The sequence below is a fragment of the Streptomyces sp. NPDC031111 genome, assembly GCF_055570675.1.
The window spans coordinates 165,061-221,512 of the sequence record NZ_JBVIGS010000014.1; the positions used below are offsets into that span (position 1 = coordinate 165,061).

Genomic DNA, 56,452 nt, shown 5'->3' on the forward strand with positions numbered 1-56,452 from the left:
CCGGATCGGCCGGTTGCTCGCCGAGACGGCGGAGCTCACCGAACGGTCCCAGAAACGCTACGACGACACCTCGCTCCTCCTCGACGCCATCGTGGAGCATGGCTTCGGCAGCACCCCGGGCAGGACCGCGATCCGCCGCATCAACCGGATGCACCACGCCTACGACATCCCCGACGACGACATGCGGTACGTGCTCTGCACGTTCGTGGTCATGCCCAGGCGGTGGATCGACTCCTACGGGTGGCGCAGGCTGTCACGGCACGAGATCGTCGCCAGTGCCGTCCACTACCGGACCCTGGGACGGCACATGGGCATCAAGGACATCCCGGAGTCCTACGAGCAGTTCGAAAGCTGCCTGGACGCCTACGAGGAGGCCCACTTCGCCTGGGACGAGGGCGCCCGCCGGGTGTCGGACGCCACGCTCGACCTCATGGCCTCCTGGTATCCGCGTCCACTCGCCCCGTTGCTGCGCACCGCCACGCTCGCCCTGCTCGACGAACCCCTGCTGCGCGCGTTCCGCTACACCCCACCGAGCGCGGCCACGCGCGCGTGGGTACGTCGCGCGGTACGGCTGCGGGGCCGCGCCGTCCGACTGCTGCCGCCGCGCCGCGCGCCGCACTTCGCCCGGCAGAACCGGGAGATCAAGGGCTATCCGAACGGCTACCGGCTGGCGGACCTGGGCACCAGCCCCGTACCGGGACTGCGCGGCTGCCCGGTGCGGCACCCGGACTGAGTGGCCCGGCACCCGGCCGACGGCTCAGTCCGCACGGACGGCCAGGGCGAGGAAGCGGGTGTCCTCGTCGGTGTACGACGTCGGACGCCAGCCCGAACGGGACAGCAGCGCGCGGAGGTTCGGCTCCGCGCGGAGGTCGTCCGGGGTGAGCGCGCGGCCCTGCCGGGCGGCGAGTGCCGCGCGGCCGATGGGGTGGAACAGGGCGAGCACACCTCCCGGCCGCACCACCCGCGCGATCTCGCGGAGGTTCCCGGCCGGGTCGGGCAGATGCGCGATCAGGCCCGCCGCGAACACGGCGTCCAGTGAGGACGAGCGCAGCGGCAGCGCGGCGACGTCGGTCAGCAGCAGCGTCCCGTCGCGGTCCCGTCCGGCCCGTGCCGCCTCCCGCAGCATGGCCGGGGTCAGATCCGCGCCGAGGACCACGCCCGAGGCCCCCACGGCCGCACGCAGCGGAGGCAGGGCCCGCCCGGTGCCGCAGCCCGCGTCGAGCACCCGGTCCCCCTCGCGCAGCCCGAGCTCGGCGACCGCGGCCGCGTAGGCCGGACCGTCGTCGGGGAAACGGCGGTCCCAGTCGGCGGCACGCGCGCCGAAGAACTCCTGGACGTGTGTGTGGTCGTCGCTCATGCACCGCATGATCCCTCACCGGGGCGGGCGCCACGCTTGTGCGCACGTTCGAGCGTGACGCGGTCGTTCCGGTGCACGGTCGCGTCATCTTTCAACCGCTTTCGAAACGCGCCCCCTTCGCGCGCCCGCGCCCCCTAGCGTCCCGGGGCCATGGGACACCTGGACCACGCCGCCCTGGGGTGGCTTACCCCCGCGCTGTCGTACGCGATGGCCTGCACCGGCGCCGCCCTCGGACTGCGCTGCACTGTCCGCGCGCTCGCCGCCGACGGCCGAGCGCGCCGCAACTGGCTGATCACCGCCGCCTCGGCGATCGGCACGGGCATCTGGACCATGCACTTCGTGGCCATGCTCGGATTCGCCGTCAGCGGCACCGGCATCCGCTACGACGTGCCGCTCACCCTCGCGAGCCTGCTCGTCGCCATGCTCGTCGTCTGCGCCGGCGTGTTCGCCGTCGGCCACGGCCGCGACCGGTTCCGGGCACTGCTGCTCGGCGGGCTCACCACCGGTCTCGGCGTCGCCAGCATGCACTACCTGGGCATGGCGGCCGTGCGGCTGCACGGCGAGGTGAGCTACGACCCGGTGCTCGTCGGCCTCTCCGTCCTCATCGCCGTCGTCGCGGCCACGGCCGCCCTGTGGGCCGCGCTCAACATCCGGTCGCCCGTGGCGGTCACCCTCGCCTCCCTGATCATGGGCGCCGCGGTCAGCAGCATGCACTACACGGGGATGTTCGCGGTGAGCGTCCGCGTCACGCCCTCCGGCGAGCCGCTGCCCGGCGCCACGGCGATGCAGTTCATCTTCCCGCTCGCCGTCGGCCTCGGGTCCTACCTCTTCATCACCTCGGCCTTCGTGGCGCTGTCCCCGACGGCCAGGGAGAGCGAGGCATCCGCCTCGGCCCAGCGCCCGGTCGAGCACACCGCCCACTGACCGCGCCCGGAGGCGCCGGCGTCCGTTCCGGCCCGCCCCACGCACCACTCCCGAGCGAGGAGTCCATGCGCACCTACCGGAGGACCCCGACAGCCCGCGCCGAGGCGCCGCCACCGCCTCCCGTGCGCGGCCGGCGCGCACACGCCGGACCACCGGCGGACGAAGGCCCGCACACCCCGGAAGAGCCGGCCCCGGGCACGGCACCCACACCCGCGCGCCACCGGCTCGCCGGCCCCCGCACCGTGCGCGCCAAGATCATCTGCCTGTTGATGGTGCCGGTCGTCTCCCTGCTCGCCCTGTGGGCCCACGCCACCGTGGCCACCGCCCAGGACGTCTCCCGCCTGCGCCAGGTCCAGCGCGTGGACGCCGCGGTCCGGGCCCCGGTCACCGCCGCCGTCACCGCCCTTCAGACCGAGCGGGCGGCCGCGGTGCGCCGTGCCACCGACGCCTCCTCGGTACGGCCCGAGGAACTGACGGAACTGGCGCGGCGCACCGACCGGGCCGTCGCGGACCTGCGGCTCGGCGAGCACCGGACCGTCGCCGACGGCGAGGAACTGCCCCGCGCGGTGGCCGGCCGGCTCGAGGCCTTCGTCACCGCGGCCGAACGGCTGGGTCCGCTGCGGACGGCGCTCCGCGAGGGACGGGTCGGCTGGACCCAGACGTACGGCCAGTACACGAGCGCCATCTCCACGGCCTTCGGCGTCGGTGGCGCACTCACCGGCATCCAGGACGCCGAACTCGGTTCCGACGCGCGCGTGCGGCTCGAATTCTCCCGCGCGGGGGAGGCGCTGGCCCGGGAGCACGCCGTACTGGCCAGTGCCCGGCTGCACGGCAGCCTCAGCGGGGAGCGGCTGCGGCAGTTCACCGGGGCCGTCGAACTGCGCCGCACGCTCACCGGCTCCGCCGCCCTCGACCTGCGCGGCCCCGCCCGCACCGCGTGGCAGACCCTCGCCGACAGCCGCGACTACGCCGTCCTCTACACCGCCGAGGACAAGATCCTCGCCGCGGAGCCGGGCCCCCGGGCCGCCCACGCCGTCCCACGGGACGCCTGGGACACGGCGCACGCGCGCGTGCGGGACGGCATGCGGACCGTCGAGACCGAGGCGGGCGCCGGCGCCGCGGACCGGACCGACCCGTTCACCCGCGGACTGCTCACCCCGGCCGGCGCCGCCGTGCTCCTCGGGCTCGCCGCCGTCGCCGCGTCGCTCATCATCTCCGTACGCATCGGCCGGGGCCTCGTGGTCGAACTGGTCGGCCTGCGCAACGACGCCCTGGAGATCGCCCGCCGCAAACTCCCCGAGGCCATGCGGCGACTGCGCGCGGGCGGCGAGATCGACATCCGGGCCGAGGCGCCGACCGGGCCGCCCGCGCAGGACGAGACCGGCCAGGTCGCCGAGGCCCTCGGCACCGTGCACCGCGCCGCGCTGCGCGCCGCCGTGGAGCGCGCGGAGCTGGCCGACGGGATCTCCGGCGTCTTCGTCAACCTCGCCCGCCGCAGCCAGATCCTCGTCCACCGGCAACTCGGCCTCCTGGACAGCATGGAACGCCGCTCCGACGACCCCGGTGAGCTCAGCGACCTCTTCCGCCTCGACCACCTCACCACGCGGATGCGGCGCCACGCGGAGAGCCTGATCATCCTCTCCGGAGCGGCCCCCGGCCGCGCCTGGCGCATGCCCGTCCCGCTCACCGACGTGGTGCGCGCGGCGGTGTCCGAGGTCGAGGACTACGCGCGCGTGGAGGTACGCCGCCTCTCCGAGGCGTCCGTCGTCGGCACGGCCGTCGCCGACCTCACCCACCTGCTCGCCGAGATCATCGAGAACGCGGCCCAGTTCTCGCCCCCGCACACGCGCGTACGCGTCACCGGCGAACCCGTCGGCAACGGCTATGCCGTCGAGGTCGAGGACCGGGGTCTCGGCATGGGCAAGGAGGCCCTCGCCGAGGCCAACCGCCGCATCACCGAGTCCGAGGCGCTCGACCTGTTCGACAGCGACAGGCTCGGCCTGTTCGTGGTCAGCAGGCTCGCCGCCCGGCACGACATCAAGGTGCGCCTGACGACCTCCCCGTACGGCGGCACCACCGCGGTCGTCCTGCTCCCCGTCGCCCTGCTGGACGACGGCACGGCGGAACCGCCCGCCGACGGCCCCGCCCGGAAGGCACCGCGGCCGGAGCCGCACACCTCCGCGCGGGTGCCCGACGACGTCCCGCGCCCCGAGGCCGTCCCCGCCCCGGACGACCGGCGGGCGCTGACCGCCCCCGTGGCCGGCACGGTGGACGGCCCCGTCGCCACGGCGGACACCGGCACCGACCTGCCGCACCGCACCACCGACACCGCGCGGGGCACCGCCTCGGACCGACCCCGAGGAGTCGCCACCCTGCGACTGCACCGCCCGGACGAGGAGCCGGCCGGCTCCGACGACCTCCCGCGCCGCGTACGCCAGGCCAGCCTCGCCCCGCAATTGCGCGACGCCCGGCCCGAAACACCCCCGCCCCCGCGGCAGGACGGCCGGGACGACCGCACCCCCGAACTCGTACGGGACCGCATGGCGGCCTACCGCGACGGCTGGGCGCGCGGCGGCGGCAGACCTCCCGGCCCCGGCACGGCCCCCGGTCCCGCGAAGCACAGCACCGAAGGAGACCCCGCATGATCCGAGAACCGCGCACCGGGACCGGCCGGCGATCCGGCGAACTCGACTGGCTGCTCGACGACATGGTGCTCCGCGTCGGCGACGTACGGCACGCCGTGGTGCTCTCCAACGACGGACTCGCCGTGGGGGCCTCCGGTGGGCTCGGCCGCGAGGACGCCGAGCACCTGGCGGCGGTCGCCTCCGGCTTCCACAGCCTCGCCAAGGGCGTGGGCCGGCACTTCGGGGCCGGCGGAGTGCGCCAGACGATGGTCGAGATGGACGACGGCTTCCTGTTCGTGGCCGCCGCCGGAGACGGTTCCTGCCTCGCCCTCCTGACCGCCGTGACCGCCGACATCGGCCTGGTGGCCTACGAGATGGCCCGGCTGGTCAAGCGCGTCGGCGAGCACCTCCGCACCCCGGCCCGCGTGGGCGCGCGGCCGCCGGCCGCCGGATGAGACGAGGAAGCGGTCCGAGCCGATGACCGAGGACACGACGGGCGTCCCGCGCGAGCGGGGCAGCCAGTGGTACGACCACGAGGCAGGGCCCCTGGTCCGGCCGTACGCCATGACCGGCGGACGCACCAGGCCCGGCCCGAACGGGGTGCGCTTCGACCTGATCGCCCTCGTCACCCTGACCCCGGCCGCGCCCGGCGCCGACGACCCGGCGCTCGGTCCGGAGCACGGCGCCCTCATCGACCTGTGCCGGCCCGAGACGCAGTCGGTCGCCGAACTCGCCGCGGGCGCCGATCTGCCCGTCGGCGTGGTCCGGGTGCTCCTCGGCGACCTGCTGGAACGCGGCCGCGTCACCGTGAGCCGCCCCGTACCGCCCGCCCACCTGCCCGACGAGCGCATTCTCCGCGAGGTGATCGCCGGTCTGAAGGCGCTGTAGGCGGCACCGCACCCAGGACCGGAACGCCGCACATCCGTACCCCCTGCCGACCGCGGCCGGCACTCCAGAGAGAAGTGATCGATGGTCCCTGAACACTCCGACGTGTCCGACGCCTCCGGCGGCGAGACGGCCGCGCTGGCACTGAAGATCCTGGTCGCCGGCGGATTCGGCGTGGGCAAGACCACCCTGGTGGGCGCGGTCAGCGAGATCCGCCCGCTGCGTACCGAGGAACTGCTCAGCGAAGCCGGTACGGCGGTGGACGACACCGACGGCGTGGACCAGAAGGTCACCACGACCGTCGCCATGGACTTCGGCCGCATCACCATCCGCTCCGGACTCTCCCTGTACCTCTTCGGCACCCCGGGCCAGGACCGCTTCTGGTTCCTGTGGGACGAGCTCGCGCAGGGCGCCCTGGGCGCGGTGGTCCTCGCGGACACCCGGCGACTGGAGGACTGCTTCCCCGCGGTGGACTACTTCGAGCACCGGCGGATCCCGTTCGTGGTCGCCGTCAACTGCTTCGCGGGAGCCCGGCGTCACGACGCCGGGGACGTCTGCCGCGCGCTCGACCTGGACCCGGGGACACCCGTCGTGCTGTGCGACGCACGCGAACGCGACTCGGGCAAGGACGTGCTGATCCGGCTCGTCGAGTACGCCGGACGCATGCACACCGCCCGGCTGCTCGACTCGGTGGGGTGACGCGGGATCCGGGCTCGCGCCACCCTTCCTCGGTCATCTTCCGCCCCATGCCCTCCGTCCTCCTTGCCCGGCGCCCGGTCGTGGGGAAGGCTGACGCGAGGGACCTCCCGCCAGGAGGGAACCCCACGCACGGGGAACACCACGGGGAAGACCAGGGGGAGACACACGACATGGCGCAGAACCAGGGACTCGACTGGCTGCTGGACGACCTGACCCAGCGCGTCGAACACGTACGGCACGCGCTGGTCCTGTCCAACGACGGGCTGGTGACGGGCGCGAGCACGGGGCTGCGCCGTGAGGACGCGGAGCATCTCGCCGCCGTGTCCTCCGGACTGCACAGCCTCGCCAAGGGCTCGGGGCGGCACTTCGGCGCGGGCGGCGTGCGCCAGACGATGATCGAGTTCGACGACGCGGTGCTCTTCGTCACCGCGGCCGGCACCGGCAGCTGCCTCTGCGTGCTCAGCGGGGCCGAGGCCGACATCGGTCAGATCGGGTACGAGATGACGCTGCTGGTCAACCGTGTCGGCGAGCATCTGGACGTGGACGCCCGTCAGCCGGATCCAGGCACAGAGCTCTGACCTGCGGGTTCGTCTACGGCTGCGGAGTTATCCACAGGCTCGCCACGAAGAGTGACGGAGCGGCTACGGTTTTTCCGAGCGGGCGCACCCGGCGCCGGCCGCCCACACGGGGGAGACGAGCATGTCCGGACAGCACACCGTCGCGCACGACGTCACCATCACCGCCCAGCGACCCACGACGCCACGCGACGCCTGGGTGGGCACGGGCCGCGCGGCCCGCGAACTGGGTCTCAAGCGCACCGAGTTCGACCTCGCCGTGCACATGGGACGCATCCGCACGGCCCCCTGCGACGGCGGAGGGGGCCGGCGGGTCGCCCGGGCGGAGATCGAGCGGCTCCGCGCCGGGCCCGGCTTTCCCGAGGCGCTGCGCCGGAGCGTTCGGACCGTGGGCACCACGGAGGGCGCGGCCCTCATCGGCGTGACGAAAGCCCGGTTCACCCGCCTGGCGAGGCTGGGCCTGCTGGTGCCGGTCAGGTTCTACTTCAACCGCTACCGCGCCGTGGTCTGGCTCTATCCGGCGGAGGAACTACGGCTGTTCGCGGCCGACGACAGGAACGCACCGCTGCTGACCGGTCGCACGCCGGAGAGTCTCCGGGGCCAGCTCGACACCGGCCTCGACCTGCGTCCGCGCAACTGGCGCACCCGGCAGCTGGGCTTCATGCTCCGGGAGTCCGACGACCCCTGGTCCCGCGCCGGCGCCGTGGCGTCGCTGCTCGACCCGCTGCATGTGTCCGATGCCGTCAAGGACCCCTACGACCGCTCCCACCTCAACCGGTTCCGCCGCCCGCCGCCGTCGCACGGCGCGCCCGGCTCACCGGCCGCCGACCTCGCGCAGGAGCTGATGACCGCCCGGGACCCGGACGAGGTGGCCTGGCTGCGGGCCGATCTGACCCGGCTGACGGAGGAGGCACGGCAGCACCGGCCGGCGCCACGCCCCGCTCCCCGCCGTCCCGGACCCGCGCGGCGACCGTCACGGACCGCCGAACCGGCACGCGGGACACGCCGTGGCCTGTTCGGCCGGTGGCGGCGCGGAAACCGGTGATCTACAGCGCCCGGAACAGGCCCTCCTGGACGACGGAGACCAGCATCCGTCCCTCCAGGTCGTAGATCCGGCCCCGGGCGAGGCCCCGTCCGCCCGTGGCGATGGGCGACTCCTGGTCGTACAGGAACCACTCGTCCGCGCGGAACGGGCGGTGGAACCACATCGCGTGGTCCAGCGACGCCATGTCGAAGCCGCGCGGCCCCCACAGCGGCTCCACCGGGATCCGTACGGCGTCCAGGAGGGTCATGTCACTGGCGTAGGTCAGGGCACAGGTGTGCACCAGCGGATCGTCGCCGAGCGGGCCGACCGCGCGCATCCACACCGCGCTGCGCGGCTCGGCGCCCTTGACGTCGTCGGGTTCCCAGCGCAGCCGGTCCACGTAGCGGATGTCGAAGGGCTGACGGCGCGCCATGCGCTCCAACTGCTCCGGCAGCGCGCCCAGGTGCTCCCGGATCTCGTCCGAGACCGTCGGCAGCGACTCCGGATGCGGAACCTCGCGGGCCGGCGGCAGCTGGTGCTCGAAGCTCCCCTGTTCAGGCTTGTGGAAGGAGGCGGTGAGATTGAAGATCGTGCGGCCCTGCTGCACCGCAGTGACCCGTCGCGTCGTGAACGACCGGCCGTCCCGCACCCGTTCGACCTGGTACACGATCGGCACCCCGGGCCGGCCCGGACGCAGGAAGTACGCGTGCAGCGAGTGCACGGGGCGGTCGCCCTCCGTGGTGCGGCCGGCGGCGACCAGTGCCTGGCCCGCCACCTGGCCGCCGAAGACCCGCTGGAGCGACTCCTGCGGGCTGCGGCCACGGAAGATGTTGACCTCGATCTGCTCCAGGTCGAGCAGGGCGACGAGGCTCTCGGCCGGATTCGTCATGGGTGGGATTCTCCTGTGCTCACAACTGGCCGACATCGGTGACCCGGACGATCGCACGGCCCTCCGCGTCGGAGGCGGTGAGGTCGACCTCGGCACTGATGCCCCAGTCGTGATCGCCGTTCGGGTCGTCGAAGATCTGCCGGACCCGCCACAGCCCGTTCTCCGGCTCCTCCTCGATCAGCAGCAGTTTCGGTCCGCGGGCGTCGGGTCCGGTGCCGAGTTCCTCGTACTCGTCCCAGTACTTGTCCATCGCCTCGCCCCAGGCACCGGCGTCCCAGCCGGACTCGGCGTCCAGCTCGCCCAGCTCGTCCACCTGGTCGAGGGCGGCGAGTTCGACCCGGCGGAACATGGCGTTGCGGACGAGGACCCGGAAGGCGCGGGCGTTGGCGGTGACCGGCTTGACCTGGTCGGCCTTCTCCTGGGCCTCCTCGGCGGTCATCTCCTCCGGGTTGGCCAGCTGCTCCCACTCGTCCAGCAGACTGGAGTCGACCTGGCGCACCATCTCGCCCAGCCAGGCGATCAGATCCTCCAGGTCCTCCGACTTCAGGTCGTCCGGGACGGTGTGCTCCAGCGCCTTGTACGCGCTCGCGAGGTAGCGCAGCACGATGCCCTCGGTGCGCGCCAGCTCGTAGTGGGACACCAACTCCGTGAAGGACAGCGCCCGCTCGTACATGTCGCGGATCACGGACTTCGGCGACAGCGGATGGTCACCGACCCAGGGGTGGCTCTTGCGGTAGGTGTTGTACGCCTGGAAGAGGAGCTCCTCCAGCGGCTTCGGGTAGGTGACGTCCTGGAGCCGCTCCATGCGCTCCTCGTACTCCACACCGTCGGCCTTCATCGCGGCGACCGCCTCGCCGCGCGCCTTGTTCTGCTGCGCGGCGAGGATCTGCCGCGGATCGTCCAGGGTGGACTCCACCACGGACACCATGTCCAGCGCGTACGACGGCGACTCGGGGTCCAGCAACTCGAACGCGGCCAGCGCGAACGTCGACAGCGGCTGGTTCAGTGCGAAGTCCTGCTGGAGGTCCACGGTCAGGCGGACGATGCGGCCCTCGGCGTCCGGCCGGTCGAGCTTCTCGACGATGCCGCCGTCCAGCAGCGAACGGTAGATGGCGATCGCCCGCCGGATGTGCCGGAGCTGCTGCTTGCGGGGCTCGTGGTTGTCCTCCAGCAGCCGTCGCATCGCCTCGAAGGCGTTGCCGGGCCGGGCGATCACCGACAGCAGCATGGTGTGCGTGACCCGGAAGCGGGAGGTCAGCGGCTCCGGCTCGGAGGCGATGAGCTTCTCGAAGGTCTGCTCGCTCCAGGCGACGAAGCCCTCGGGCGCCTTCTTGCGCACCACCTTGCGGCGCTTCTTCGGGTCGTCGCCGGCCTTCGCCAGCGCCTTCTCGTTCTCGATGACGTGCTCGGGCGCCTGCGCCACCACGAAGCCCTCGGTGTCGAAGCCGGCTCGTCCGGCGCGGCCCGCGATCTGGTGGAACTCACGGGCCCGCAGCGTGCGCACGCGGTTGCCGTCGTACTTGGTCAGGGCCGTGAACAGCACCGTGCGGATGGGGACGTTGACGCCCACACCGAGCGTGTCCGTGCCGCAGATGACCTTCAACAGTCCCGCCTGCGCCAGCTTCTCCACCAGCCGCCGGTACTTGGGCAGCATGCCGGCATGATGCACACCGATGCCGTGCCGGACGTAACGGGACAGATTGCGGCCGAACTTGGTGGTGAAACGGAAGTTGCCGATGAGCTCGGCGATCCGGTCCTTCTCCTCGCGCGTGCACATGTTGATGCTCATCAGCGCCTGCGCCCGCTCCACCGCCTGCGCCTGCGTGAAGTGCACGATGTAGACCGGCGCCTGCCGGGTCTCGAGGAGATCCGTGAGCGTCTCGGTGAGCGGCGTGTACCGGTACTCGTAGGACAGCGGCACGGGGCGCGTGGCCGAGCGGACCACGGCGGTGGGGCGGCCGGTGCGCCGGGTGAGGTCCTTCTCGAAGAAGGACACGTCGCCGAGCGTCGCCGACATCAGCACGAACTGCGCCTGCGGCAGCTCCAGCAGCGGGATCTGCCAGGCCCAGCCGCGGTCCCCTTCCGCGTAGAAGTGGAACTCGTCCATCACGACCTGGCCCACATCCGCGTCCCTGCCGTCGCGCAGCGCGATCGACGCCAGCACCTCGGCCGTGCAGCAGATGACCGGGGCGTCGGCGTTGACGGAAGCGTCGCCCGTGAGCATGCCGACGTTCTCCGTGCCGAAGATCTTGCACAGCTCGAAGAACTTCTCCGACACCAGGGCCTTGATGGGCGCCGTGTAGAAGGTGACCTCGTCGCGCGCCAGGGCGGCGAAGTGCGCGGCCGCCGCGATCATGCTCTTGCCGGAGCCCGTGGGGGTCGACACGATCACGTTCGCCCCCGAGACCACCTCGATCAGCGCCTCCTCCTGGTGGGGATAGAGCGTGAGACCGCGCTCCTGGGCCCACGACTCGAAGGCTTCGTAGAGGGCGTCGGGGTCGGCGGTCGGCGGCAGCTGATCGATGAGGGTCACGCCCCCATCTTGCCTGCCCACCCGCCCGATGCGGGAATCGGCTGCGGGCGGGAAGATCGCGAACGCTACGCTGTGTCGCCGGCGGAGCGTCAACGCGCCCGGTCAACTGGACAGCGGCGAACGAGAAATGGGGCGGGCAACGGCGATGATGGGACCAGCACACTCACTGTCGGGCGCCGCGGCCTGGCTCGGGGTCGGTGCGGCGACGGCCGCGGCCGGACATGCCATGCCCTGGCCCGTTCTCCTGGTCGGCGCCCTGATCTGCGCCGGCGCCGCGCTCGCCCCGGACCTGGACCACAAGGCGGCCACCATCTCGCGGGCCTTCGGTCCCCTGTCCCGCTGGCTGTGCGAGATCGTCGACAAGCTGTCGTACGCCGTCTACAAGGCCACCAGGAAGCAGGGCGACCCTCGCCGCTCCGGCGGTCACCGCACCCTCACGCACACCTGGCTCTGGGCCGTCCTCATCGGCGCCGGCACCGCGGTCCTGGCGATCACCGGCGGCCGCTGGGCGGTGCTGGCCATCCTCTTCGTGCACATGGTGCTGGCCATCGAGGGCCTGCTGTGGCGGGCGACGCGGGGTTCCAGCAGCGACGTCCTGGTGTGGCTGCTGGCGGCGACCAGCGCCTGGATCCTCGCGGGTGTCCTGGACCAGCCGGGCAACGGCGCCGACTGGCTGTTCACCGAGCCGGGCCAGGAGTATCTGTGGCTGGGCCTGCCGATCGTCCTGGGCGCGCTGGTGCACGACATCGGCGACGCGCTGACCGTCTCCGGCTGCCCGATCCTGTGGCCCATACCGGTGGGCCGCAAGCGCTGGTACCCGATCGGCCCGCCGAAGGCGATGCGGTTCCGGGCCGGCAGCTGGGTGGAGCTGAAGGTGCTGATGCCGGCGTTCATGCTGCTGGGCGGGGTGGGCTGCGCGGCGGCGCTCAACGTGATCTGAGGACCGCGCGGTTCCCCGACTCAGCCGGAGCCGTCACCGCCGTACCGGCGCTCGAAGCGGGCGACGCGGCCCTCCGTGTCCACGGTCCGGGCCCTGCCCGTGTAGAACGGGTGGCTCTCCGAGGAGATCTCCACCTCCACCACCGGGTAGGTCTCGCCGTCGTCCCACTCGATGGTCTGCTCGCTGGTAGCGGTGGACCGGGTGAGGAAGGCGTAACCGGCGGCACGGTCACGGAAGACGACCGGGTGGTAGTCGGGGTGCTTGTCCTGCTGCATGAGTGCTCCTCGGGGTCAGCCCGGCAGGTTGTCCTCGTCGACCACGTGCACGGCGGCCTCCTCGGCGGAGGCGGCCGCGCCGTCGATGCCGACGTCCATGGCGACCAGGGCCTCCTCGTCGTCCTCGTGCGCCCCTTCGTCGGGGGCCACCAGCCGGCCGGAGCGGGCGGCACCGACCTCGTTGTCCAGGAGTTCCCCGTCGGTGCCCGAGGAATCACCGATGCCGTCGCCGTCGGCGGCGGCGAGATCGGGCGTCTCCTCCGCGAGCCGCTGGTCCAGTGTCTCGCCCTCGTGGCGCTCCGCCGCCGTCACGCCGTAGTGCTCGACGGCCCACGGCCGCTCCGGAGGGGACCAGCCCCGGTCGAGGGGGTCGGCGACGCCGTCGTTCTCCAGGGTGTCCTCGGCGTCGAGCAGTCCGGCGTCGTCCTGAACCTCGGACGCGTCGGGCTGGTAGACGTCGTCTCCCCAACCGTCGGCGCTGTTCACGGGTACCTCCAGGGGGTGGGGACGGGCCCGTTCCCGCCGCGGCCCGCGCCGGGCCGCCTGTACGAGGCACTGGCGCCGCCGGGGTGCTCCCCGGGCCGGTGCCTGACTCCAGCCTTCCACCGGAGCTCCCCACCGCGCAACGCCACACCCGCGCGGGCACCGCGCCCGGACAGGCAAGGGGCATCCCGCGGACGCCCCGGTGCCGACCCCGGGCGCCCGATCGCAGCGAGCCACGTTCCGCCGCACCACAGCCGCGACATCTGGCCCCGGCCCACCACCTGCCCCCCAGCGGCGCACGGCGAGACCCGGCACTTCCGTCCCGCCCCACCGGGGCCCGACCAGATGAAGGACGACGGGAGCCCGCGCGCCGACGGCCGGATTCCAGGATCGCCCAGAGGTCCGGGGCCGCATCGGACCCCGGATCCGCGGAGGCGGGGCCCCGGATCGCGGTTCCGGCCGGCTCTACCGGGGCCCGACCGGCCGGTCCATCTCGTCCGCGCCGGTCTCGGCATCGGTCGGCCGGTGATGAAGGACGACGAGCCCTCGCGCGCCGACGGCCGGATTCCGGGAACGCCCAGAGGTCCGGGGCCGCATCGGACCCCGGATCCGCGGAGCGGCCCGCCGGCGTCACCCCGGCCGGAGGCCGCCCCGCCGGGGCGTCCTCCGGCCGGGTCGGCTCAGCCGTGCCAGGAGCGCCACAGTGCCGCGTACGCGCCGTCCGCCGCGACCAGGTCGTCGTGGCTGCCGAGTTCGCTGATGCGGCCGTCCTCCACCACGGCGATGACGTCCGCGTCGTGGGCGGTGTGCAGGCGGTGCGCGATGGCGACGACCGTCCGGCCGTCCAGCACCCGGGCCAGGGAGCGCTCCAGGTGACGCGCCGCACGCGGGTCGAGCAGCGAGGTCGCCTCGTCCAGCACCAGCGTGTGCGGGTCGGCCAGCACCAGCCGGGCCAGCGCGATCTGCTGGGCCTGGGCCGGGGTCAGCGCGAACCCGCCGGAGCCGACCTCGGTGTCCAGGCCGTCGTCGAGCGCACGCGCCCAGCCGTCCGCGTCGACCGCCCCGAGCGCCGCCCACAGCTCGGCGTCCTCGGCGTCGGTCCTCGCGAGCCGCAGATTGTCGCGCAGGGAGCCCACGAAGACGTGGTGCTCCTGGTTGACCAGGGCCACATGGGCCCGGACCCGCTCGGCGGTCATCCGGGACAGTTCGGCGTCGCCGAGGGTGACCCGGCCGTCCCGGGGCGCGTAGATCCCGGCGAGCAGCCGGCCCAGGGTGGACTTGCCCGCGCCCGAGGGGCCGACCAGCGCCAGCCTGGTCCCGGGGGCGACCTCCAGGGACACCTTGCGCAGGACGTCCACGCCCTCCCGGTAGCCGAAGTGCACCTTGTCCGCGTGCACCCTGCGCCCCTCGGGGGCCAGACCCGCGTCACCGGCGTCGGGCTCGATGTCCCGGACCCCCACCAGCCGGGCCAGCGACACCTGCGCCACTTGCAGCTCGTCGTACCAGCGCAGGATCAGCCCCACCGGGTCCACGAGCATCTGCGCGATCAGCGCACCCGTCGTCAGCTGGCCGACACCGATCCAGCCCTCCAGCACGAACACTCCGCCGATCATCAGCACCGAGCCGAGCACGGTCACATGGGTGATGTTGACGACGGGGAAGAGCACCGACCGCAGCCAGAGGGTGTAGCGCTCCCAGGCGGTCCACTCCTTGACCCGCTGGTCCGACAGGGCCACCCGGCGCGTGCCGAGGCGGTGCGCCTCCACGGTCCGCCCCGCGTCCACGGTCTCGGCGAGCGAGGCCGCCACGGCGGCGTACCCGGCGGCCTCCGAGCGGTAGGCGGCCGGCGCCCGCCGGAAGTACCAGCGGCAGCCGGCCACCAGCAGCGGCACGGCGAGCAGCACGGCCGGGGCCAGCTCGGGCGCCGTGACCACCAGTCCGCCCAGCAGCAGCACCGCCCACACCACGCCGATGGCCAGCTGGGGCACGGCCTCGCGCATGGCGTTGCCCAGCCGGTCGATGTCGGTGGTGATCCGCGAGAGCAGATCACCCGTGCCGGCCCGTTCCAGCACGCCCGGCGGCAGCCCGACCGATCGCACCAGGAAGTCCTCGCGCAGATCGGCCAGCATCCGCTCGCCCAGCATGGCCCCGCGCAGCCGGACCTGACGGACGAACACCGCCTGGACGGCCAGCGCGAGCACGAACAGTGTGACCGTGAGCCCCAGATGGAGCTCCCGCTCCCGGTCCGAGACCCGCTCGACGAGTCCGCCCAGCAGATAGGGGCCCACCATCGAGGCGACCACGGCGACCGTGTTCACGGTGATCAGCAGCGCGAAGGCGCGCCGGTGTCTGCGCAGCAGCTCGGTCACGTAGGCGCGGACGGTCGCGGGCGCACCCACGGGCAGCGTGCTGGCCGCGGTCGGGGCCGCCGGGTCGTAGGCCGGTGGCGCCACGCCGATCATGCTGTCTCCTCGATCTCTTCCAGTTCTTCCAGCCGGTGCAGGACCTCGTCGTCCCGCACGGCCCCGTCCTCGCCCACGCCCTCGCCGAGCGCGGCCTCGTCCTCGGTCTCGCGCGTCACCACGGCCCGGTACCGGGGCTCGGTGCGCACGAGTTCGCGATGGTCGCCGACCGCCGCGACGGTGCCGTGGTGCAGGAACACCACGCGGTCGGCGCGGTCCAGCAGCAGCGGGGACGAGGTGAACACCACGGTGGTGCGCCGCGCCCGCAGTGCGCGCACACCCTGGGCGACACGGGCCTCGGTGTGCGAGTCGACGGCCGAGGTCGGCTCGTCCAGGACGAGCACCTCCGGGTCCGTGACCAGCGACCGGGCCAGCGCGAGCCGCTGCCGCTGGCCGCCGGACAGGGACCGCCCCCGTTCGGTGATCCGGGCGTCCATCGGGTCGTCGGCGTCCACCGAGCCCTGCACCAGCGCCGCCAGCACGTCCCCGCACTGCGCGGCGTCCAGCGCGTCGCCCGCGTCGACCGCGCCGGACGCGGGCACGTCGAGCAGTTCGCGCAGGGTGCCGGAGAGCAGCACCGGGTCCTTGTCCTGTACGAGGACGGCCCGGCGCGCGGAGTCCAGCGGCAGTTCGTCGAGCGGCACCCCGCCGAGCAGCACAGAGGTGCCCGGTTCCGGCGCGTGCCCGCCGAGCCGTTCGGCCAGCCGTCCCGCCGCGTCCGGATCCCCGCACACCACGGCGGTGAACCGGCCGGCGGGGGCGAGCAGACCGGTCTCCGGGTCGTACAGGTCCCCGGCCGGGATCTCGGCGGCGCGGGACCCCGTGGTGTCCGTGGCCCGTTCCAGCGACAGCACGCGCGCGGCCCGCTTGGCCGAGGGACGCGAGAAGGAGTACGCCATCGCGATCTCCTCGAAGTGCCGCAGCGGGTACGTGAGCACCATGACCGAGCTGTACACGGTGACCAGTTCGCCGACGCCGATCCGGCCCTCGCGGGCGAGGTGGACGCCGTACCAGACCACGGTGATCAGCAGGAGCCCCGGCAGGGCCACCTGGATGGCGGCGATCAGGGACCACATCCGCGCGCTGCGCACGGCGGCGTGGCGGACCTCCTGGGAGGCGCTGCGGTAGCGGTCGAGGAACAGTTCCTCACCGCCGATGCCCCGCAGCACGCGCAGCCCGGCGACCGTGTCCGAGGCGAGCTCGGTGGCCCGGCCGGCCTTCTCGCGCTGGGTGTCCGCCCGCCGGGTGGCGCGGGGCAGCAGCGGCAGCACCGCGATCGCCAGTACGGGCAGTCCCACGGCGACGACGACACCGAGCGCCGGCTCGTAGACGACCAGGCCGACGCAGACCAGCACGATGGTGACGGCCGCCGCGGTGAACCGCGACAGGGCCTCCACGAACCAGCCGATCTTCTCGACGTCACCGGTGGACACCGCCACGACCTCACCGGCGGCGACGCGCCGGGTCAGCGCCGAGCCCAGCGTCGCGGCCCTGCGGGCCAGCAGCTGCTGGACGCGGGCGGCGGCGGTGATCCAGTTGGTGACGGCGGCGCGGTGCAGGAAGGTGTCGCCGATCGCGTTGCCCGCGCAGGCCAGGGCCAGCAGGCCCCCGGCCAGGGCGAGCCGGCCGCCGGAGCGGTCGACCGCGGCCTCGACGGCGACGCCGACGCAGAAGGGCAGCGAGGCGACGGAGGTGAAGTGCAGCAGGCCCCAGGCCAGTGACTTGAGCTGCCCGGACAGCTGGTTCCGGAAGAGCCACCACAGGAATCGGGGACCCGAGCGGGCGTCGGGCACACCCGGGTCGGGAAACGGAAGGTCTTGAATCTGCATGACGTCCCAGTGGCTCGGATCAGGGGAGGCGGATACGGGAAGCGGTGGGGGGAGAGGTGGAGGGGGAGCGCGGGCATGCCTGCGCGCCCTCCGCGCGGAGGCAGCAAACCGTGACAGGTTGACGCCGCCGCGTACCGGGAGGCAAACGGTTTTCCACGCCACCGCACAGAACCGGCGGCACGGACGTCCGGCACCGCCGGACCGTCACGTCACACGGGGCGCCCCGACGCGTCGTCGCACCGGGGCACGGCCGATCCGTCGATCAGGGTGTCCAGCAACTCGCCCAGCGTCTGGCGCTGTTCGTCCGCCAGCGGGGCCAGGATCTCCTGGGCCGCGGCCCGGCGCGCGGCACGCAGTTCCCGCAGCGCCGCGCGCCCGTCCTCGGTGAGCTCGATCCGGATGACCCGCCGGTTGGCCGGATCCGGAACCCGCCGCACCTTGCCGTTCGCCTCCAGCCCGTCGACCAGCGTCGTGACGGCCCGGGGGACCACCTCGAGCCGCTCGGCCAGATCGGCCATACGGGGCGGCGAGCCGTAGTGCGCCAGGGTGCGCAGCAGCCGGGACTGGGCGGGGGTGATGCCGAGGTCGCTCCGCTCCAGATGGCGCTTCTGGATGCGGTGCACCCGGCGGGTCAGCCGCAGCAGCTGCTCGGCCAGCAGGCCGTCGGGGTCGGGGGCGGTCATGCGGGAACAATATCAGGATGCCGTTCATTGTGAGCATAGGTAACAATGAGGGATGGTGGGCTCCCGCCCGCCCTTCGACCCCGTCACCGTCCCGAAGGAGACCATGCACCCCGACCACGAACCCGCCTGGACCCCGCCTGCCGGCGGCAAGGAGCAACCCCGGCAGGTGCGGCGCATCCTGAAGCTCTTCCGTCCCTACCGGGGGCGCCTCGCGATCGTCGGCCTGCTCGTCGGTGCCGCGTCGCTCGTCTCGGTCGCCACCCCGTTCCTGCTGAAGGCCGTCCTCGACGTCGCGATCCCCCAGGGCCGCACCGGGCTGCTCAGCCTGCTGGCGCTCGGCATGATCCTCAGCGCGGTCCTCACCAGCGTCTTCGGCGTGCTCCAGACCCTGATCTCGACCACCGTCGGCCAGCGCGTGATGCACGACCTGCGCACCGCCGTCTACGGCCGGCTCCAGCGCATGTCGCTCGCCTTCTTCACCCGCACCCGCACCGGCGAGGTCCAGTCCCGCATCGCCAACGACATCGGCGGCATGCAGGCCACCGTGACGTCCACGGCGACCTCCCTGGTCTCCAACCTCACCAGCGTGGTCGCCACCGTCGTCGCGATGCTGGCGCTCGACTGGCGGCTGACCGTCGTGTCGCTGGTCCTGCTGCCGCTGTTCGTCTGGATCAGCCGCCGGGTGGGCAACGAGCGCAAGAGAATCACCACCCAGCGCCAGAAGCAGATGGCCGCGATGGCCGCCACGGTCACCGAGTCGCTCTCGGTCAGCGGCATCCTGCTCGGCCGGACCATGGGCCGCTCCGACTCCCTGACCGGCGCCTTCGCCGACGAGTCCGAGCGCCTGGTCGACCTGGAGGTGCGGTCCAACATGGCCGGCCGCTGGCGCATGGCCGTCATCACGATCGTCATGGCCGCCATGCCGGCGGTCATCTACTGGACGGCCGGCATCGCCCTCCAAATGGGAGGCCCCGAGGTGTCCATCGGCACCATCGTCGCCTTCGTCTCGCTCCAGCAGGGCCTGTTCCGACCGGCCGTGAGCCTGCTGTCCACGGGCGTCCAGATCCAGACCTCGCTCGCGCTCTTCCAGCGCATCTTCGAGTACCTCGACCTCCCGATCGACATCACCGAGCGCGAGGACCCGGTGCGCCTCGAGCGCGTCAAGGGCGAGGTCCGCTTCGAGAACGTCACCTTCGGCTACGACGACAAGAGCGGCCCCGTCCTCGACGGCATCGACATCACCGTCCCCCCGGGCGGCAGCCTCGCCGTCGTCGGGTCGACCGGCGCCGGCAAGTCCACGCTCGGCCACCTCGTGCCGCGGCTCTACGACGTCACCGGCGGCCGGGTCACGCTCGACGGCGTCGACGTCCGAGACCTCGACTTCGACACGCTGGCCCGCGCGGTGGGCGTCGTCTCGCAGGAGACGTACCTCTTCCACGCCTCGGTCGCCGAGAACCTGCGCTTCGCCAAGCCCGACGCCACCGACGAGGAGCTGTACGCGGCGGCCGCGGCGGCCCAGATCCACGACCACATCGCCGCCCTGCCCGACGGGTACGACACGGTGGTGGGCGAGCGCGGTCACCGGTTCTCCGGCGGCGAGAAGCAGCGCCTGGCCATCGCCCGCACCATCCTGCGCGACCCGCCGGTGCTGGTGCTCGACGAGGCCACCAGTGCCCTGGACACCCGCACCGAGGCGGCGGTGCAGGCGGCCATCGACGCGCTGTCGGCCGACCGCACCACCGTCACCATCGCCCACCGCCTGTCCACCGTTCGGAGTGCCGACCAGATCGTGGTGCTCGACTCCGGCCGGGCGGTCGAACGCGGTACGCACGAGGAGCTGTTGGAGCGGGGCGGACGCTATGCGGCCCTGGTACGCCGGGACGCCCAACTCGAACCGACAAAATGAAGATATGCCGGATTTATGACGGTATGCGGGTTACCGTGCCCGCATGCAGACGAACACTCCGTCACGGAGCACGATCCGACTGACGCGCCGGGGCCGGCTGGCCCTCGCGACGCTCGGGGCCGTCGTGGCCGGCACCGCCGTGGCGGTGCCGCTGCTGATCATTGACGGCGGCGACGAGCCCCGCCCCACGACCCTGGTGGTCCCGGAGGGCTGGCGGGCGAGCCAGGTGTACGCCGCCGTCGACAAGACCCTCGACCTGCCCGCGGGCACCACGAAGAAGTCCCTGGCCCAGGCGAACCTGAAGCTGCCGAACGAGGCCGAGGGCAATCCGGAGGGCTACCTCTTCCCGGCGACCTATCCGCTGCCGGAGACGGCGACCCCGCAGAAACTGCTGGCGCGCATGGTCGACACCGCCAACAAGAAGTTCAACGGAGCCCCGATCGCCGCCGGTGCCCAGCGCAACGCGATGAACGTCTACCAGGCGGTCACCGTCGCGAGCATCGTCCAGGCGGAGGCGGCCACCAAGGCCGACATGGGCAAGGTGGCCCGGGTGATCTTCAACCGGCTGGAGCGCGGGATGCCGCTCCAGATGGACTCCACCGTCAACTACGCCCTGGGCCGCGCGACGCCGCGCACGACGGAGGCCGACACCCAGGTCGACAGCCCGTACAACTCCTACGAACGCATGGGGCTGCCCCCGACCCCCATCGACAACCCCGGTGAGGACGCGGTGCGCGCCGCGATCAACCCGACCCCGGGCGACTGGCTCTACTTCGTCACCGTCAAGCCGGGCGACACCCGCTTCACGGCCGACTACGCGGAACACCAGCGCAATGTGGCCGAGTTCAACGCCCGGGCGAGGAAGGCGAGCGAACCGGCGGAGAAGTGAGCCGGCCCGGTCCCGGCCGTCACGCCGCGACCGGCTCCTTGGCCAGCAGCCGCCGGATGTCCCGCACCGCCGCGCGTCCCGCCCGGTTGGCGCCGATGGTGCTGGCCGAGGGGCCGTAGCCGACCAGATGGATCCGCGGGTCGGCGACCGCCCGCGTGCCCTCGACCCGGATCCCGCCCCCGGGTTCCCGGAGCCGCAGCGGGGCGAGATGCTCGATCGAGGGGCGGAAGCCGGTCGCCCAGAGGATGACGTCGGCCGCCACCCGCCGCCCGTCCGCCCACGCCACTCCGTCGGGCGTGATCCGGTCGAACATGGGCTGCCGGTCGAGCACGCCGTCCGCGAGCCCCTGCCGGATCGCGTCGTTGAGCGGCAGCCCGGTCACCGAGACGACGCTGCGCGGCGGCAGGCCCTGCCGCACCCGCTCCTCGACGAGCGCCACGGCCGCCCGGCCCGCCTCCTCGTCGAAGGGGCCCTCGCGGAAGACGGGCGGCCGCCGGGTCACCCAGGTGGTGGCCGCCGCGTACCGCGCGATCTCCAGCAGGTGCTGGGTGCCGGACGCCCCGCCGCCCACCACGACCACCCGCTGCCCGGCGAACGCCTCGGGCCCCGGGTACCGCGCCGTGTGCAACTGCCGCCCCCGGAAGGTCTCCTGGCCCGGATAGCGCGGCCAGAACGGCCGGTCCCAGGTGCCGGTCGCGTTGATCAGCGCCCGGGTCGACCACGTGCCGTCCGAGGTCTCCACCAGCAGCCGCCCGCCGGACCCCTCGCGCACCGCCCGCACGTCCACCGGACGCCGTACGCGGAGGTCGAACGTCCGCTCGTAGCGGTCGAAGTACTCGCCGATCACCTCGGACGAGGGCCGCGACGGATCGGCGTCCGTGAGTTCCATGCCCGGCAGCGCGTGCATCCCGTGCACCTTGCCGTACGTCAGCGAGGGCCACCGGAACTGCCAGGCGCCGCCGGGGCCGGGGGAGTGGTCCAGCACCACGAAGTCCCGGTCCGGCTCGAAACCGGTCCGCCGCAGGTGATAGGCGCTCGACAGCCCGGCCTGCCCGGCGCCCGTGACGACCACCTCGACCTCGCGCATGTTGTTCACGCTTCTACCAACCGAGGGGAGGCCGTGGATCTTCCCGCCGCAGCTCCCCGTGGATCCGGGGCGCATGGGCCAGGATGGAGCACATGTCCGATGCCTTCACCACCCGAGTCCTGAACATCGCCACCGGCTCCGACGAGAGGGTCGTCGACATCACCGGCGACTGCGAGTCCTTCCTGCGCGAGGTGGCGGCCGGCCGTGACGGCCTGCTGAACATCTTCGTGCCGCACGCCACGGCCGGTATCGCCGTCATCGAGACCGGCGCCGGCAGCGACGACGACCTCCTGTCCGCCCTGCACACCCTGCTGCCCGCCGACGACCGCTGGCAGCACCGCCACGGCAGCCCCGGTCACGGGCGCGACCACGTCCTGCCCGCCTTCGTCCCGCCGCACGCGACGCTCCCGGTGGTGGGCGGACGGCCGGCCCTCGGCACCTGGCAGTCGGTGTGCCTGGTCGACACCAACAGGGACAACCCCGACCGCCGGGTGCGGCTGAGCTTCCTCGGCTGACCCGGAGGTGGTCAGCCCCGGCCGCGGACTACGGCGACCGGACAGTCGGCGTGGTACAGCAGCGCCTGGCTGACCGAACCGAGCAGCATCCCCGTGAAGCCGCCGTGCCCGCGTGCCCCGGTCACCACCAGCTGGGCCGCACGGGTCTCCTCGAGCAGCGTGTGACGCACCCGCCCCCGCTCCGCGCGCAGTTCCACGTCGACCTCGGGACGGGCCTCCCGCCACGGAGCCACCGCTTCCTCCAGCAACCGCTGGTGCCTCTCACCGAGCCGGTCGAGATCCACCACCACGTTCAACGGATCGGCGAAACCCTCGTACGGCGTCGGCTCGCTCCAGGTGTTCCACACGTGCGTCGCGACCAGCGGCGCCCCGCGCAACGCGGCCTCGGCGAAGGCGAACCCCGCCGCCGCGTCCCCGGCCGGCGAACCGTCCACGGCGAGGAGCACCGGACCTTCGGGATCGGCACGGCCACGGACCACCAGGAGCGGGCAGTGCCCGTGCGCGGCCAGCTGCACGACCGTCGAGCCCAGCAGCAGATCCCCGAAACCCCCGCGGCCCCGACCGCCGAGCACGGCCAGCACCGCGTGGCGCGACTCGCTCTGCAACACCGTCAGCGTCTCCCCGGACGCCACGGTCCGCCCGACCTCCAGACCGGGCGCGTGGTCGTGGGCGCGCTGCTCGGCCTGCGCCAGCACACCGTGGATCATCGGGTCCAGGTCGGCGGGGTGACTGAACGCGTGCACGATGCGCAACCGCGCGCCGCGCAGCCGCGCCTCATGGGCCGCGACGTCGACCGCGGCGAGACTGGACGGCGAACCGTCCACTCCTACGATCACCGTGTCACTCACTTCACACTCCCGTCCCCGGCCCCGGCGGGGCACCCGGGTACCCGCGCGGGAGGGCGTGTACCCATCCGGCTCCGACCTGCGGAAATACGGTCTCCGTGGGCATCCTCGGCCGCGCCCGCGCCCCCTGTCCATCCGTGACAACACCCATGTTCCGGCCGCATGGCGGGATGGCACCATGTCCCGGGTGGGGGTGGATCATCAGTGCCGTGCGACGGCCCGGCCGGCACCCCACCTGACGACACGAGAAGAGACGGAAGGGGACGGGCTGTGCCTGCTCCACGGATGAGCGCCACGCCGCTGCCCGGCATCGGCGTGAAATACGACCTCACCACGCGTGAGCACGAGCACCTGTCCGTGATAGCGCACCGGGACGGAGCCCGCACGGTCAACGTCTACCGCTCCGACGACCCGGACGCCTGTGCCCGGTCGCTGCGCCTGACCGTCGCCGAGTCCGCCGCCCTGATCGACGCGCTGATGCCCGCCCACCACAGCCCCAACCTGCTGCACACCACCGACCTGGGACTGGTCGCCGAGCGCGTCGAACTGTCCGCCGCCTCCCACTGGAACGGGCGGCTGCTGGGCGACACCCGCATGCGCACCGACACCGGCGCGTCGATCGTGGCCGTGCTGCGGCGGGCCGAGGCGATCCCGTCCCCCGCGCCGGACTTCCGGCTGGCCGGCGGGGACACGCTGATCCTGATCGGCACCCGCGAGGGCATCGAGGCCGCCGCCGAGATACTCGGGCGGGAGTGAGCGCGTGCACTCCTCCGCGGTCTTCCTGATCGAGTTCGGCGCGATCATTCTCGGCCTCGGCCTGCTGGGACGCCTCGCCGGACGCCTTCAGTTCTCCCCGATCCCCCTCTACCTGCTGGCCGGCCTCGCGTTCGGCGAGGGCGGGCTGCTTCCGCTCGGCGCGAGCGAGGAGTTCGTCGCGATCGGCGCCGAGATAGGCGTGATCCTGCTGCTGCTCATGCTCGGCCTGGAGTACACGGCCAGCGACCTCGTCTCCAACCTCAAGACCCAGTACCCGGCCGGCCTCGTGGACATGGCCCTCAACGCCCTGCCCGGCGCCGCCCTCGCCCTGTTGATGGGCTGGGGCCCGGTCGCCGCGGTCGTCCTGGCCGGCGTCACCTGGATCTCCTCCTCCGGCGTCATCGCGAAGGTCCTCGGGGACCTCGGACGCCTCGGCAACCGCGAGACGCCCGTCATCCTCAGCATCCTGGTGCTCGAGGACCTGGCCATGGCGGTCTACCTGCCGATCATCACCGCGCTGCTGGCCGGAGTCAGCCTCGCCGCCGGCAGCGTCACGCTGGCCATCGCGCTGGGCGTGGCCGGGCTCGTGCTGTTCGTCGCCGTCCGCTACGGACGGGTGATATCCCGCTTCGTCTCCAGCGACGACCCGGAGAAGCTGCTCCTGGTGGTGCTGGGCCTGACGCTGCTGGTCGCCGGGCTCGCCCAGCAGCTCCAGGTCTCGGCGGCCGTGGGCGCGTTCCTGGTCGGCATCGCCCTGTCCGGGGAGGTCGCCGAGGGCGCGCACAACCTGCTGGCGCCGCTGCGGGACCTGTTCGCCGCGGTGTTCTTCGTCTTCTTCGGACTGCACACCGATCCCGAGTCCATCCCGCCGGTGATCGTTCCCGCCCTCGCGCTCGCCGTCGTCACCGCACTGACGAAGGTCGCCACCGGGTACTGGGCCGCCCGCCGGGCCGGGATCTCGCCCAAGGGCCGTTGGCGCGCGGGCGGCACCCTGGTCGCCCGGGGCGAGTTCTCCATCGTCATCGCCGGACTCGCGGTCACCGCGGGCATCGAACCGGAACTCGGCCCGCTGGCCACGGCGTACGTCCTGGTACTGGTGGTCCTGGGCCCGCTCACGGCCCGCTACACCGAGCCCATCGCGCTGCGCCTGACCGCCCGGCGCGCCGCGGCCGCCGACGCCGTGCCCGCGAGCCGCACGGCGCCGGCCGCCGAGACGCTGGAACCGGTGGACGAGAGCCGAACCGACTGAACCGCCGCGCCGAGCGATCCAGGGGGTGTCGTTTGGATCTCGCCGGGGTCGCGGGGCCTGGCACGCGCATCTGCCGCGTTGTCGTCGGTTGCCAGGGCTCCGCCCTGTCGCCCTCCTCCTCCCCCACTGCCCTGAACGGGCGTGGGAGGTGCCCCCAGCAGCTGCACGCACCAGACCCCGCTCCGGCCGGCTGACAAGGCGCCGTCACCCGGAGCCGGCCTGATCCGAACGACACCCCCTAGTTCTCCAGCCGCACCGGCATCAGCATCGAGAACGTGTGCTCGTCGTCCGGCCGGCGGATCGCGAGCGGGGCCGTGGGGTCGCCGAACTCGAGGACCAGCCGGTCACCGGCCGCCGCGTCCAGCGCGTCCAGCAGGAACGCGCGGTTGAAGGCGACGAGATCCCGGCCGTCGGCACCGTCCCCGGCCGGGGCGACCGAGCCGTCCTCCGACACCCGCAGCACGGTGAGCTCGCGGCCCACGGCGTCCGGGTCCTCGTTCACGCGGACGGGACCCGTGCGCACCGCCTCCCGGAACGCGGGCACGTCCACCAGGGAGCGCCGCCCGGCCGGGAGGCGGACCAGGCGCCGGTAGTCGGGGAAGTCGTGGCCGAGGCAGCGGCCGGCCGTCTGCCGGTCCCCGGTCTCCAGGGTCACGCGGTCGCCGTCCACGGAGAGCCGGACCTGTTCCTCCCCGTCCAGCAGCGCCCGCATCGCGTCGGCGAGCGCGAGGGGCACGGTGACCCGGACGCGGGACCCCTCGGAGCCGCTCGCGTCGGCGCGGGCCACGGCCATGCGGTACCGGTCCGTGGCCGCGAGGCACAGCGCGTCGTCCTCCACGTCGAACAGGATCCCGCCGAGCATCGGCAGCTCGGGGTCGGTGCCGGCCGCGAACCGGACCGCGTCCAGGGCGGCGGCCAGCCCGGGGCCGGAGACGGACAGCCGGACGGCGGTGTCGGTGCGGAGCGAGGTCATGGGGTTCTCCCTGTGGTCGAGTAGGGCTCGGAGCGTGGAGAACTCGGCACGGGCGTCGGACAGCCCCTGCTCCAGCCGGAGCAGATGCGCCTCGAGGAGCCGGCGTACGAGACCGGTGTCCGCGCCGGACCAGCCGGCCAGCACCAGCCGGATGTCCGCCAGCGGCATCCCGGCCCGGCGCAGCCGGGCCAGCAGCCGGGCCTCGTCCAGCTGCTCGGGGGCGTACCAGCGGTAGCCGCTGACCGGATCCACCCGGGCAGGCACCAGGACACCGGCACGGTCGTAGAACCGCAGGGCGCTCACGCCCAGCCCGCTGTTCCGGGCCGTCTCACCAATGCTGTGCATCTCGCTCTCCACACCCGGAACCCTGGTCCCTCGACAAGGTCGAGGGTCAAGCGACGGCGGCTGTCCGATGAGGGCCGTACGGGTGATGGCCTCACCCGACCCGGCGGACGTGCGGCGGGCCGGCGTACCACCGGCGCACGGGGGCGCGTTGGACCGGCATGGACAGCACTGGGACGGCGCGGCGCCTTCTCGGGCACGACGCCGCGGGCCGGTTGTACGCCGAACTCACCAGCGGGTACGGGGGCCATACGCCGATCTACGCGGCCCTCGTCGCGGAGTGGCGGGCCAGGGGGCACACCGTCCCGGAGCACCGCGACGGCCTGTGGGCCTCCTTCGCCGCCGCCACGGCGAACGAACGCGCGACGGTGCTGCCCGTGCCCTTCCTCGTCCCGGTCCCTCTCCTGTCGGCCTCCGCCGAGGACGCCCGCGGGGAGCTCACCAGCCCTCGGGCCCAGCGGACTCCGCGCTGACCGGCGCCAGGACGGCGAGGGTGCCGGTCGCCCGGCGCAACGCCAGTTCGAGCGGGCCGGGAGCGTGCAGGGTGCCGGTGCCGTCCGGCGGGACGAGCCACTCCAGACGCCCGGCCGGCCGGTACGGCGGCGGAACGGCGACCCAGGAGCCCCGGCCGACGTGCCGCACCCCGCACCCGACCCACTCGCTGACCGGGTCGGGCGGCAGGAAGAAGCCCACCCTGCGGGCGGTGACGTCCACCAGTGTGGGCCCGGGCACCTTCAGGGGATCGCGCCACAGGATGTCCAGGGCGAGCAGCCCGAGGCGGTCGGGCACGCTCAGCACGTCCCAGTACCGGCCCGCCGCGAGCAGCGCCGTCCCCTTCCCGTGGTCCCAGTCGCGCTTGCACTCCTGCGGGTCCGTGGCCGCCGCGGCCAGCCACTCGACGGCTTGCTTCCACATGACGCTGTGCATGTCCCACCCCGGCGCGGTCGGCGGCGCCGCTGCGGGCGCGTGCGGTACGGCCATGCTGGTAGATATTTCTATCCACCGGAAGGGTGGCGCGGGCTGGCGTTTCGGTCAGTCGTGGCGTTCCGCGCGCTCCGCGTTCCGCTTCTTGATCCGCGCGGCCTCCTTGCGCACCTCGGCCTGGGTGGCGCGCTCCCGCTCCAGCCACTCGGGGCGCTCCTCCTTGAGCGCCTCGATCTGGTCGGTGGTGAGGGCCTCGGTGACCCCGCCGCGCGCGAGACCGGCGATGGACACGCCCAGCTTCGCCGCGACCACCGGGCGGGGGTGCGGACCGTCGCGCCGCAGGTCCCGCAGCCACTGCGGCGGATCGGCCTGGAGCGCGTTCAGCTCGGCGCGTGAGACGACACCCTCCCGGAAGTCGGCGGGGGTGGCGTCGAGGTACACACCCAGCTTCTTCGCCGCGGTCGCGGGCTTCATCGTCTGGGTGCTCTGGTGCTGCGTCATGGCGTCCAGGGTATCGACCGTGTGCACGACCTCCGACCACGGCCGGTAACCTGGCCAGGTGACAGGCTCGGAAGTGTCCCCCTCGTTCCGGCTCGTGTACGTACCCGGGGTGATGCCCGACAAATGGGTGCGCATCTGGAACGAGCGGCTGCCCGACGTCCCGCTGACCCTCACCCAGGTGCCCGCCGAAGCGGCGCAGGGGCTGCTGCTGGGCGGCGACGCCGACGCGGGTCTCGTCCGGCTGCCCGTGGACCGTACGGTCCTCAGCGCGATCCCCCTCTACACCGAGCAGACGGTCGTCGTGGTGCCGAGGGACCACCTCGTCACGGCGGCCGACGCGGTGACCCCGGAGGACCTGGCCGACGACATCGTGCTGCACCCGCTGGACGACGTCCTCGAGTGGGAGAGCCTGCCCGGACGGCCCGCCCTCGAACGGCCCGCCACCACCGCCGACGCGATCGAGCTCGTCGCGGCCGGGATCGGCGTGCTCGTCGTCCCGCTGTCGCTCGCCCGGCTGCACCACCGCAAGGACCTCACGCACCGGCCGCTGGAGGAGGCCCCCGGGTCGAGCGTGGCGCTGGCCTGGCCCGAGGCGGCGACGACGGACCAGGTCGAGGACTTCATCGGCATCGTCCGGGGCCGGACCGTCAACAGCACCCGCGGGCGCAAGCAGCAGCCGGAGCAGAAGAAGCCCGAGCGTCCCGCCCAGCCCCGCCGGCCGTCCGGCGGGTCCGGCGGCCGGGGGCGCCGGTCGGGCAGCGGCGGCACGACGAAGAACCCGCGACGGGGCAGGCCCCGCCGCGGGTCATGACCGCGCTACCGCACCGTGGGGGACGGTGACGGCGCCGGAGACGCCGTGTTCAGGTCCTCCAGCTCCTTGGGGATCTCCAGCGCGAGGACCGGCGCACCCGCCTGCGGAGCGGGCGGGGTCACCTGCTCCTGCGGCATCTTGGGCGGGCTGGTCTGCTGGAAGTTGACCTGCTCGTGATTGACCAGCCCCGTCTTCTCCAGCACGGTGATGTGGTCGAGCACCGTGTCGTTGGCCTGGTCGGCCAGTTGGCGGATGAGGGTGTTCCTGGTGTTGGCCCGGATCTTGGCGATGGCCGGGAAGATCTGCCCGTGCGTCACGCGCATGATGTTCACCGCCGTGGAGTCGAACTCCTTGCCGGTGGTGGACTTCACAGTGTCCACGAACCCCTGCTGCTGCGGTGACGCCTGGTTCGGCAGGGTGATGCCGAGCTCCAGGGAGATCTTGCGGCAGCTGGCGTCGAGCCGGCCGTGCCCGACGACCAGGTGCTCGCCCGCCTCCTTCATCTCCGGTGTCGTGCCCCGCTCCATCGCCAGCAGCCCCAGCGGGTGCTCCCACAGCCCCGCCGCGCGCACCTTCACCACGAAGTCGCGGTCCGCCTCGGTCAGCGGGCCGTAGTTCGTGTTGGCCACCACGCGGTCCTGCTTGGTCGAGGTGTTCTGTACGCCCAGCATGGTGGGATAGGCGAGCGCGGTGAGGGTGAGGATCATGGCTCCGCCCACGAACGCGGTTCCTGCCGTGCTGCGCGAGATGCGCATCGTGCCTCCTGGGATATGAAACGGCCCAACAGCAGGAAGTACGGACGGAAGGCGCGGGGCAATCATCGTTCGGGAAAGAATTTTCGGACGGTCTCAGTCGGCGTAGCCGGCCCTCCGCGCCGTACTCACCACCTTGTCGCCGTCGGCGCGGCTCAGCAGACCCTCGGACACCCAGCCCGCCACGGTGGACCGCACCCGTGTCACCAGTGCTCCCTTGTCGTGGAAGGGCGCTCCGGCCCAGATCTCGTCGAGCAGCGTCGTGCCGTCGCCCCGAGCGGGGTTGGCGACACCGGAGTCGGACATGCCGAAGATCACACGTGGTTCCGAGCGCCGGACGTAGGCGTGCGTCGGGTCCTCGGTCCCCTCGGCGAAGGGGGCCAGCTCGATGCCGTCGAGCGTGTAGTGCAGGGGCTTGCCCGGGACCGGGGTGAGGGACGGCAGCAGATCGCCGGAGAGCCCGGCGTTGCGGTACAGCCCGAACCGTACGGCGTCCGGCCCCGGCCGACGGGCGACCAGATGGACCGGGCCCAGGAACAGAGCCTGGAGGCCGGGATCGTCCGGGGTGGGCTCCACCCGCAGCCGGAAGGGCACGGAGATCCGTACGGTGTCGCCCTCGCGCCAGGTCCGCCGGACGGCGAAGTAGCGGCCGGGGACCGGAGTGCCCGGTACGGCACGCCCGTTGACCGTCACCCGGAAGCCGGCGGTCGCCCAGGACGGCACCCGCAGCAGCAGCGTGAAGGAGGCGGTCCCGCCCCCGATGGTGAGCGTGCTGCCCCGCTCCTCCGGGTAACGCGTGGTCTGGGTGACCGTGACGCCCTTCTCGGCCCAGGTCAGCCGGGAGGCGCTGTACAGGTTGACGTACAGGGCGGTCCCGTCGGTCTTCGCGAAGTACACCGAGTCCTGGTACTTCGTGGCGCTCTCCATGCCGGTGCCCTCGCAGCAGGTCGTCCCCTGCTTGGGCGTGTAGTCGCGCACATGGCCGGGCGTCAGGCCGATGAAGTAGGTGACGAGCGGCTTCTCCGCGTCCGGCCGGTCCTGCTTGGAGCCGAGCACCTGGTTGAACAGGGCCCGCTCGTAGTAGTCCATGTACGCCGGGTCCTGCTCGTGGAAGAACAGCGTCCGGCTCAGCTTCAGCATGTTGTACGCGCAGCAGGTCTCCGCCGTGGTGTCACCGATCGTGCCCGCGATCACGTCGCGGGCCTTCCAGAACTCGCCGCTGCTGGTGCCGCCGATCGCGTACATCCGGTGCGGAACGACCATGCGCCAGAAGTTCCGCGCGGCCGTGAGGTAGCGCTCCTCACCCGTCTCGTCGTGCAGCCGCACCAGGCCCGTGAAGATCGGGATGTGCTGGTTGGCGTGCAGCCCGTCGAGGATGTCGGTGCCGGCGGCGCAGGCGTCGATGAGTCGGTCCAGGTCGAACAGCCGGGCGAGGGCGAGGTGTTCGGGACGTCCGGTGACCGAGTGCAGGTCGCAGATCGCCTCGACGATGCCGCCGAACTCCCCGCTGGAGAAGAGCCCCCACATCCGCTGCCGGGTGGCCGCCGGCAGCACGGAGAGCCGTGCGTACATCCAGTCGCACATGCCGGACGCCAGATCGAGCGCCCGGTCGTCGTCCGTGGCGAGATACGCGTCCAGCAGCCCTCTGAGGATCTTGTGCGCGGTGTAGTACGGCGCCCACACCCGGGTGTAGTCGCTGCCGGTCATCGACTCCAGAGCGATGAACTGCGTCTCCGGGTACGCGGCGAGGAAGCCGGGGTGGCTGGGCGCGCCCCAGGTGCGGCGCAGGGTGGCGTCCAGGCCCCGGCCGGAGGCGTCCGCGAACGTCGCCCCGGTCGTCTCGTCGAACGCGTACGACGCCAGATCGCCCCGGCCGGCCGACGCGTCGGCGGCACGGTGGTCCCGCAACTCCCTGACCTCCTCGGCGGTCAGCGCCCGAGAGAAGACGTCGACGCCCTCGAAGGCGCCCGCGAAGACCGGATCGGCGGGGAAGTTCGAGCGGCCCAGCCAGTTGTTCGTGAGCGTGCCGAGCGCCGCCGGGGTCAGGGTGATGGCCGTGCTCCGGGCCACGGCGGTGCCGTTGACGTACAGCGTGCCGGTGCCCTCGGCGAGGGTCACCGCCAGATGGCTCCACTCGTCGAGCGGCAGCGGGGCGGTGCCGTCCAGGCCCTGTTCGCCGCCCGGGCCCGAGGTGGTGACGGCGAACCGCGGTACCCCGTCGGCGTTGCGGGCGGCCAGATACAGATAGCGGGTGGTGTCGTCGCCGAAGTCGAAGACCCTGGCCCAGGCGGCGTCGTGGGCCGGCCGCACCCACGCGGACAGGGTGAGCGCCTCGGTGTCGGCGAGGACGGCCGCCGGAAGGTCCACGTACTGGTGGGAGCCGCGTACGAGCTCCGCCGCGCGGCCGAACCGCCCGTCGACGCTCAGCGTGGCCGGGTCGTGCCGCAGCGCCTCCCGTACCTCCGTCAGGGCCCCGACCATGGTGCCGATCCGGTCCGCGAAGACCTGCTCGCCGGTGCCGCGGTACGCCTGCGCCAGCATCGTCAGGAAGTGGCCGGTGTAGTGGCCGCGCAGATTGCCGTTGGCCTCCCCGTCCAGTCCCTCCCAGCCGCCGGGGGCGACCGCGCCCCCGGCAGGGAGTCCGGCGTTGGCGCGGAAGACCTGGAGCAGCCGGTTCACGTCGTAGCCGCGGGCGTGGTCGAGCATCAGCTGCCGCTTGTCGGCGAAGACGCCCGGTCCGAGCGTCACGTCCTCGAGCCCGAACGGCCGCACGGTCCAGGCCGCGGGCACGCCGGAGGGGGCGGCCGGAGCGGCGGGAGCGGCGACGGCGCGCCCGGTGGCCGCGGCGGAGACCGCGGTGGCCGTCGCCGTCAGGGCGGCTGCCTGGAAGAGGGTTCGTCTGGAGAGGGGCCGTGCCATGGATGCTCCTCTGTTCGATATCACGAACGTTGTACGAACGATCGACCAGACGATAGGGAGGGGGCGGAAAGGCGTCAACGGTCCGGGAGCGATCGGTTCCGGACGTTCGCCGGGCGCGCGGACGGCGGGTGGTGTCAGGAACGCCGGGCGGAGTCCGCCAGCCAGGTGCGCGCCGCCCGCGCCGTGAACTCCGACTGGCCGCCGCGCAGCAGCAGGCCCGCGGTGGCGAACTCCGGCGCGTCGGCCTGCGCGGCGACATACGGGATCGCGATGCAGCGCATCCCGGCCGCGTGCGCGGCGGCGGCGCCCGGGGCCGCGTCCTCGACCACCACGCAGTCGGCGGGGTCCGAGCCGAGCCTGCGTGCCGCCTCCAGGAAGATGTCGGGGGCCGGCTTGCCGTGGGCCACCTGGTCGGCCGCTACGACGGTGCGCAGCCGCCTGTCCAGCCCCGTGCCCGCCAGGATCGCCCCGATGGCCTCGGGCGAGGAACCGGAGGCCACGGCCATTGGCACACCCTCGTCCGCCAGCAGCTCGACGAACGCCAGCATCTCCGGGTACACCTTCGTCCCGGCGCGGGCCAGCTCCAGATAGTGGCGGTCCTTGACCGCGAGCAGTTCCTCCACCGGGGCGGACAGTCGGTAGCGCCGCCGCCAGTCGGCGATCGTGTCCCGGGTGCTGATCCCGACGTACCGCTCGTGCTCGGTCCAGGAGAAGTCCGGGACGCCGTACTCGGCGAGCGTCCGGCGGCCCGCTTCGTAGTAGTTCGGCTCGCTGTCCACGAGCGTTCCGTCGAGATCGAAGATGACCGAGAGGCTGCCGAGCGTGCTCATGGGGTCCAGGATGACAGGGCTCACTTCCGTGCCGTCCGGCCGATCGACTCCACCAGGGGCAGCATCCGGTGCGGCACGCGCTCGCGCAGCGCCACCTCGGTACGGGTGCGGACCACGCCCGGCAGACTGATCAGCTTCTGGATCACGTCCTCCAGATGCGCGTTGTCGCGCGCCACGACCCGGGTCAGCAGATCGCCGCCGCCCGTGATGGAGAACGCCTCGACGATCTCCGGTACGGCGGCCAGCGCGTCGCCCACCTCGTCCAGGTGTCCCTGGGTGACCTCGATGTGCACGAACGCCAGCACGGGGTGGCCCAGCGCGGCGGGGGAGAGGGCCGGCCCGGTGCCGGTGATCACGCCTTCGCGCTCCATGCGGTCGAGCCGGGCCTGGAGGGTGCCGCGGGCGACCCCGAGGAGCCGGGCGTACTCCCGCACGCTGGTGCGCGGCTGCTCCAGCAGCAGCCGCAGGATGCGGGTGTCGAGTTCGTCCACGGCCATGAGGTCCCAGGTCTCCACGTCGGCCATTGGCACCTGGATGGCCGTAGGAATGCCGTGATCACTGTACCAATGGCACACTCTCACACGAGGCTGTTGAGCCACTGGTGGGTGAGGTGGTGATATGGACGAGTCGATGGCGCTGCGGACCCCGCGGCGCCTTTTTCGTGCCACGGCGCACATCAACCATTCCCAGGGGGCGGTAAGCGGTGCTGAAGAGGGTGTTCATGGCTCCGGACCCGGGCCGGATCCGGCTGCGCTTCGCGACGCGGGCCGTGCTCGGCATCGGGCTGGCCGTCGTCGTCTGCGGCCTGGCCGGACACTCGCTCACCGGTGCCGTCACCGGTGGGCTCGCCGCGCTGCTCGCCCTGTTCACCGTCACCGACCCCACCGTCCGCGGGCAGGCCGTCACCACGGCGCTGCTGCCCGCCGTCGGCCTGCCGGTGCTCGCCGTCGCGGCCGTGCTGCACGACCAGCCGGTGGCCCGGGACCTCGCCTTCCTCGCCGTGGTCGGACTGGGCGTGTACGCCCGGCGCTGGGGCCCGCGCGGCCACAGCCTCGGCGTCTTCGCGTTCATGACCTACTTCGTGGCGCAGTTCCTGCACACGAGGACCGCCCAGCTGCCCGAGCTCTACGCCTCCGTCCTGCTGTCCGTGCTGGCCGCGGCCACGGTGCGGTTCGGGCTGTGGTGCTACGAGCGCCGCCTGCCCCCGGCCGTCGTACCGGCCCCGCCCGGCGGCACCGGGCTGGCCCGCGTGACCACCCGCCAAGCGGTCCAGGCGACCGCCGGCGCGGGCTTCGCCCTGGTCGTGGGCCAGCTGGTGTCCGGACAGCGCTGGTACTGGGCCGTCGGCGCCACCTGGTGGATCTTCGTCAACACCACCTCGCGCGGCGAGACCCTGGTGCGCGGCTTCCGGCGGGTGCTGGGCACGGTCATCGGCATCGGGCTCGCGCTGTGCGTCGCCGTCCCCGCGCACGGCGACGGACCGGTCACGGCCCTGGTCGTCGCCGTCTCCGTGTTCGGCATCTTCTACACGGCCGCGGTGTCCTACACCTGGATGATGCTCTGGGTGACGGTGCTCGCCGCCATGCTCTACGGCCTGCTGGGCGTGCTCACCCCCGGCCTGCTGGCACTGCGGGTCGTGGAGACCGGCGTCGGCGCGCTGGGCGCCGTGCTGGCGGTGGCGTTCGTCCTGCCCGTGACCACGCACAGCATCACCGCCGCCTGGATCGAGCGGGCGCTGCGCTGCGTCCACGCGTGCACCGCGGAGGCGGCCGCACGGCTGGCCGGGACCGCGGACGCCGACCCGGCGCCGATGGTGGCGGAGCTGGAACAGCTGCTCGCCCGGGTACGGCTCTCGCTCGCCCCGCTGGTGCACCCCCTCAACCCCATGCCGGCCCGCAAGCGGCGCGCCCGCCGGGTGCTCGACCTGCTCGACGACTGCGCCCGGGAGATCCGCGGCCTCGTCGCCGTCGCCGCCGACCCGGAGGCCTCGCACGACGCCCGCCTGGCCGCCGCCTGCTGGCGCGTGGAGGCCGCCGTCGAGGCGCTCACCGGCGGCCGCGACATCGCCGTACGGACCGACCCGGCCGGTACCGAGCCCGCCCTGGCCCATCTGCACGGCCTGGAGCGCGCCCTCGCCGAACTGGCCGCTCCACTGCGGGCGCCGTCCGGCTCCCCGCTGGTCGGGGCCTGACACGCGAGAGACGCACAGGACCCTTGGTCTAGACCTTGCGTGATCGACTGCTACCGTCACCCCGGTCGGCATCGGACGAGAGGGGACAGAGGTGGCGGACGGCAGTCGGCGGGCGTTCATCGGGTCGTTCACGGCGGCCGGAGGCCCGGGCATCGTCACCGCCGCCGTCGAACCGGGCAGCGGCGCCCTGACCGTCCTGGGCACCGCGAACGTCCTGCCCGACCCCTCCTACCTGGCCCTCTCACCCGACCGCCGCACGCTGTACGCGGTCAGCGAGACGGCCGAGGGCGCGGTGGCCGCGTTCCGCGTCACCGGGAACGAGCCGGAACCGGCCGGGCGTGAGGTGCCGGTGGAGGGCAGCGGACCGACGCACCTCAGCCTCTTCGCGGGACACGTCCTCACCGCGAACTACGGCTCGGGCAGTGTCAGCGTCGTTCCCGTCCGTCCGGACGGCACCCTCGCGCGCTCCGTGTCAGGGGTGCTCCGGCACACCGGTTCCGGCCCTCATCCGCAGCGTCAGCAGGGCCCGCACGCCCATCAGGTGCGCCCCGATCCGAGCGGCCGCTGGGTGGTCGCCGTCGACCTCGGCACGGACTCGGTACGGGTCTGCGCGCTGGCCGACGGCGCCCTCTCGCCCCACCGGGAGATCGCGCTGCGTCCCGGGTCCGGCCCGCGGCACCTGGCCTTCCACCCGGACGGTTCGTACGCCTACGTCCTCAACGAGCTCAGCCCCGCCCTCGTCGTCTGCCACTGGGACGCCGCCGAGGGCGCGCTGAGGCCGCTCGCCGAGATCCCGGTCCTGCCCGGCACCCCGGCGGGTGACGCCTATCCGTCCGGGGTGGCCGTCTCGCCCGACGGCCGCTTCGTGTGGACCGCGACCCGCGGTGAGGACGTCCTGACCGTGTTCGCGGTCGCGGGGGAGGGCAAGGAGCTGACCCCGCTCACCACCGTCCCCTGCGGCGGGCACTGGCCCCGCGCGATCACGGAGTCCGACGGTGTCCTGTACGTCGCGAACGAGCGCTCCGGGGACGTGACCTGGTTCGCGCTCGACCCGGACACGGGAGTGCCCCGGCGTGCGGGCGCGATCCCGGTGCCGGCGGCGTCCTGCGTGGTCACCGGCTGACCGGCGCGGTCCGGCCGCGACGAAGGGCCCGCTCCGGAATCCGGAACGGGCCCTTCGCCATCGTGCGGGAACCGGCCGGGTCAGCGGGCCGGGGTGCTCTGCGCCTGCGGCGGGGCGATGCCCAGCGCGGTCGTGTACTTGGCCAGGGCCAGCTTGCCGATCGCCGGGTACGGGCCGAGCGCCTCGGCGGCGGAGCAGTCCGCCTCCTTCGCCGCCTCCTCGAGGAGGCCGGCGTCGATCTCCGGGCCGATCAGATACGGGGCGAGCGCCAGCTGCTGCGAACCGGAGCCCCGCAGCTGCTCCGCCACGGAGGCGATGGAGCCCTCCTGGTCCAGCGCGGCCGCCATCACCGGCACGGCGAGGCGCGCGGCGAGCAGCATGCCGGTGATACCGGCCGCCTGCACGGCCTCGTCACCGCCCACCGAGGCCAGGATGATGCCGTCCGCGGCCGTCGCCACCGTGAACAGACGGGCGCGGTCGGCGCGGGCCAGACCGACCTCGGACAGCCGCACGTGCAGCGCCTCCGCGAGCAGCGGGTGCGGACCCAGCACATCGGTCAGCTCGGCGGCGACACGGCTCTCCATCACGGCCTGGCGGACCTGGCGCAGCAGCGCGCTGTCCGGACCGGCGAGCAGCGGCACGACGACGGCGACGGGACCGTCCGGCTCCTTGACGTCCATGCCGGCGGCGCGGGCCTGCTCGAAGCGGGCGGTGCGCTCCTCGGCCGCGTGCGTGAGGACGGACGGCAGCGAGGGGAACTCCTCGTCGTCCCCGTCGAGGTAGCCGATCCGGGCGTCCAGACCGGGCAGCTCGGAACGGGCGATGCTCACGACCTCTTCGGCGAGCGAGCGGGTGGCACTACTGGGCGTACCCGGCACGGCGAGGACGAGCGCGGGCGCGCCCTCGGGAGCCACCAGGGGTTCGGGACGGCGGTGCCGTCCGGGCTGGCGGGGGCGCGGCATTCGTACTGGCAGGCCGGACGCGGGCCCAGTGGGGGTGCTCATGGTGCCGCATGTTAGTGGTTTCCCCGGCTCCCCTGTTCGGGGAGGGTGCAGGTGAGCGGTATCCGTCCGGTTTTGTCTGATGAGTTACGTACGGACGTCGGCCGCGCGGGTGACGTCCTCACCTGCCGGGCCGGTCACGCACAGCATCTTCTCGTCGCCAGGAAGGGTGAATGATCCGGCGGTGAGGTCGTCCGCGATGCGCACCGCCCCGTGCAGGGGATCCCCCTCGGCCAGGACCCGCCGCGCCCGCGGCAGCCGCCCGGCCAGCTCCTCGTCCAGGGGATCGAGCAGCGCGGCACCCATCTTGAACAGGCCGCCGGTGAGACCGACCACCGGCTCGCCCGCAGCCGGGCACACGGCCACGGCGGAGTCCGCCATGTGCCGGGCCGCGGCCCGCAGGATCTCCACGGCGACGGGCTCGCCGTCGGCCGCGCACTCGCCCACCCGGGGCGCGAAGGAGGCGAGCACGGCCGGCCGGTCGGTCCGCGGATACAGCCGGCCGGGCAGCCCGGCCGCCGGACCGAACATGTCCTCGGCGCCTTCCAGCAGCCGCGCGGAACCGCCCTCCCGTCCGTCGTGCGCCCGCATCGCCGCCTCCAGCCCCGCCCGGCCGATCCAGGCCCCGCCGCCGCAGTCGCCGAGCAGATGCCCCCAGCCGTCCGCCCGGCGCCAGCCGGTCAGATCGGTGCCGACCGCGATCACTCCCGTACCGGCGGCGATCACGGCACCGGGCCGCGGGCCGAGGGCGCCCACGTACGCGGTCACGGCGTCGGCGGCCAACACCACCCGCCGTACGCCCAGTTCACGGCCGAGCGCACCCGGCAGCTCCGCGCGCAGCTCGTCCCCCAGACTGGCCAGCCCGGCCGCGCCGACGACGGCCGCCGTCAGCCGCTCGATCCCGGCCTCCGCGCACAAGGCCCGCGCCATCGGGACCAGTTGCTCCATGAGGTGCCCGGCGTCGAGGCCCCGCGCTCCGGTGCGCACCGGTTCCGCGGAGGCGCCCCGGGCCAGCGGGCCGCGCCCGCCGGCCCCGACGACGACCCGCAGACCGGAGCCCCCGGAGTCCACGGCGAGGAAGCCGGGCCCGGTCACGGCAGGCGCCAGTCCACGGGCTGGCCGCCCTGGCGGATCAGCAGGTCGTTGGCCCGGCTGAACGGGCGGGACCCGAAGAAGCCGCGGTCGGCGGACATCGGCGACGGATGGGCCGACTCCACCGCGGGCAGATCACCGAGCAGTGGACGGCAGTTGCGGGCGTCCCGCCCCCACAGAATGGAGACCAGCGGCTTGCCCCGCCCCGCCAGCGCCCGTATCGCCTGTTCGGTGACCTCCTCCCAGCCCTTGCCGCGATGGGCGGCCGGCTTGCGCGGGGCCGTCGTCAGCGCCCTGTTCAGCAACAGCACTCCCTGCCGGGTCCACGGCGTGAGGTCACCGCTCGACGGCTGGGGCAGGCCCAGGTCGTTGTTCAGCTCCCGGAAGATGTTGATGAGGCTGCCCGGCAGCGGTCGCACCTCGGGCGCGACCGAGAACGACAGTCCCACCGCGTGCCCCGGGGTGGGGTACGGGTCCTGCCCGACGATCAGAACGCGTACCTCGTCGAAGGGCTGCTGGAAGGCCCGCAGGACGTTCGCCCCGGCCGGGAGGTAGGTGCGTCCCGCGGCGATCTCCGCGCGCAGGAAGTCCCCCATTCCGGCGACCCGTTCGGCCACCGGCTCCAGGGCCTTCGCCCAGCCCGCTTCGACGATTTCATTCAAGGGTCGTGGTGCCACGGGCGTCACCCTACTGCCGCGACGGCGGCGGAGATCAACCAGTGGCCAGGACCGGACGGGATCCTCGTACGGTTCGTACGCCTCGTACGGCTCATGCGAGGACCGCGGCGCGCACGCACAGCACGTCCGGCAGATGCGACGCCAACTGCCGCCAGCTGTCGCCGTCGTCGGCCGACGCGTACACCTCGCCGTTGCGGTTGCCGAAGTAGATGCCCGCCGGGTCGGCGCCGTCGTGACACATCGCGTCGCGCAGCACCGTGCCGTAGTGGTCCTCCTGCGGCAGCCCCGCCGTGAGCGGCTCCCAGCTCCCGCCCGCGTCCGCGGTCCGGAAGACCCGGCAGCGCCGGTCCGCCGGCACCCGGTCGGAGTCGGCGTTGATCGGGAACACGTACGCCGTGTCCCCGCGACGGGGGTGGGCCACCACCGCGAAGCCGAAGGTCGACGGGAGGCCCTCGCCGATGTCCGTCCAGCGTCCGCCCGCGTCGTCGCTCCGGTACACCCCCCAGTGGTTCTGGAGATACAGGCGGTCCGGGTCCGCCGCGTCCCGGGCGACCTTGTGCACGCACTGCCCGAACTCCGGGTTCGGGTCCGGCAGGAACACCGCGGACACCCCGGAGTTGGACGGGGCCCAGCTCGCGCCGCCGTCCCGCGTGCGGAACACACCCGCCGTCGAGACGGCCACGGTCACGGCCCGCGGATCGCGCGCGTCGGTCAGCACGGTGTGCAGGCCCTCACCGCCGCCGCCCGGCACCCACTTCGACCGCGTGGGGTGCTCCCACAGCGGGCGGATCAGCTCGAAGGTCTCCCCGCGGTCCTCCGAGCGGTACAGCGCGGCCGGTTCCGTCCCCGCGTAGACCACGTCCGGTTCGGCCGCGGACGGGTGCAGCTGCCAGACCCGCTCCAGCGAAGCCCCGGTGTCCTGGGGGAACTTGACGGCGGGCCGGGCCGGTTCGGTCCAGCTGCGGCCCAGGTCGTCGGAGTGGAACACCGAGGGTCCCCAGTGCGAGCTGTCACCGCCGGCCAGCAGCCGGGGGCTCGTGCCACGGGTGTCGATGGCGAGCGAGTACACGGCCTGCGCGTTGAAGTAGGGACTCTCGTCGAACTCCCAGGCGCCACCTCGCCGGCGCCCGATGAACAGGCCCTTGCGGGTGCCCACGGCGAGCAGTACCTCGGTCATGCCGATCACCTCCGCGACGTCTTCGTCGACGTCATCGTTTCGGACATCGGCCAGTCTGCACCCCACCACTGACAGTCACCTCTGGATCAGTCGGGCCGCAGGTCGGAGCGCGTGTGCACGCGTCCGCGGGATCGCGCGCGGCGGCTCGACGGCCGGTCAGCCGCCGTCCGGCAGCGCGCGGCCGAGGATCGCGTCCAGTCCGGCCGACGCGGGCAGCGTGCCGAAGACGTGCCCCCAGTCGCCGCCCAGCCGCGTCGCGCAGAAGGCGTCGGCGACCGCGGCCGGGGCGTGCCGGACGAGGAGCGAGCCCTGGAGCGTCAGCGCCATCCGCTCCACCAGCCGTCGGGCGCCCGCCTGGGAGCCCTCGGCCAGTTCGTCCTTCAGTCCCGCCACGGCCGCGTCCAGCCGCGCGTCCGCCCCGCGCGTCAGGTCGAGTTCGTCGAAGAGCGCCTGGGCGGTGGCCGTGTCCCGGCCGAGCGCCCGCAGCACGTCGAGCGCGTTGACGTTCCCCGAGCCCTCCCAGATCGACAGCAGCGGGGCCTCGCGGTAGTGGCGGGGCATGCCCGACTCCTCGACGTAGCCGTTGCCACCCAGGCACTCCAGGGCCTCCGCGGTGAAGGCCGGCCCCCGCTTGGTGACCCAGTACTTGCCGACCGCCGTCGCGATCCGGCGGAACGCGGCCTCCCCGGCGTCCCCGCGCACCGCGCGGTCGGCGGCTCCGGCCAGCCGCAGGGTGAGCGTCGTGGCGGCCTCGGACTCCAGCGCCAGATCCGCCAGCACGTTGCGCATCAGCGGCTGGTCCACCAGCCGCGCCCCGAACGCGCTGCGGTGCCGCACGTGGTGGCCGGCCTCGACGAGCGTCCTGCGCATCAGCGCCGCCGACATCATCACGCAGTCCAGCCGGGTGCAGTTGACCATCTCGATGATGGTCTTCACGCCCTGTCCCTCCGGGCCGACCAGCCAGGCGACCGTGCCGTCGAACTCGGGTTCGCAGGAGGCGTTGGAGCGGTTGCCCAGCTTCTCCTTCAGCCGCTGTACGCGGAACGTGTTGCGGGTGCCGTCGGGCAGCACGCGGGGCACCAGGAAGCACGAGAGCCCGCCCGGGGCCTGCGCCAGCACCAGGAACACGTCGCACATCGGCGCCGAGGTGAACCACTTGTGGCCGCGCAGGGTGTACACGCCGGGTTCGGCGGTGGGGGTGGCCGCGGTGGTGTTGGTGCGGACGTCGGAACCGCCCTGCTTCTCGGTCATCCCCATGCCGGCCAGCAGCCCGCGCTTCCCGGCCGGCACCCGCAGGCCCGGCTCGTACTCCCGGCTGGTCAGCAAGGGCTCGTACACCGCGGCCAGCTCCGGCTGCCGGCGCAGCGCGGGCACCGCCGCGTACGTCATGGACGTGGGGCAGCCGTGTCCCGCCTCCGTGTGTCCCCACACCAGCCCCTTCGCCGTGCGGACGACATGGGCGCCGGGACGGTCGTCCGCCCAGGGCGCGGCGGCCAGCCCTTCGGCGACGGCCGTGCGCATCAGGTGGTGCCAGCTCGGATGGAACTCCACCTCGTCGAGGCGGTGCCCGTACCGGTCGTGGGTGCGCAGTTCGGGCTCGTGGCGGTTGGCCAGGTCGCTCCACTCCTGCACCTGCGCGCTGCCGGCCAGCCCGCCGAGCCGGCGCAGCTCCTCCTCGGCCCATCCGGCGCCCTCCCGCCGCAGCCCTTCGAGCAGGGCGGTGTCGTCGGAGGCGTCGTACGGGGTCAGGGGCGGGGGCTGGTTGGTGACGTGGTGGGTGGCGCCGCCCGCGCCGAGATCCTGCCGCCGCTCGTCCGCGAATGTGGTGGTCATGACGCGAGTGTTGCACTATTTCCACAGTCGCAGCAATCATGCAACATGATCGGCGTCGTAGAGTACGGCCCCATGCGGAGGAACGACCCGGCGGCACCGGACGACCCGCGACCGCGCCCCCTGTCCGCGCGGTCGGTCGTGCTCAGTCTGCTGCTCGGTACCCACCCGCCGGAGCTGCCGGCGAGGGAGCTCGGGCGTCTCGTGGAGGGCTTCGGTGTCGGCGGGTCCACGCTCCGCGCGGCGCTCAGCCGGATGGTCGCCGCCGGTGACCTGCGGCGCACGGACGCCGGCTACCGGCTCAGCGACCGGCTGCTCGAGCGTCAGCACCGCCAGGACGAGTCGGTGGAGCCGCGCACGCGCGCGTGGGACGGCGACTGGGAGCTGGTGGTGATCACCGCGACCGGCAGGGGCCCCGCCGAACGCGCGGACCTCCGCACACGGTTGGCCGCCCTCCGGCTCGCGGAACTCCGCGAGGGGGTGTGGCTGCGCCCCGCCAATCTGGAGCGCGGCCTGCCCGCCGCCCTCGACGAGGTGGCCGAGCGCTGCACGGCCCGCCCAGGCAGGCCCGCCCGCGAACTCGCCGCGAGCCTGTGGCCGCTGGAGGCATGGTCGGGCACCGCCCGCGCGCTCCTGGACCACATCGAGCGCGCCGACCGCCCCGCCGACCGGCTCGCGGCGTTCGCCGCCGTCGTACGTCATCTGCTCGCCGACCCCGTACTGCCTCCCGTCCTGCTGCCCGCCGACTGGCCGGGCGACGAGCTGCGCGCGGCGTACGCCGGCTACCGCCGGGAGCTGACGGGGGAGGTCCGTTCACGCGTGGGCGGCGGATGACGGCGGGCAGGCCCGGTGACGCGGCCGGCCGTACGGGGCGCCGCGCTGGACGCCTCGTACGGCCGCTGCCCGTGGGGGGCGCCGGTGAGGACTACCGGTAGGTGATGTCGGACGACGAGTACTTGCAGTACGTGCCGTCGGGGCCCGAGCCGTTGGAGTCCGGCTCGTCGCCGTCGTCGTTGCCGATGTACTTCTGGCAGGGGACGATCTTCTTGCTGGTGTCCCCGATGATCGTGATGTTCCGCAGGGTCGCGCTGTCGCCGTAGTTGGTGTTGATGCCGGCGATCCTGCTGCCCTTCCAGGTCACCTCGATGGTGTTGAGGTTGATCGTCCGCTTGTACTGCGTGGAGCAGTTGCCGCAGGAGCGGACGAAGGTGCCGAAGTTCTTGACCGCGAAGTTCGACACGTTCAGTGTTCCGGCCCCGTTGAACTGGAACACCTTGTCGCTGGCTTCCTTGGCGCCGCCGCCGCTGACGGTGTACACCGACCCCGACGACTTGCCCTTGAACGTGGCGGCGTCCTCGCCGACGTCCTCCCACCAGACGTTCTGGAGTGTGCAGGAGCCCTTGCAGTGGATGCCGTCGGCCGCCGGGGCGCCCAGGATGACGTTCTTCAGGACCGCGCCGTCCGCGAGTTCCAGGATCGGGCCCTGGTCCTCGTCCTGGCCGCCGGAGCCAAGGTCACCGGTGCCGTACAGGCGCTTCATCCCGTAGTCCTTGGTGCCGGACACGGAGATGGTGGAGGAGACGCCCTGGCTGCCGTTCGGGGTCGGCCAGGTGGCGGCGTTCGCCGGGGATGCGCCGGTGGTCATGACCATGCCAACCGAGAGTCCCAGGGTGGCGAGTGCGCCCGTCAGTGCGCGGGTGCGTGGTCGTTTCGCGGAAGTCATGTCGTTCCTTCTGTCGTGGTGTGGGGGTGCGATCCATGTACATGAACGACGTTCGTGGTGGTGTGCGGCGTGACCGATCGATTGACGCGACGGGTCACGCTGCTGAACGGGAAACGTAGAGGGTAAGCGCTTTCTAGTCAACGCTCCGCGAGGATCACATTCGGCCAGGAACGGAGGACGCCGGTGACCCCGGGGCCGATGCGGCACCCCGGGGTCACCGGCGAGGTGACGGACGCGATCAGACGGAGCGGTGGTACTGGTCGGGTACGTGAACCTCGCCGCCCAGTTCGCGGGCCGCGTGGCGGGCCCACGAGGGGTTGCGGAGCAGCTCGCGGCCGAGGAGCACCGCGTCCGCCTCGCCGTTGGCGAGGATCTTCTCGGCCTGCTCGGCATCGGTGATCAGCCCCACGGCGGCGACCGGCATCGGCGTCTCGTTGCGCACCCGCGCGGCGAAGGGGACCTGGTATCCGGGCCCGGTCGGGATGTGGACGCCGGAGGCGTTGCCGCCGGTGGAGACGTCGAGCAGGTCGATGCCGTGGGTGTGCAGCTCGGAGGCGAAGCGCACGGTGTCGTCCGCGGTCCAGCCCGACTCGTCCAGCCACTCGGTGGCCGAAACGCGGAAGAACAGCGGCTTGTCGTCCGGCCATTCCTCGCGCACGGCGTCGACCACCTCCAGCGCGAAACGCGTCCGGTTCTCGTACGAGCCGCCGTAGGCGTCGGTGCGGTGGTTGGAGTGCGGGGAGAGGAACTCGTTGATCAGATAGCCGTGGGCCCCGTGGATCTCGGCGATCTCGAACCCGGCGGCGAGGGCCCGGCGCGCGGCGGTGCGGAACTGCTCCACGATCTCCTGGATCTGTTCGACCGTGAGCTGGTCCGGCACCGGGTGGCGCTCGTCGAAGGCGAGCGGGCTCGGAGCCACCGGCTGCCAGCCGTGCCCGTCCGGTCCGACCGGCGCGCCGCCCAGCCAGGGCCGCTCGGTCGACGCCTTGCGTCCGGCGTGCGCGAGCTGGATGGCCGGGACGGTGCCCTGGGTGGTGAGGAAGCGGGTGATCCGGCGGAACGCCTCCACCTGGGTGTCGTTCCAGATGCCGAGGTCGTACGGCGAGATGCGGCCCTCCGGTGACACGGCGGTGGCCTCGACGACGATCAGGCCGGTGCCGCCGGCCGCGCGAGCCGCGTAGTGCGCGAAGTGCCAGTCGTTGGGCGCGCCTGCCTCGGGTCCCTCGGGCGCGGCGGAGTACTGGCACATCGGCGGCATCCACACCCGGTTGGGGATGGTCGCTCCGCGCAGGGTGAAGGGCTCGAACAGCGTGCTCACGGTGGACTCCATTCGGCTGGGGTGCCAGGGGTGGGTGCGCTCGTACGATAGGCATCGTAGTACGGGGGATGTCAAACTACGATGGTTCTCGTACAATGAGCCTTCCCGGACCCACCTGGAGCCGCCGTGACGACCGCCGCCCCCGCCACCAGCAGCCGCGACCTGCCGCATCCGGCGCGTGAGGAGATCCGGCTGGAGGGCGTGCTGCACGCGCTCTCCGACCCCGTGCGGATGCGGATCGTCCGCGAGCTCGCCGCGGAGGGTGTCGAGCTGTCCTGCTCGCACTTCGACCTGCCGGTCACCAAGTCCACCACCACGCACCACTTCCGGGTGCTGCGGGAGAGCGGCGTGATCCGCCAGATCTACGAGGGCACGGCCAAGATGAACGGCCTGCGCCGGGACGATCTGGACGACCTCTTCCCGGGGCTCCTCGACTGCCTCCTCACCGCCGCCGCCCACCAGTCCACCCGCCAGGACGCGGGCTGACCGGGACGAGGGCCCCGGGCTCGCGCGCCCCGCGCGCCCGGCTCGAGGAATTCGAGCCGGTCACTCGCCGGTGAGGCGCCGCCCGTTGGCTCGCGGGCGTCCCCCTGGGTACGCGGCAGCCCGTCGGCTCATGGCGTCATGGGCCGGTGCCGTTCGCGTTGCCGGAGGCCGCCTGGGGACGCCGGCGGCGCACGTCGGGTTCGTGGGCTCGGCTCCGGGGACGCGTCCGCCGGTTTCCTCGGAGACCGGGATCCGGTGAGGCGGCGCCGGCGCGGATGCGGCGGCCGCCTGTCCGTCCGGCGGGGACCGCTTTCCGGCAGCGATCCCGCCCCAGAGGGTGTCTCGTCGATCGGGCCGGCTCGGCGAACGGCGTCCGGTGCCGTGCGTCGCCGGGCGGAGGAGGGAGTCGACGCGATGGGGGGCTCCCTCCCCGCGCATGGGGGAGCAGCCGGGCGTGAGGGAACCGGGGTGTGACGACAACGCGGCGAGGCGTGGTGCCCCGCGGGACCCCCTTCAGGGCCCGGGGTCCCGCGGGCCGGCGGTCGTCGGTACGGCCCGGGGCCGCTGTCGCAGGGCCGTCCGGGCGTGGGCCGCGTTCCGGTGGCCTCGCCGGAGTCGGGTCCTGCGGACCGGGACCGTCCGTACGGTCACGGGCCGGCCATGCGGGCGGCCGTCAGGAGGGCGTCCCAGTCGGGGAGTTTGACCGTGGTCCGGCCGAGGGAGGCGCCCAGCTCCGCCTCGGCGCGTTCGATCGCCTGCCAGCCGGTCCATTCGACGGGTTCGACGCCCTCGGCCCGCAGCGCCGCCCGTGGGTCGCCGGGCAGCTCGCGGTCCACGAGGAAGGGCGCGTCCTGCAACAGGGACGTCACCGTCTCCTTCGCGCAGGGCCGGTTCGTGCCGATGACCCCCGTCGGGCCCCGCTTGATCCAGCCCGCCACGTACTCGCCCGGAGCCACCGCGCCCTCCCGCAGCACCCGCCCGGCCTGATGCGGCACCGTGCCGCCGACCGCGTCGAACGGCACCCCCTCGAGCGGCACCCCGCGATAGCCCACCGAACGCAGCACCAACTGCGCCTCGATGTCCTCGTACCGGCCCGTGCCCACGACGCCGCCGTGTCCGTCCGGCACCGTCCGCTCGAAGCGCACCGCGCCCACCCTGCCCTCCCGGGCCATGACCTCGACCGGGCGGAGGAAGAAGCGCAGACGGATCAGACGCCGGGCCTCCGGCACCGGAGCCCCGGCCCAGCCGCGCAGCACCTCCACGTTGCGGCGCTGCGGGGCGGGCAGCGCCGACGGGTCCGTGTACGCCGGGTCCTGCGCGGCCTCGGCGGGGTCCACGGCGAGGCCGGTGTCCGGCAGCGTCCCCAGTTCGCGCAGCTCCTTGGTGGTGAAGCGGGCCTGGGAGGGGCCGCGCCGGCCCACCATCTGGATCCGCGTCACCTCGCTGGCCGCGAGTGCGGTCAGGGCCGCCTGCGGCATGTCGGTCGGGCCCAGCTCCGCCGCCCCACGGGCCAGCATCCGGGTGACGTCCACCGCGACGTTCCCCACCCCGATCACCACCGCCGACCGCACACCGCGCAGGAAGCCGTCGTCGACGGCGTCCGGATGCGCGCTGTACCAGGACACGAACTCCGTCGCCGACCAGCTGCCCGGCAGCTCCTCGCCGGGGATCCCCAGCCGCCGGTCGGTGGCGGCGCCGACGCAGTACACCACCGCGTGGTACAGCTCCCGCAGCCGCGCCACCGACACCCCGCCCGGCCCGACCGGCACCCCGCCGAGGAAGCGGACGCGCTCGTGCTCCAGGACCGTGCGGAGGTTGTTCTGCAAGGACTTGATCTTCTCGTGGTCCGGTGCCACCCCGTAGCGGACCAGACCGTACGGGCACGGCAGCCGGTCCAGGACGTCGACGCGCACCTGGGCGTCGAGCTGGACGAGGCTCTGGGCGGTGTAGCACCCACTCGGACCCGAACCGATGACGGCGACACGCAGCACGGCGGAACTCCTCACCCCGGGGGTTCGACAGGAGATCGCTGATGTCTTCCAGCATGGCACTGTCCCCGCTCCGCTGACAGGGTGCCGTCCGTCGCCCGGGGTGCGTGTTCTACGGGGGGAAACTGATCACACGGTTACGTTGCATGTGTGCTTGAGGCATCTTTTCTTCAGCTTTCCGATCGCTCTCCGGCGGAGGGTGCGGTGTCCGTGTGGCCCGCGTGGGAGGTGCGGGAGGGGGAGCGGGCGACGCGGTGGCTCCATGTGCGGCTGGCCTTCGGCGACGGGGCCCGGATCGACGCGCTGGCGACCGTGTGCGAGGGGTGGGTCTGCGTCGAGGACGTACGGGCCCGGCCCGCGCTGGCGCTGGAGGATCTGGCCCTGTTCGCCGACTGGATCGAGGGGCCGCTGGCCCGGGCCTGCGGCGCCGAGACCGAGCCGGACCCCGGGGACGGTGCCGGCGCGCACCGGGAGGGGTCCGCCCCGCGGACGGGGCCGGACGAGCGGGGTCTCGCGGCACGGGCGTACCGCGCCGCGCAGGAGCGGGGAGCCGATCCGGTCCTCGCCGTGATGGACGAGACCGGGTACAGCCGGCGCGGGGCGCTCAGGCTCATCGGCCGGACGCGCGACGCGGGTCTGCTGCCCTCGCGGCACGCCCGGCGCTGAGCGGAGCCGTCGTCCTCGCCGCACGCCCCGGTCGCGGGCCGGCGAGGCGTCACATGAGGTCGCGCATCCGGCTGATCTCGCTCGTCTGCTGGGCCACCACGTCGTCCGCCATCTCCTCCATGCGGATGTTGTTGCCCTGCCCCTTCAGTTCGGTGGACATGGTGATCGCGCCCTGGTGGTGCGTGATCATCAGCGTGAGGAAGAGCTGGTCGAACGCCTTGCCGTCGGCCGCGCTCAGCTGCTTCAGCTGGGCCTGCGTGGCCATTCCGGGCATCGTGGCGTGGTCGTGCCCGTGCCCGTCGTCCCGCTCCGCCTTGTCATGGCTCTTCAGCCAGGCCTTCATGGCCTTGATCTCCGGCTGCTGCGCGGCGGCGATGCGCTCGGCCAGCTTGACGATCTTCGACGACTCGGCGCGGTCCGGCACCAGGTCGGTCATTTCGAGGGCCTGCGCGTGGTGCTCGATCATCATCCGCGCGTACGAGACGTCCGCGGAGTTGGGGGAGTCGTCCTCCACGCGCTGCCGCTCGGCCTCCTCGGCCGACAGGGTCCGGTTCGCCTCCCCGGGCTCGCCCGGCGCGATGACCGAAGGCCCGCTGCCCGCGGCCGACTTGGTGTCGTCCGTGTCCGAGTCGCAGCCCACGAGCCCGAGTACGGCCAGAGCGGTCAGCCCGGCCGCGACGACGGACACACGTGACGCACGGCGGTAGTGCACAAGAACCTCCTGTGGCAGGGGGGTTGCGAGACACCTCGTGAGTGTCGACGACCGTCCTAGCACGCTTCCGCGCGTCAGTGATCAAAAAACTTCATTGCAAGTGTGTTGCCCCCTGTTGGTATGTGCATGTCGAAGACGATACTGCCGGTGCGAAAACCGTTCCGACGTGAACGGAACCAGGGAGGAAAACAGTGATCCTGTTGAGTGTTTCCCGAACCCGGCGCAGACGTCTGGGAGTTGCCGCCGCAGCCGGCGGGCTGCTGGCCGCGCTCCTCACCGCCGCCCCGGCGGCGGCGATCCCCGACCCCGGGGACTCGCCCGCCGCCGGGAAGGAGGTCTCACGCAGCGACCAGGCCGAGGCCCGCGAGGCCATCGAGAGCGGTGAGATACCCGGCCAGGACGAGATCGTCCACTCCGACAACATCCGGCACGTGGCCAACATCCCCAAGGACGCGCTGCCCGGCACCAATTCGGACCTGGCCTTCCAGGGCCGGTACGCCTTCGCCGGCAACTACGACGGCTTCCGCATCTTCGACATCAGCGACCCGAAGGCGCCGAAGACGGTGGCGCAGGTGCTGTGCCCCGGCTCGCAGAACGACATCTCCGTCTCCGGCGACCTGCTGTTCCTGTCCACCGACTCCTCGCGCAGCGACAGCAGTTGCAACAGCACCACGCAGCCGGCGACCGAGAAGTCCTCGTGGGAGGGCATGAAGGTCTTCGACATCAGCGACAAGCGCAACCCGCGCTACGTCGCCGCCGTCGAGACCGCCTGCGGCTCGCACACCCACACGCTGGTGCCCGAGGGCAAGAACGTCTACGTCTACGTCTCGTCGTACTCGCCGAACGCGGCCTACCCCGACTGCCAGCCGCCGCACGACGGCATCTCGGTGATCAAGGTGCCGCGCAAGGCCCCGCACAAGGCGGCGCTGGTCGGCTTCCCGGTGCTGTTCCCGGGTGAGGGACCGGACGGCGGCGGCAACCCCGGCGGGCCCACCAACCCGGGCGTCTCCAAGACCACCGGCTGCCACGACATCACCGTGCTGCCGTCGAAGGACCTGGCCGCCGGTGCCTGCATGGGCGACGGCATCCTGTTCTCCATCAAGGACCCCGAGCGGCCCAAGGTGATCGACCGGGTGCAGGACAACGTCAACTTCGCGTTCTGGCACTCGGCGACCTTCAACCAGAAGGCGAACAAGGTCGTCTTCACCGACGAGCTGGGCGGCGGTGGCGGCGCCACCTGCAACGCGGAGATCGGCCCGAACCGCGGCGCGGACGGCATCTACGACATCGTCGGCAAGGGCGACCGGCAGAAGCTGGTCTTCCGCAGCTACTTCAAGATCCCCCGCCACCAGGCGGACACCGAGAACTGCGTCGCGCACAACGGCTCGCTGATCCCGGTCAAGGGCAAGGACCTGATGGTCCAGGCCTGGTACCAGGGCGGCGTCTCCGTCTGGGACTTCACCGACTCCTCGAAGCCGAAGGAGATCGCCTACTTCGAGCGCGGTCCGCTGTCCACGGAGCAGCTCGTCACCGGCGGCTCGTGGTCGGCGTACTACTACAACGGCTACATCTACTCGAACGACATGGCCAAGGGCTTCGACGTCCTGAAGATCGACGACCGGCGCACGGACCCGGCCCGCTGGGTCCACCTGAGTGAGCTCAACGTGCAGACCCAGCCGGACTACTTCGACTGAGTCCCCGGCCCGGGCTCGGTCGAGAAGAACCGGCCCAGGTCCGCTCCACACGTCCCGCCGGATGCCTCGGTGTCCGGCGGGACACCCATCTCCCAGTCGAGCCGGTAGCGCTTGAACAGTTCCGCGCGCAGCGCCGGGATCGGCATCGGGGCGCCCGGCATCAGGGCCGCGTACACGGCGCCCATCAGCAGGGCGCGCAGCATCGGATAGTCCGCCTCGACGTCGCACGAGCCGTGCCGGGCGACGGTGTCGCCGAGCAGCTCGGCCAGGCGCCGCTGCTCCGGGCAGGGCACGAAACCCTCCGCCTGAAGCAGTCCGGCCATGTGCTGGCGCATCAGTACCGGCCGGTCCCGTGCCAGGCCCAGGATCGCGTCGATGGCCCGCGCCATCCGCTCCCGGCCGTCCTCGGTGCGCGGCTCGCGCTCCAGCGCCTCCTCCAGGGTGCGGTGCATCAGCCGGTGCACGGCCGACTGCACGAGCTGGCGCTTCCCCGGGAAGTAGTACGAGACCAGGCCCCGCGCGGAGCCCGCCCGGTCGGCGATGTCGCCGAGCGTCGTCGCCTCGTATCCGTGCTCGCCGACCAACTCCACGGCGGCGTGCAGAAGCCGCTCCTTCGAACGCCTCCGCAACTCTTCATTGACCAGGGCGCTGCGCGGGGACATGCTGGACTCCTGCGTTGACTGGCTGCCAGCCAACTATACTCAGCGCATCCGGTGAGGCCCCTGCGCGGGCCTCTTCCGGCTGCCGTTCACCTCGGGCGACGCGGGGGATCGTCCGAGGTGAACGGTCCTTCGGCCGGAGTGTGAGCGGCTTCGGAGAGCGGATACCGCCGCTGGTGGATGCCCACCGCCGCGGCCACCACCAAGGCGCCGATCAGCCAGCCGCCGAGGACGTCCGTGGGCCAGTGGACGCCGAGCCAGACACGGGTGAGGCCGACCCCGGTCACCGAGACGACCGCCACGGCCAGCGCCGTGCGCCACAGGACGCGGCCCACTCCGTGACGGTGCAGCAGCCACAGCAGCAGGCCGCAGACGACCGTCGCGGTCATCGCGTGCCCCGACGGGAACGCCGCGTAGTGCGCGGAGTCCACCGGGTCGGGCCACACCGGGCGGGCCCGGTCGAGGGCGGCCTTCAGCCCCTGTTGGACGGCCGTTCCGACGGCGACCGTCAGCACCAGCCAGACCGCCGACCAGCGGGCGGCGTACCGCCAGACGAGCAGCCCGGCCGCCACACCGCACAGCACCCGCATCGTCCACGGGTCCCAGACCCAGTCCGTCAGGATGCGGGACGTCTGCGTCAGCCCCGGTTCGTCGACCGCCCAGCGGTGGGTGGTGCGGGCGATGTCGCCGTCGAGGTCGAACAGCGGACGCCACTCGACGGCGACCAGCGCCAGCAGCAGCGCCGAGCACAGCGCCAGCACTCCGGTGGAGAGGGTGGCGGGTCGGTGCTCCGGGGGCCTGGGCGGGGATTCGGCGTGGGAGGTGCGCATGAGCCGATCCTCGCCGATCACCGGCCCCCGCGGCCAGCTTCGTGCCCCCGCGGGCTACCCGAGCGCCCGCAGCCCCGGTACGAAGGCGACCAGGACCGGGATCACCGGGACCAGTGAGGCCACGGCTGTCAGGCGCAGCCGGCGTGCCGCGGTGAGGCGGTCCGGGGGTGTCAGGAGGCGGCGGACGCGGGCCGGGACGTGGGCCTGGGGGGTCGGGCAGGGGCCGAACACCCCGCGGTGTTCGTTGAGTTCCACCAGCGCGAGGGCCGTGGTCAGCCGGCCGAAGCGGCGGGACGCCATGTCGTCGGCGGCGAGTTCGACCAGCCGGTGCATCTCGTCGCGGAACGCCGCGAACACCGGCACCTGCGGAAACCCGTCCGCGAGCGCGGACGAGCAGTGCAGCAGCCAGTCGTGCCGGGCCCGCGCGTGCCCCCGCTCGTGGGCGAGGACGGCGTCCAGTTGCCGGCCCTTCAGCCGACGCAACGCGGCCGTGGTGACGACCAGTTGGGGCGGGGTGCCCGGCAGCCACCAGGCCTCGGGCCGCTCGCCCTCCAGGACCACGAGCCGGTCGGCGCCCGGCTCCTCCCCGGGCAGCAGCGGGGCCCGTACCAGCAGTTCGGCCCGGCGCGCCCGGCGCCGGGCGCGGGCCCGTGCGACCTCCCGGACGAGCATCGCCGCGCTCCACAGACCGCCGCACGCCAGCGCCACCGCGGTGGTCGCCGCCCACAGTCCCGCCGTGCCGAGCGCGTACGCCTCCACGACCGCCCGGGGCGCCGTGGCGAACACATGGCCGCCCACCGCCCGCCAGGCCGCCGCCGCGCTGAACGTCATCGACAGCGCGCAGCACAGCAGCACCGCCGCGATCACGCACTGCCAGGCCCACAGCGCCACCACCGGTTCACGGTCCGGCCAGTCGGCCCGGGCGAGCAGCCGGGGACCCAGGACGGCGGTCAGGACGCCGAGCATCAGCAGGACCGCGGGGAGGATCATGTGTGCAGCCTATGAGCGCGGGCCGCCCGGGAGCACGGGCCGAAGGACCGAAGTGACGCAGACAACGGTCCCGCCCTCACATCGTCAGCAGCATCGCCACCATCGCGATCCCCATGGACAGCCGGCAGGCCCGCGCCAGCTCCGGCCGGTCGCCCCAGCCGGTGCCGCCGCCCGCGACGGAGGCCACGGGGACCAGCCGCACGCCGGCGGCGAGCACGTACGCCATGAAGTAGAGCAGCAGCGTCCCGGTCAGCAGGGGGGTGCCCGAGCCGCCGTGCCCGTGCCCCGGCCCGGCCGCGGCCATGGTCACCGCCATGTACACCATCGCCCCGGAGCCGATCAGATGGTGCAGATGACGCGCGCTCGTCCGGGCCGCCCACAGCGCGTGCAGCCCGGCGGCGCCGAACACCGCCGCGAAGGCCGGCCAGGCCCAGGCGGGCGGCGTGAACGCCGCCGCCGGCACCGCCATCACGGCCATGCCGAAGCCCATCAGAGCCTCGCCGCCCGCCGCACGGCGCTGTTCCTCCACACGGCTGCGCATGCGCAGCAGACAGTAGGCGCCGGTCGCCGCGCAGAGCGCGACCAGCAGCCAGCCGGACGACACCGGTCCGTGCACCGCGACCTCCCCCTCGACCCGCTCGACGGTCGGTGGTGGCATGCCCGGTCCCGGCCGCGGACACCCGAGCGCACGGGAGTGCACGGGAGCGTTCGGGGGAGTGCGGCAGGCCGGAGCATATAATTCACAGGTAAAACACCTGCTAACGTTGTTCCCCATGAGCAGTGCGCCCCCCACCCCGCCCACGTCCCGGAGTCTCCCGCTCGCCGCCACGCTGCGCCTCGGGCGGCCCTCCAACATCTGGTTCAAGCCGGCCCTCAGCGTGGTCGCCGCCGTCGCACCGCCCAGCCTGCTCCTGGTGGCGCTCGGCCGGCTCGACCTCGCGATGTACACCATGGCCGGTTCCCTGTGCGCCCTGTACGCCCACAATCGCCCGTACGCCGCCCGGGCCAGGGCGCTGGCGTGGGTGGTGCTCGGCATGCTCGCCGGTCTCGCCGTCGCCCTGGTCGCCGCCTCCCTCACCCGCGACGCCGTGGTCCTGGTCGCCGTCGGCGCCGTACTGGCCGCCGTGCAGAAGGCGCTGTGCGACGCCACCCGCGTCGGGCCGCCCGGCAACGTGGTCCTCACCTTCGTCAGCTCCGCCTCGCTGTTCGTGCCGCAGACCCTCGGACAGGTTCCCGGTCATCTCGCGCTCGCCGCCGCGGCCGGAGCCTGGGCCTATCTGGTGGGCATGGCGCCCGCGCCGTTCCGCCCGCACGGACCCGAACGCCGCGCCACCGCACACGCCCTGAACGCCGCCGCCGCGTACGCCGCGACCGGCGGCCCCCGCGACGCCCACCCCGGCGCCCGCGCCGCCGCCCACGCCGCCGTGCAGGTGGCGTGGCAGTCCCTGCTCTCCACCGGCGACCGCCCCTCCGCCACCCGCCGCGCCCTGGAACGGCTCGTCGTGCGCGCCGAGGTCGCCCTCGCCGCGCCCGACGACGCCGACCCCGAACGCCTGCGCGCCTGGGCCCGCGCGCTGCGCGGCAACGGCGCCGTCCCGCGCCCCGACGACCCCCGCGCGGACGCCGCCGAACTCCTCGGCGTGGCCGCCGAACGCGCCACCCCGCCGCGGCCCCTGTGGACCAGGCTCGGGCCGCTCACCCCGATCGCCGTCCGCACCGCCCTCGGCTGCGCCCTCGCCGGCTGGGCCTCCCTCGCCCTCGGGATCGGCCGCCCCTACTGGGCCCTGGTCACCGCCGCCTCGCTCTACCAGGCCAACGTCACCCTGACCTGGAGCCGGGCCGTCCAGCGCGTCGTCGGCAACCTCGCCGGCGTCCTGCTCTTCGCCGCCGTCGCCCCGGTCGCCCACCTCGGCCCGCTCGCGCTGGTGCTGTGCTGCCTGCTGTTCAACTTCGGCGCCGAGGCGCTCATCAGCCGCAACTACTGGCTCGGCAGCGTCTGCGTGACCCCGCTGGCGCTGCTCGTCACCGAGTTCGCCGGGTACCAGCGGCCCGGCGACCTGATCACCGAGCGTGCGGTGGACACCGTCGTCGGCGCCCTCGTCGGGTTCGCCGCCGCCGTGGCCGTCACCAACCGGAGGGCGGGCGACCATGTGGAGCGGGCGCTCACCACGGTCGACCGCGCCCGCGAACACGCCGCGCGCCTCCTGGCCGGGCCCCCGCCCGCCCCCGCCACCCTGGCCGCCGCCCGCCGCGACCTCGCCGCCGCCCTGGTCGATCTGCGGGCCACCGTCGACGCCGCGTCCGGCGAGTGGTGGCAGCGCGCGCTGCCCCAGGAGCGGGTCGTGCTCGCCGAGCGGTCGGGACACCGTACGCTCGCGGCGACGGTACGACGCCAGGGGCTGCTTCCGGACCCCGGCACGGGCACGACCACGGAGGACGTACGGCCATGACGGCGACCGAAGGACCAGCGGCGGCCGACGGCGGGGGAGCGGCGGAGGCCGACGGGGACGTGCCCGGCCGTTCGCGGGGCGACACGGTCGCCGCCGTCGTCCGTCAGTGGCGCGCCGTCCACCCGGACCTCGACACCGGTCCCATGGAGGTCATCGGCCGCATCAACCGCTGCGCCGCCCTCCTCCAGCAGGCGGAGGACGCCCCACTGCGCCGCGCCGGACTGACCCGCCCGGAGTTCGACCTGCTCGGCGCGCTGCGCCGCACCGGCCACGAGCTGACCCCGAGCGAGCTGGCCCGGGAGACGTTCTCCTCGGGCGCCGCCGTCACCAAACGCCTCAAGCAGCTCACCGAACGCGGACTGGT

54 protein-coding genes (2 of these 54 running past the window's edge) are annotated in these 56,452 nt (G+C 73.2%); 24 read left to right on the forward strand and 30 right to left on the reverse strand.

The window, feature by feature from the left end:
* A protein-coding gene (locus ACZ470_RS27200; RefSeq protein WP_468431330.1) for an oxygenase MpaB family protein crosses the window boundary here: on the forward strand, positions 1-733 show its 3' portion. 149 nt of this gene lie to the left of the window's left edge; only the last 733 of its 882 coding nucleotides appear in the window; the start codon falls outside the window, past its left edge; the stop codon is at positions 731-733.
* A gap of 24 nt (positions 734-757) precedes the next feature.
* On the opposite strand, the gene ACZ470_RS27205 is transcribed toward ACZ470_RS27200, so the two are convergent.
* Positions 758-1,357, reverse strand: coding sequence for a class I SAM-dependent methyltransferase (locus ACZ470_RS27205; RefSeq protein ID WP_468431332.1), 600 nt, complete (start codon positions 1,355-1,357; stop codon positions 758-760).
* Positions 1,358-1,507: 150 nt separating this feature from the next.
* Between ACZ470_RS27205 and ACZ470_RS27210 the strand changes: the two genes are divergently transcribed.
* From ACZ470_RS27210 to ACZ470_RS27240, 7 genes are all read left to right on the forward strand, one after another.
* A complete protein-coding gene (locus ACZ470_RS27210) occupies positions 1,508-2,281 on the forward strand; it encodes an MHYT domain-containing protein (protein ID WP_468431334.1) in 774 nt (257 codons plus the stop codon).
* A gap of 65 nt (positions 2,282-2,346) precedes the next feature.
* On the forward strand, positions 2,347-4,926 hold the full coding sequence (locus ACZ470_RS27215; RefSeq protein WP_468431336.1) for a sensor histidine kinase: 2,580 nt from the start codon (positions 2,347-2,349) through the stop codon (positions 4,924-4,926).
* Entirely contained in the window at positions 4,923-5,360 is a 438-nt protein-coding gene (locus ACZ470_RS27220) for a roadblock/LC7 domain-containing protein (protein ID WP_468431338.1), read from the forward strand. Before ACZ470_RS27215 ends, ACZ470_RS27220 begins: the two co-directional genes overlap by 4 nt.
* A gap of 22 nt (positions 5,361-5,382) precedes the next feature.
* Positions 5,383-5,793, forward strand: coding sequence for a DUF742 domain-containing protein (locus tag ACZ470_RS27225; RefSeq protein ID WP_468431339.1), 411 nt, complete (start codon positions 5,383-5,385; stop codon positions 5,791-5,793).
* Between the two features lie 81 nt (positions 5,794-5,874).
* On the forward strand, positions 5,875-6,489 hold the full coding sequence (locus tag ACZ470_RS27230) for a GTP-binding protein (protein ID WP_468431341.1): 615 nt from the start codon (positions 5,875-5,877) through the stop codon (positions 6,487-6,489).
* Between the two features lie 170 nt (positions 6,490-6,659).
* Positions 6,660-7,067 (forward strand): roadblock/LC7 domain-containing protein, encoded by a 408-nt coding sequence (locus tag ACZ470_RS27235; protein WP_468431343.1) that lies wholly within the window; start codon positions 6,660-6,662, stop codon positions 7,065-7,067.
* A gap of 121 nt (positions 7,068-7,188) precedes the next feature.
* Positions 7,189-8,109 (forward strand): DUF6397 family protein, encoded by a 921-nt coding sequence (locus tag ACZ470_RS27240; RefSeq protein ID WP_468431345.1) that lies wholly within the window; start codon positions 7,189-7,191, stop codon positions 8,107-8,109.
* 1 nt (position 8,110) lies between these two features.
* Here the strand turns inward: ACZ470_RS27240 and ACZ470_RS27245 are convergent, their stop codons facing one another.
* Positions 8,111-8,977, reverse strand: a complete 867-nt coding sequence (locus ACZ470_RS27245) for an acyl-CoA thioesterase (RefSeq protein ID WP_468431347.1) — start codon at positions 8,975-8,977, stop codon at positions 8,111-8,113.
* 19 nt (positions 8,978-8,996) lie between these two features.
* Positions 8,997-11,510, reverse strand: a complete 2,514-nt coding sequence (locus tag ACZ470_RS27250; protein ID WP_468431348.1) for a DEAD/DEAH box helicase — start codon at positions 11,508-11,510, stop codon at positions 8,997-8,999.
* A gap of 145 nt (positions 11,511-11,655) precedes the next feature.
* On the opposite strand from ACZ470_RS27250, the gene ACZ470_RS27255 reads away from it, so the two are divergent.
* The gene (locus ACZ470_RS27255) at positions 11,656-12,450 is read left to right on the forward strand and encodes a metal-dependent hydrolase (RefSeq protein WP_468431350.1); all 795 of its coding nucleotides are present in this window, start codon (positions 11,656-11,658) and stop codon (positions 12,448-12,450) included.
* Between the two features lie 20 nt (positions 12,451-12,470).
* Here ACZ470_RS27255 and ACZ470_RS27260 read toward each other — a convergent pair whose 3' ends face one another.
* From ACZ470_RS27260 to ACZ470_RS27280, 5 genes are all read right to left on the reverse strand, one after another.
* Complete coding sequence (locus ACZ470_RS27260; RefSeq protein ID WP_468431352.1) at positions 12,471-12,725, reverse strand: type B 50S ribosomal protein L31; 255 nt, start codon at positions 12,723-12,725, stop codon at positions 12,471-12,473.
* A gap of 15 nt (positions 12,726-12,740) precedes the next feature.
* Positions 12,741-13,211, reverse strand: coding sequence for a DUF5709 domain-containing protein (locus tag ACZ470_RS27265; RefSeq protein WP_468431354.1), 471 nt, complete (start codon positions 13,209-13,211; stop codon positions 12,741-12,743).
* Positions 13,212-13,888: 677 nt separating this feature from the next.
* Entirely contained in the window at positions 13,889-15,670 is a 1,782-nt protein-coding gene (locus ACZ470_RS27270) for an ABC transporter ATP-binding protein (RefSeq protein ID WP_468431356.1), read from the reverse strand.
* Positions 15,667-17,499, reverse strand: a complete 1,833-nt coding sequence (locus tag ACZ470_RS27275; protein ID WP_468431358.1) for an ABC transporter ATP-binding protein — start codon at positions 17,497-17,499, stop codon at positions 15,667-15,669. Before ACZ470_RS27275 ends, ACZ470_RS27270 begins: the two co-directional genes overlap by 4 nt.
* 209 nt (positions 17,500-17,708) lie before the next feature.
* Positions 17,709-18,182 (reverse strand): MarR family winged helix-turn-helix transcriptional regulator, encoded by a 474-nt coding sequence (locus tag ACZ470_RS27280; protein ID WP_468431360.1) that lies wholly within the window; start codon positions 18,180-18,182, stop codon positions 17,709-17,711.
* Positions 18,183-18,285: 103 nt separating this feature from the next.
* Between ACZ470_RS27280 and ACZ470_RS27285 the strand changes: the two genes are divergently transcribed.
* On the forward strand, positions 18,286-20,088 hold the full coding sequence (locus tag ACZ470_RS27285) for an ABC transporter ATP-binding protein (protein ID WP_468431448.1): 1,803 nt from the start codon (positions 18,286-18,288) through the stop codon (positions 20,086-20,088).
* A gap of 43 nt (positions 20,089-20,131) precedes the next feature.
* Complete coding sequence (mltG, locus tag ACZ470_RS27290) at positions 20,132-20,977, forward strand: endolytic transglycosylase MltG (protein ID WP_468431361.1); 846 nt, start codon at positions 20,132-20,134, stop codon at positions 20,975-20,977.
* A gap of 19 nt (positions 20,978-20,996) precedes the next feature.
* On the opposite strand, the gene ACZ470_RS27295 is transcribed toward mltG, so the two are convergent.
* On the reverse strand, positions 20,997-22,064 hold the full coding sequence (locus ACZ470_RS27295) for an NAD(P)-binding domain-containing protein (protein WP_468431362.1): 1,068 nt from the start codon (positions 22,062-22,064) through the stop codon (positions 20,997-20,999).
* 92 nt (positions 22,065-22,156) lie between these two features.
* On the opposite strand from ACZ470_RS27295, the gene ACZ470_RS27300 reads away from it, so the two are divergent.
* Positions 22,157-22,579 carry a YjbQ family protein gene (locus tag ACZ470_RS27300; RefSeq protein ID WP_468431364.1) on the forward strand — a complete coding sequence of 141 codons (423 nt, stop codon included), beginning with the start codon at positions 22,157-22,159 and terminating at the stop codon, positions 22,577-22,579.
* An 11-nt stretch (positions 22,580-22,590) separates the two neighbouring features.
* Here ACZ470_RS27300 and ACZ470_RS27305 read toward each other — a convergent pair whose 3' ends face one another.
* A complete protein-coding gene (locus ACZ470_RS27305) occupies positions 22,591-23,427 on the reverse strand; it encodes a universal stress protein (RefSeq protein ID WP_468431366.1) in 837 nt (278 codons plus the stop codon).
* Between the two features lie 267 nt (positions 23,428-23,694).
* On the opposite strand from ACZ470_RS27305, the gene ACZ470_RS27310 reads away from it, so the two are divergent.
* Entirely contained in the window at positions 23,695-24,180 is a 486-nt protein-coding gene (locus ACZ470_RS27310; RefSeq protein ID WP_468431368.1) for a cation:proton antiporter regulatory subunit, read from the forward strand.
* Positions 24,181-24,184: 4 nt separating this feature from the next.
* Entirely contained in the window at positions 24,185-25,429 is a 1,245-nt protein-coding gene (locus tag ACZ470_RS27315) for a cation:proton antiporter (protein ID WP_468431369.1), read from the forward strand.
* Positions 25,430-25,667: 238 nt separating this feature from the next.
* On the opposite strand, the gene ACZ470_RS27320 is transcribed toward ACZ470_RS27315, so the two are convergent.
* Complete coding sequence (locus ACZ470_RS27320) at positions 25,668-26,747, reverse strand: DNA polymerase III subunit beta family protein (protein WP_468431371.1); 1,080 nt, start codon at positions 26,745-26,747, stop codon at positions 25,668-25,670.
* Between the two features lie 158 nt (positions 26,748-26,905).
* Here ACZ470_RS27320 and ACZ470_RS27325 point away from each other — a divergent pair, with 158 nt between their 5' ends.
* Positions 26,906-27,217, forward strand: a complete 312-nt coding sequence (locus ACZ470_RS27325) for a hypothetical protein (RefSeq protein WP_468431373.1) — start codon at positions 26,906-26,908, stop codon at positions 27,215-27,217.
* Here the strand turns inward: ACZ470_RS27325 and ACZ470_RS27330 are convergent.
* A complete protein-coding gene (locus ACZ470_RS27330; RefSeq protein WP_468431450.1) occupies positions 27,183-27,671 on the reverse strand; it encodes a hypothetical protein in 489 nt (162 codons plus the stop codon). The genes ACZ470_RS27325 and ACZ470_RS27330 overlap by 35 nt on opposite strands.
* Positions 27,672-27,776: 105 nt before the next feature.
* Complete coding sequence (locus tag ACZ470_RS27335) at positions 27,777-28,169, reverse strand: DUF5997 family protein (protein ID WP_468431375.1); 393 nt, start codon at positions 28,167-28,169, stop codon at positions 27,777-27,779.
* Between the two features lie 58 nt (positions 28,170-28,227).
* On the opposite strand from ACZ470_RS27335, the gene ACZ470_RS27340 reads away from it, so the two are divergent.
* A complete protein-coding gene (locus ACZ470_RS27340; protein ID WP_468431376.1) occupies positions 28,228-28,980 on the forward strand; it encodes a LysR family transcriptional regulator substrate-binding protein in 753 nt (250 codons plus the stop codon).
* A gap of 5 nt (positions 28,981-28,985) precedes the next feature.
* Here ACZ470_RS27340 and ACZ470_RS27345 read toward each other — a convergent pair whose 3' ends face one another.
* The 4 genes from ACZ470_RS27345 to ACZ470_RS27360 form a co-directional block, all read right to left on the reverse strand.
* A complete protein-coding gene (locus ACZ470_RS27345) occupies positions 28,986-29,735 on the reverse strand; it encodes a DUF4142 domain-containing protein (protein WP_468431377.1) in 750 nt (249 codons plus the stop codon).
* Between the two features lie 93 nt (positions 29,736-29,828).
* Complete coding sequence (locus ACZ470_RS27350; protein WP_468431379.1) at positions 29,829-32,651, reverse strand: beta-L-arabinofuranosidase domain-containing protein; 2,823 nt, start codon at positions 32,649-32,651, stop codon at positions 29,829-29,831.
* A gap of 134 nt (positions 32,652-32,785) precedes the next feature.
* On the reverse strand, positions 32,786-33,481 hold the full coding sequence (locus ACZ470_RS27355; protein ID WP_468431380.1) for an HAD family hydrolase: 696 nt from the start codon (positions 33,479-33,481) through the stop codon (positions 32,786-32,788).
* A 20-nt stretch (positions 33,482-33,501) separates the two neighbouring features.
* On the reverse strand, positions 33,502-33,978 hold the full coding sequence (locus tag ACZ470_RS27360) for an Lrp/AsnC family transcriptional regulator (RefSeq protein ID WP_468431452.1): 477 nt from the start codon (positions 33,976-33,978) through the stop codon (positions 33,502-33,504).
* Positions 33,979-34,184: 206 nt separating this feature from the next.
* On the opposite strand from ACZ470_RS27360, the gene ACZ470_RS27365 reads away from it, so the two are divergent.
* Together ACZ470_RS27365 and ACZ470_RS27370 are read left to right on the forward strand one after the other, a co-directional pair.
* Entirely contained in the window at positions 34,185-35,672 is a 1,488-nt protein-coding gene (locus ACZ470_RS27365) for an FUSC family protein (protein WP_468431381.1), read from the forward strand.
* A gap of 91 nt (positions 35,673-35,763) precedes the next feature.
* Positions 35,764-36,795 (forward strand): lactonase family protein, encoded by a 1,032-nt coding sequence (locus tag ACZ470_RS27370; RefSeq protein WP_468431383.1) that lies wholly within the window; start codon positions 35,764-35,766, stop codon positions 36,793-36,795.
* A gap of 80 nt (positions 36,796-36,875) precedes the next feature.
* Here the strand turns inward: ACZ470_RS27370 and ACZ470_RS27375 are convergent, their stop codons facing one another.
* From ACZ470_RS27375 to ACZ470_RS27395, 5 genes are all read right to left on the reverse strand, one after another.
* Complete coding sequence (locus ACZ470_RS27375; protein WP_468431384.1) at positions 36,876-37,799, reverse strand: sirohydrochlorin chelatase; 924 nt, start codon at positions 37,797-37,799, stop codon at positions 36,876-36,878.
* Between the two features lie 84 nt (positions 37,800-37,883).
* Positions 37,884-38,891, reverse strand: a complete 1,008-nt coding sequence (locus ACZ470_RS27380) for an N-acetylglucosamine kinase (protein ID WP_468431386.1) — start codon at positions 38,889-38,891, stop codon at positions 37,884-37,886.
* Complete coding sequence (locus ACZ470_RS27385; RefSeq protein WP_468431387.1) at positions 38,888-39,565, reverse strand: uracil-DNA glycosylase; 678 nt, start codon at positions 39,563-39,565, stop codon at positions 38,888-38,890. Before ACZ470_RS27385 ends, ACZ470_RS27380 begins: the two co-directional genes overlap by 4 nt.
* A 91-nt stretch (positions 39,566-39,656) precedes the next feature.
* Entirely contained in the window at positions 39,657-40,811 is a 1,155-nt protein-coding gene (locus ACZ470_RS27390) for a WD40/YVTN/BNR-like repeat-containing protein (RefSeq protein WP_468431389.1), read from the reverse strand.
* Between the two features lie 87 nt (positions 40,812-40,898).
* Entirely contained in the window at positions 40,899-42,575 is a 1,677-nt protein-coding gene (locus ACZ470_RS27395; RefSeq protein WP_468431391.1) for an acyl-CoA dehydrogenase family protein, read from the reverse strand.
* A 72-nt stretch (positions 42,576-42,647) separates the two neighbouring features.
* On the opposite strand from ACZ470_RS27395, the gene ACZ470_RS27400 reads away from it, so the two are divergent.
* Positions 42,648-43,406, forward strand: a complete 759-nt coding sequence (locus ACZ470_RS27400) for a PaaX family transcriptional regulator C-terminal domain-containing protein (RefSeq protein ID WP_468431392.1) — start codon at positions 42,648-42,650, stop codon at positions 43,404-43,406.
* Between the two features lie 91 nt (positions 43,407-43,497).
* Here ACZ470_RS27400 and ACZ470_RS27405 read toward each other — a convergent pair whose 3' ends face one another.
* The gene (locus ACZ470_RS27405; protein ID WP_468431394.1) at positions 43,498-44,295 is read right to left on the reverse strand and encodes a pectate lyase; all 798 of its coding nucleotides are present in this window, start codon (positions 44,293-44,295) and stop codon (positions 43,498-43,500) included.
* 238 nt (positions 44,296-44,533) lie between these two features.
* Positions 44,534-45,613: an NADH:flavin oxidoreductase/NADH oxidase gene (locus ACZ470_RS27410; protein WP_468431396.1), complete on the reverse strand. Its 1,080-nt coding sequence runs from the start codon at positions 45,611-45,613 to the stop codon at positions 44,534-44,536.
* Positions 45,614-45,739: 126 nt separating this feature from the next.
* Between ACZ470_RS27410 and ACZ470_RS27415 the strand changes: the two genes are divergently transcribed.
* Entirely contained in the window at positions 45,740-46,099 is a 360-nt protein-coding gene (locus tag ACZ470_RS27415; RefSeq protein WP_468431398.1) for an ArsR/SmtB family transcription factor, read from the forward strand.
* Between the two features lie 647 nt (positions 46,100-46,746).
* On the opposite strand, the gene ACZ470_RS27420 is transcribed toward ACZ470_RS27415, so the two are convergent.
* The gene (locus ACZ470_RS27420) at positions 46,747-48,090 is read right to left on the reverse strand and encodes an FAD-dependent oxidoreductase (RefSeq protein ID WP_468431400.1); all 1,344 of its coding nucleotides are present in this window, start codon (positions 48,088-48,090) and stop codon (positions 46,747-46,749) included.
* Between the two features lie 201 nt (positions 48,091-48,291).
* Here ACZ470_RS27420 and ACZ470_RS27425 point away from each other — a divergent pair, with 201 nt between their 5' ends.
* Entirely contained in the window at positions 48,292-48,753 is a 462-nt protein-coding gene (locus tag ACZ470_RS27425) for a DUF6214 family protein (protein WP_468431402.1), read from the forward strand.
* 49 nt (positions 48,754-48,802) lie between these two features.
* Here the strand turns inward: ACZ470_RS27425 and ACZ470_RS27430 are convergent, their stop codons facing one another.
* The gene (locus ACZ470_RS27430) at positions 48,803-49,465 is read right to left on the reverse strand and encodes a DUF305 domain-containing protein (RefSeq protein WP_468431403.1); all 663 of its coding nucleotides are present in this window, start codon (positions 49,463-49,465) and stop codon (positions 48,803-48,805) included.
* A 191-nt stretch (positions 49,466-49,656) separates the two neighbouring features.
* On the opposite strand from ACZ470_RS27430, the gene ACZ470_RS27435 reads away from it, so the two are divergent.
* Complete coding sequence (locus tag ACZ470_RS27435) at positions 49,657-51,159, forward strand: LVIVD repeat-containing protein (RefSeq protein ID WP_468431405.1); 1,503 nt, start codon at positions 49,657-49,659, stop codon at positions 51,157-51,159.
* Here ACZ470_RS27435 and ACZ470_RS27440 read toward each other — a convergent pair.
* The 4 genes from ACZ470_RS27440 to ACZ470_RS27455 form a co-directional block, all read right to left on the reverse strand.
* Positions 51,147-51,821, reverse strand: coding sequence for a TetR/AcrR family transcriptional regulator (locus tag ACZ470_RS27440; protein ID WP_468431407.1), 675 nt, complete (start codon positions 51,819-51,821; stop codon positions 51,147-51,149). The two genes, ACZ470_RS27435 and ACZ470_RS27440, sit on opposite strands and share 13 nt — an antisense overlap.
* 86 nt (positions 51,822-51,907) lie before the next feature.
* A complete protein-coding gene (locus tag ACZ470_RS27445; protein ID WP_468431409.1) occupies positions 51,908-52,648 on the reverse strand; it encodes a phosphatase PAP2 family protein in 741 nt (246 codons plus the stop codon).
* A 54-nt stretch (positions 52,649-52,702) separates the two neighbouring features.
* A complete protein-coding gene (locus ACZ470_RS27450; protein WP_468431410.1) occupies positions 52,703-53,638 on the reverse strand; it encodes a M56 family metallopeptidase in 936 nt (311 codons plus the stop codon).
* A 76-nt stretch (positions 53,639-53,714) separates the two neighbouring features.
* Positions 53,715-54,254 (reverse strand): DUF5134 domain-containing protein, encoded by a 540-nt coding sequence (locus tag ACZ470_RS27455; protein WP_468431454.1) that lies wholly within the window; start codon positions 54,252-54,254, stop codon positions 53,715-53,717.
* 157 nt (positions 54,255-54,411) lie between these two features.
* On the opposite strand from ACZ470_RS27455, the gene ACZ470_RS27460 reads away from it, so the two are divergent.
* Both ACZ470_RS27460 and ACZ470_RS27465 read left to right on the forward strand, forming a co-directional pair.
* Positions 54,412-56,088, forward strand: a complete 1,677-nt coding sequence (locus ACZ470_RS27460) for an FUSC family protein (protein ID WP_468431412.1) — start codon at positions 54,412-54,414, stop codon at positions 56,086-56,088.
* Positions 56,085-56,452, forward strand: the 5' portion of a protein-coding gene (locus ACZ470_RS27465) for a MarR family winged helix-turn-helix transcriptional regulator (protein ID WP_468431414.1). 214 nt of this gene lie beyond the right edge of the window; the window shows 368 of its 582 coding nt (coding positions 1-368); it begins with the start codon at positions 56,085-56,087; its stop codon lies off the right edge, out of view. Before ACZ470_RS27460 ends, ACZ470_RS27465 begins: the two co-directional genes overlap by 4 nt.

Coding starts and splice junctions, on each gene's coding strand:
- ACZ470_RS27205 (WP_468431332.1), bottom strand. CDS start 1,357: ATGAGCGACGACCACACACACGTCCAGGAGTTCTTCGGCGCGCGTGCC.
- ACZ470_RS27210 (WP_468431334.1), top strand. CDS start 1,508: ATGGGACACCTGGACCACGCCGCCCTGGGGTGGCTTACCCCCGCGCTG.
- ACZ470_RS27215 (WP_468431336.1), top strand. CDS start 2,347: ATGCGCACCTACCGGAGGACCCCGACAGCCCGCGCCGAGGCGCCGCCA.
- ACZ470_RS27220 (WP_468431338.1), top strand. CDS start 4,923: ATGATCCGAGAACCGCGCACCGGGACCGGCCGGCGATCCGGCGAACTC.
- ACZ470_RS27225 (WP_468431339.1), top strand. CDS start 5,383: ATGACCGAGGACACGACGGGCGTCCCGCGCGAGCGGGGCAGCCAGTGG.
- ACZ470_RS27230 (WP_468431341.1), top strand. CDS start 5,875: ATGGTCCCTGAACACTCCGACGTGTCCGACGCCTCCGGCGGCGAGACG.
- ACZ470_RS27235 (WP_468431343.1), top strand. CDS start 6,660: ATGGCGCAGAACCAGGGACTCGACTGGCTGCTGGACGACCTGACCCAG.
- ACZ470_RS27240 (WP_468431345.1), top strand. CDS start 7,189: ATGTCCGGACAGCACACCGTCGCGCACGACGTCACCATCACCGCCCAG.
- ACZ470_RS27245 (WP_468431347.1), bottom strand. CDS start 8,977: ATGACGAATCCGGCCGAGAGCCTCGTCGCCCTGCTCGACCTGGAGCAG.
- ACZ470_RS27255 (WP_468431350.1), top strand. CDS start 11,656: ATGATGGGACCAGCACACTCACTGTCGGGCGCCGCGGCCTGGCTCGGG.
- ACZ470_RS27260 (WP_468431352.1), bottom strand. CDS start 12,725: ATGCAGCAGGACAAGCACCCCGACTACCACCCGGTCGTCTTCCGTGAC.
- ACZ470_RS27270 (WP_468431356.1), bottom strand. CDS start 15,670: ATGATCGGCGTGGCGCCACCGGCCTACGACCCGGCGGCCCCGACCGCG.
- ACZ470_RS27275 (WP_468431358.1), bottom strand. CDS start 17,499: ATGCAGATTCAAGACCTTCCGTTTCCCGACCCGGGTGTGCCCGACGCC.
- ACZ470_RS27280 (WP_468431360.1), bottom strand. CDS start 18,182: ATGACCGCCCCCGACCCCGACGGCCTGCTGGCCGAGCAGCTGCTGCGG.
- ACZ470_RS27285 (WP_468431448.1), top strand. CDS start 18,286: ATGCACCCCGACCACGAACCCGCCTGGACCCCGCCTGCCGGCGGCAAG.
- mltG (WP_468431361.1), top strand. CDS start 20,132: ATGCAGACGAACACTCCGTCACGGAGCACGATCCGACTGACGCGCCGG.
- ACZ470_RS27295 (WP_468431362.1), bottom strand. CDS start 22,064: ATGCGCGAGGTCGAGGTGGTCGTCACGGGCGCCGGGCAGGCCGGGCTG.
- ACZ470_RS27300 (WP_468431364.1), top strand. CDS start 22,157: ATGTCCGATGCCTTCACCACCCGAGTCCTGAACATCGCCACCGGCTCC.
- ACZ470_RS27320 (WP_468431371.1), bottom strand. CDS start 26,747: ATGCACAGCATTGGTGAGACGGCCCGGAACAGCGGGCTGGGCGTGAGC.
- ACZ470_RS27325 (WP_468431373.1), top strand. CDS start 26,906: ATGGACAGCACTGGGACGGCGCGGCGCCTTCTCGGGCACGACGCCGCG.
- ACZ470_RS27330 (WP_468431450.1), bottom strand. CDS start 27,671: ATGCACAGCGTCATGTGGAAGCAAGCCGTCGAGTGGCTGGCCGCGGCG.
- ACZ470_RS27335 (WP_468431375.1), bottom strand. CDS start 28,169: ATGACGCAGCACCAGAGCACCCAGACGATGAAGCCCGCGACCGCGGCG.
- ACZ470_RS27345 (WP_468431377.1), bottom strand. CDS start 29,735: ATGCGCATCTCGCGCAGCACGGCAGGAACCGCGTTCGTGGGCGGAGCC.
- ACZ470_RS27350 (WP_468431379.1), bottom strand. CDS start 32,651: ATGGCACGGCCCCTCTCCAGACGAACCCTCTTCCAGGCAGCCGCCCTG.
- ACZ470_RS27355 (WP_468431380.1), bottom strand. CDS start 33,481: ATGAGCACGCTCGGCAGCCTCTCGGTCATCTTCGATCTCGACGGAACG.
- ACZ470_RS27360 (WP_468431452.1), bottom strand. CDS start 33,978: ATGGCCGTGGACGAACTCGACACCCGCATCCTGCGGCTGCTGCTGGAG.
- ACZ470_RS27375 (WP_468431384.1), bottom strand. CDS start 37,799: ATGAGCACCCCCACTGGGCCCGCGTCCGGCCTGCCAGTACGAATGCCG.
- ACZ470_RS27395 (WP_468431391.1), bottom strand. CDS start 42,575: ATGACCACCACATTCGCGGACGAGCGGCGGCAGGATCTCGGCGCGGGC.
- ACZ470_RS27400 (WP_468431392.1), top strand. CDS start 42,648: ATGCGGAGGAACGACCCGGCGGCACCGGACGACCCGCGACCGCGCCCC.
- ACZ470_RS27405 (WP_468431394.1), bottom strand. CDS start 44,295: ATGACTTCCGCGAAACGACCACGCACCCGCGCACTGACGGGCGCACTC.
- ACZ470_RS27440 (WP_468431407.1), bottom strand. CDS start 51,821: ATGTCCCCGCGCAGCGCCCTGGTCAATGAAGAGTTGCGGAGGCGTTCG.
- ACZ470_RS27445 (WP_468431409.1), bottom strand. CDS start 52,648: ATGCGCACCTCCCACGCCGAATCCCCGCCCAGGCCCCCGGAGCACCGA.
- ACZ470_RS27450 (WP_468431410.1), bottom strand. CDS start 53,638: ATGATCCTCCCCGCGGTCCTGCTGATGCTCGGCGTCCTGACCGCCGTC.
- ACZ470_RS27460 (WP_468431412.1), top strand. CDS start 54,412: ATGAGCAGTGCGCCCCCCACCCCGCCCACGTCCCGGAGTCTCCCGCTC.